Annotated in this window: 48 protein-coding genes (1 of these 48 running past the window's edge); 30 read left to right on the top strand and 18 right to left on the bottom strand. The window is 36.9% G+C overall.

From position 1 onward, the window contains the following. The 3 genes from EO766_RS06290 to EO766_RS06280 form a co-directional block, all read left to right on the top strand. On the top strand, window positions 1-421 hold a 421-nt coding region (locus EO766_RS06290), incomplete at its 5' end, for a transposase (protein WP_287100807.1). Window positions 422-610: 189 nt separating this feature from the next. Continuing rightward, complete coding sequence (locus EO766_RS06285; RefSeq protein ID WP_074420522.1) at window positions 611-1,486, top strand: hypothetical protein; 876 nt, start codon at window positions 611-613, stop codon at window positions 1,484-1,486. A 31-nt stretch (window positions 1,487-1,517) separates the two neighbouring features. Beyond that, window positions 1,518-2,333: a hypothetical protein gene (locus tag EO766_RS06280; RefSeq protein ID WP_074420521.1), complete on the top strand. Its 816-nt coding sequence runs from the start codon at window positions 1,518-1,520 to the stop codon at window positions 2,331-2,333. Between the two features lie 135 nt (window positions 2,334-2,468). On the opposite strand, the gene EO766_RS06275 is transcribed toward EO766_RS06280, so the two are convergent. Together EO766_RS06275 and EO766_RS06270 are read right to left on the bottom strand one after the other, a co-directional pair. Then, window positions 2,469-4,883, bottom strand: coding sequence for a zinc-dependent metalloprotease (locus EO766_RS06275; RefSeq protein ID WP_074420520.1), 2,415 nt, complete (start codon window positions 4,881-4,883; stop codon window positions 2,469-2,471). Window positions 4,884-5,114: 231 nt separating this feature from the next. Next, entirely contained in the window at window positions 5,115-5,459 is a 345-nt protein-coding gene (locus EO766_RS06270; RefSeq protein WP_074420519.1) for a hypothetical protein, read from the bottom strand. Window positions 5,460-5,886: 427 nt separating this feature from the next. Here EO766_RS06270 and EO766_RS18415 point away from each other — a divergent pair, with 427 nt between their 5' ends. From EO766_RS18415 to EO766_RS06255, 5 genes are all read left to right on the top strand, one after another. Further along, a complete protein-coding gene (locus EO766_RS18415; protein WP_353744828.1) occupies window positions 5,887-6,126 on the top strand; it encodes a DUF2071 domain-containing protein in 240 nt (79 codons plus the stop codon). Beyond that, window positions 6,074-6,346, top strand: a complete 273-nt coding sequence (locus tag EO766_RS18410; RefSeq protein ID WP_081301347.1) for a DUF2071 domain-containing protein — start codon at window positions 6,074-6,076, stop codon at window positions 6,344-6,346. The genes EO766_RS18415 and EO766_RS18410 overlap by 53 nt, the downstream gene beginning before the upstream one ends. Window positions 6,347-6,355: 9 nt before the next feature. Continuing rightward, on the top strand, window positions 6,356-6,571 hold the full coding sequence (locus tag EO766_RS18405) for a YqjF family protein (RefSeq protein WP_081301346.1): 216 nt from the start codon (window positions 6,356-6,358) through the stop codon (window positions 6,569-6,571). A 117-nt stretch (window positions 6,572-6,688) separates the two neighbouring features. Further along, window positions 6,689-7,048, top strand: coding sequence for a CoA-binding protein (locus tag EO766_RS06260; RefSeq protein WP_074420557.1), 360 nt, complete (start codon window positions 6,689-6,691; stop codon window positions 7,046-7,048). 68 nt (window positions 7,049-7,116) lie between these two features. Continuing rightward, window positions 7,117-8,295 carry a hypothetical protein gene (locus EO766_RS06255; protein WP_074420556.1) on the top strand — a complete coding sequence of 393 codons (1,179 nt, stop codon included), beginning with the start codon at window positions 7,117-7,119 and terminating at the stop codon, window positions 8,293-8,295. 34 nt (window positions 8,296-8,329) lie between these two features. Here EO766_RS06255 and EO766_RS06250 read toward each other — a convergent pair whose 3' ends face one another. Both EO766_RS06250 and EO766_RS06245 read right to left on the bottom strand, forming a co-directional pair. Continuing rightward, entirely contained in the window at window positions 8,330-9,592 is a 1,263-nt protein-coding gene (locus EO766_RS06250) for a DUF1501 domain-containing protein (RefSeq protein WP_218330565.1), read from the bottom strand. Window positions 9,593-9,603: 11 nt separating this feature from the next. Next, window positions 9,604-11,496, bottom strand: a complete 1,893-nt coding sequence (locus EO766_RS06245; RefSeq protein ID WP_287100806.1) for a DUF1800 domain-containing protein — start codon at window positions 11,494-11,496, stop codon at window positions 9,604-9,606. Between the two features lie 162 nt (window positions 11,497-11,658). Here EO766_RS06245 and EO766_RS06240 point away from each other — a divergent pair, with 162 nt between their 5' ends. Then, entirely contained in the window at window positions 11,659-13,458 is a 1,800-nt protein-coding gene (locus EO766_RS06240) for a DNA polymerase III subunit gamma/tau (protein ID WP_287100805.1), read from the top strand. A 16-nt stretch (window positions 13,459-13,474) separates the two neighbouring features. Here EO766_RS06240 and EO766_RS06235 read toward each other — a convergent pair whose 3' ends face one another. The 4 genes from EO766_RS06235 to EO766_RS06220 form a co-directional block, all read right to left on the bottom strand. Then, window positions 13,475-13,657, bottom strand: a complete 183-nt coding sequence (locus EO766_RS06235; RefSeq protein WP_287100804.1) for a hypothetical protein — start codon at window positions 13,655-13,657, stop codon at window positions 13,475-13,477. Beyond that, complete coding sequence (locus EO766_RS06230) at window positions 13,654-14,001, bottom strand: translation initiation factor (protein WP_218330561.1); 348 nt, start codon at window positions 13,999-14,001, stop codon at window positions 13,654-13,656. The genes EO766_RS06235 and EO766_RS06230 overlap by 4 nt, the downstream gene beginning before the upstream one ends. Next, complete coding sequence (gene nadC / locus EO766_RS06225) at window positions 13,998-14,855, bottom strand: carboxylating nicotinate-nucleotide diphosphorylase (protein WP_218330560.1); 858 nt, start codon at window positions 14,853-14,855, stop codon at window positions 13,998-14,000. Before nadC ends, EO766_RS06230 begins: the two co-directional genes overlap by 4 nt. A gap of 77 nt (window positions 14,856-14,932) precedes the next feature. Beyond that, window positions 14,933-15,313 (bottom strand): DUF4783 domain-containing protein, encoded by a 381-nt coding sequence (locus EO766_RS06220; RefSeq protein WP_218330559.1) that lies wholly within the window; start codon window positions 15,311-15,313, stop codon window positions 14,933-14,935. Between the two features lie 112 nt (window positions 15,314-15,425). On the opposite strand from EO766_RS06220, the gene gpmI reads away from it, so the two are divergent. From gpmI to yihA, 3 genes are all read left to right on the top strand, one after another. Further along, complete coding sequence (gene gpmI, locus EO766_RS06215) at window positions 15,426-16,946, top strand: 2,3-bisphosphoglycerate-independent phosphoglycerate mutase (RefSeq protein ID WP_218330558.1); 1,521 nt, start codon at window positions 15,426-15,428, stop codon at window positions 16,944-16,946. Between the two features lie 159 nt (window positions 16,947-17,105). Next, window positions 17,106-17,609 (top strand): heme-binding domain-containing protein, encoded by a 504-nt coding sequence (locus EO766_RS06210; protein ID WP_218330557.1) that lies wholly within the window; start codon window positions 17,106-17,108, stop codon window positions 17,607-17,609. 76 nt (window positions 17,610-17,685) lie between these two features. Further along, complete coding sequence (yihA, locus tag EO766_RS06205; protein ID WP_218330556.1) at window positions 17,686-18,327, top strand: ribosome biogenesis GTP-binding protein YihA/YsxC; 642 nt, start codon at window positions 17,686-17,688, stop codon at window positions 18,325-18,327. A gap of 88 nt (window positions 18,328-18,415) precedes the next feature. Here the strand turns inward: yihA and EO766_RS06200 are convergent, their stop codons facing one another. The 3 genes from EO766_RS06200 to EO766_RS06190 all read right to left on the bottom strand — a co-directional run bounded on the left by EO766_RS06200 (window position 18,416) and on the right by EO766_RS06190 (window position 21,438). Continuing rightward, window positions 18,416-18,889: a ribonuclease H-like YkuK family protein gene (locus EO766_RS06200; RefSeq protein ID WP_218330555.1), complete on the bottom strand. Its 474-nt coding sequence runs from the start codon at window positions 18,887-18,889 to the stop codon at window positions 18,416-18,418. 117 nt (window positions 18,890-19,006) lie between these two features. Continuing rightward, a complete protein-coding gene (locus tag EO766_RS06195; RefSeq protein WP_218330554.1) occupies window positions 19,007-20,728 on the bottom strand; it encodes a L,D-transpeptidase family protein in 1,722 nt (573 codons plus the stop codon). A gap of 8 nt (window positions 20,729-20,736) precedes the next feature. Then, window positions 20,737-21,438 carry an RsmE family RNA methyltransferase gene (locus EO766_RS06190; protein ID WP_068247562.1) on the bottom strand — a complete coding sequence of 234 codons (702 nt, stop codon included), beginning with the start codon at window positions 21,436-21,438 and terminating at the stop codon, window positions 20,737-20,739. A 262-nt stretch (window positions 21,439-21,700) separates the two neighbouring features. Here EO766_RS06190 and EO766_RS06185 point away from each other — a divergent pair, with 262 nt between their 5' ends. Continuing rightward, window positions 21,701-22,366 carry a porin family protein gene (locus EO766_RS06185; protein WP_074421325.1) on the top strand — a complete coding sequence of 222 codons (666 nt, stop codon included), beginning with the start codon at window positions 21,701-21,703 and terminating at the stop codon, window positions 22,364-22,366. Window positions 22,367-22,453: 87 nt separating this feature from the next. On the opposite strand, the gene dnaB is transcribed toward EO766_RS06185, so the two are convergent. Continuing rightward, window positions 22,454-24,019: a replicative DNA helicase gene (gene dnaB / locus EO766_RS06180; RefSeq protein WP_287100803.1), complete on the bottom strand. Its 1,566-nt coding sequence runs from the start codon at window positions 24,017-24,019 to the stop codon at window positions 22,454-22,456. Between the two features lie 543 nt (window positions 24,020-24,562). On the opposite strand from dnaB, the gene pheT reads away from it, so the two are divergent. From pheT to EO766_RS06140, 8 genes are all read left to right on the top strand, one after another. Beyond that, window positions 24,563-26,986 carry a phenylalanine--tRNA ligase subunit beta gene (gene pheT, locus EO766_RS06175; protein WP_287100802.1) on the top strand — a complete coding sequence of 808 codons (2,424 nt, stop codon included), beginning with the start codon at window positions 24,563-24,565 and terminating at the stop codon, window positions 26,984-26,986. An 8-nt stretch (window positions 26,987-26,994) separates the two neighbouring features. Beyond that, entirely contained in the window at window positions 26,995-27,285 is a 291-nt protein-coding gene (locus EO766_RS06170) for a hypothetical protein (RefSeq protein ID WP_074420391.1), read from the top strand. A 1-nt stretch (window position 27,286) separates the two neighbouring features. Next, window positions 27,287-27,616: a cell division protein ZapA gene (locus tag EO766_RS06165; RefSeq protein ID WP_074419569.1), complete on the top strand. Its 330-nt coding sequence runs from the start codon at window positions 27,287-27,289 to the stop codon at window positions 27,614-27,616. A 122-nt stretch (window positions 27,617-27,738) separates the two neighbouring features. Then, window positions 27,739-29,304, top strand: a complete 1,566-nt coding sequence (rny, locus tag EO766_RS06160; RefSeq protein ID WP_074419570.1) for a ribonuclease Y — start codon at window positions 27,739-27,741, stop codon at window positions 29,302-29,304. 69 nt (window positions 29,305-29,373) lie between these two features. Then, window positions 29,374-29,724, top strand: coding sequence for a 50S ribosomal protein L19 (gene rplS, locus EO766_RS06155; protein WP_068247541.1), 351 nt, complete (start codon window positions 29,374-29,376; stop codon window positions 29,722-29,724). Window positions 29,725-29,856: 132 nt separating this feature from the next. After that, a complete protein-coding gene (locus EO766_RS06150) occupies window positions 29,857-30,051 on the top strand; it encodes a Sec-independent protein translocase subunit TatA/TatB (protein WP_068247538.1) in 195 nt (64 codons plus the stop codon). A gap of 29 nt (window positions 30,052-30,080) precedes the next feature. Further along, window positions 30,081-31,532: an Asp-tRNA(Asn)/Glu-tRNA(Gln) amidotransferase subunit GatA gene (gene gatA, locus EO766_RS06145; RefSeq protein ID WP_074419571.1), complete on the top strand. Its 1,452-nt coding sequence runs from the start codon at window positions 30,081-30,083 to the stop codon at window positions 31,530-31,532. 48 nt (window positions 31,533-31,580) lie between these two features. Next, a complete protein-coding gene (locus EO766_RS06140) occupies window positions 31,581-32,609 on the top strand; it encodes a lytic transglycosylase domain-containing protein (protein WP_081298692.1) in 1,029 nt (342 codons plus the stop codon). Here the strand turns inward: EO766_RS06140 and EO766_RS06135 are convergent. The 4 genes from EO766_RS06135 to EO766_RS06120 form a co-directional block, all read right to left on the bottom strand. Further along, window positions 32,569-33,885, bottom strand: coding sequence for an anthranilate synthase component I family protein (locus EO766_RS06135; RefSeq protein WP_074419574.1), 1,317 nt, complete (start codon window positions 33,883-33,885; stop codon window positions 32,569-32,571). The genes EO766_RS06140 and EO766_RS06135 overlap by 41 nt on opposite strands. A 24-nt stretch (window positions 33,886-33,909) precedes the next feature. Next, window positions 33,910-34,329, bottom strand: a complete 420-nt coding sequence (locus tag EO766_RS06130; protein ID WP_074419575.1) for a hypothetical protein — start codon at window positions 34,327-34,329, stop codon at window positions 33,910-33,912. Window positions 34,330-34,391: 62 nt separating this feature from the next. Next, window positions 34,392-35,654 (bottom strand): adenylosuccinate synthase, encoded by a 1,263-nt coding sequence (locus EO766_RS06125; protein WP_074420393.1) that lies wholly within the window; start codon window positions 35,652-35,654, stop codon window positions 34,392-34,394. A gap of 686 nt (window positions 35,655-36,340) precedes the next feature. Further along, entirely contained in the window at window positions 36,341-38,614 is a 2,274-nt protein-coding gene (locus tag EO766_RS06120) for a RelA/SpoT family protein (protein ID WP_218330548.1), read from the bottom strand. A 127-nt stretch (window positions 38,615-38,741) separates the two neighbouring features. On the opposite strand from EO766_RS06120, the gene EO766_RS06115 reads away from it, so the two are divergent. From EO766_RS06115 to EO766_RS06075, 9 genes are all read left to right on the top strand, one after another. Then, entirely contained in the window at window positions 38,742-40,601 is a 1,860-nt protein-coding gene (locus tag EO766_RS06115) for an ABC transporter ATP-binding protein (RefSeq protein WP_074420561.1), read from the top strand. 163 nt (window positions 40,602-40,764) lie between these two features. Next, window positions 40,765-41,787, top strand: a complete 1,023-nt coding sequence (gene atpB, locus EO766_RS06110; protein ID WP_287100801.1) for a F0F1 ATP synthase subunit A — start codon at window positions 40,765-40,767, stop codon at window positions 41,785-41,787. A 30-nt stretch (window positions 41,788-41,817) separates the two neighbouring features. Continuing rightward, a complete protein-coding gene (atpE, locus tag EO766_RS06105) occupies window positions 41,818-42,066 on the top strand; it encodes an ATP synthase F0 subunit C (RefSeq protein ID WP_068247515.1) in 249 nt (82 codons plus the stop codon). Between the two features lie 138 nt (window positions 42,067-42,204). Then, on the top strand, window positions 42,205-42,699 hold the full coding sequence (gene atpF, locus EO766_RS06100; RefSeq protein WP_074420368.1) for a F0F1 ATP synthase subunit B: 495 nt from the start codon (window positions 42,205-42,207) through the stop codon (window positions 42,697-42,699). A 31-nt stretch (window positions 42,700-42,730) separates the two neighbouring features. After that, window positions 42,731-43,294 (top strand): ATP synthase F1 subunit delta, encoded by a 564-nt coding sequence (gene atpH, locus EO766_RS06095; protein ID WP_074420359.1) that lies wholly within the window; start codon window positions 42,731-42,733, stop codon window positions 43,292-43,294. Window positions 43,295-43,341: 47 nt separating this feature from the next. Then, complete coding sequence (gene atpA, locus EO766_RS06090; RefSeq protein WP_074420360.1) at window positions 43,342-44,919, top strand: F0F1 ATP synthase subunit alpha; 1,578 nt, start codon at window positions 43,342-43,344, stop codon at window positions 44,917-44,919. Between the two features lie 272 nt (window positions 44,920-45,191). Beyond that, the gene (locus EO766_RS06085; RefSeq protein WP_179852371.1) at window positions 45,192-45,356 is read left to right on the top strand and encodes a hypothetical protein; all 165 of its coding nucleotides are present in this window, start codon (window positions 45,192-45,194) and stop codon (window positions 45,354-45,356) included. A gap of 19 nt (window positions 45,357-45,375) precedes the next feature. Next, window positions 45,376-45,678 carry a hypothetical protein gene (locus EO766_RS06080; RefSeq protein ID WP_074420361.1) on the top strand — a complete coding sequence of 101 codons (303 nt, stop codon included), beginning with the start codon at window positions 45,376-45,378 and terminating at the stop codon, window positions 45,676-45,678. 8 nt (window positions 45,679-45,686) lie between these two features. After that, complete coding sequence (locus EO766_RS06075; protein WP_179853771.1) at window positions 45,687-45,842, top strand: hypothetical protein; 156 nt, start codon at window positions 45,687-45,689, stop codon at window positions 45,840-45,842. A 102-nt stretch (window positions 45,843-45,944) separates the two neighbouring features. On the opposite strand, the gene EO766_RS06070 is transcribed toward EO766_RS06075, so the two are convergent. Further along, entirely contained in the window at window positions 45,945-46,316 is a 372-nt protein-coding gene (locus tag EO766_RS06070) for a putative zinc-binding protein (RefSeq protein WP_074420362.1), read from the bottom strand. Window positions 46,317-46,398: 82 nt separating this feature from the next. Beyond that, on the bottom strand, window positions 46,399-46,416 hold the 3' end of the coding sequence (locus EO766_RS06065; protein ID WP_074420363.1) for a nitric-oxide reductase large subunit. The gene runs 2,325 nt beyond the window's last position; only the last 18 of its 2,343 coding nucleotides appear in the window; the start codon falls outside the window, past its right edge; the stop codon is at window positions 46,399-46,401.

The following is a 46,416-nucleotide window of genomic DNA, read 5'->3' as shown; positions in this document are numbered from 1 at the left end:
TAAAAGGGAATATTTTTATGGGGTAAAGGTACAGTTGATTACAACCAAAAATGGTATACCGGTTGAAATTTGTTTTTCACCTGGTAGCGAACATGATGTAGAAGCCTTGCAGAAAATGTTTATGGATTTGCTGCCAGAGAGCTCTTTATTTGGAGACAGTGCCTATACAGCATATGAATTAGAAGAATTATATAAAGAAACTGAGCTGATAGAGTTAAAAATATGCAGAAAATCAAACAGTAAAAAACCAGATAAACCTTATCATGCTTTTATTAAAAATGCAATGAGAAAACGTATAGAAACCACTATTAGTGAAATTGTAGAAATGACACCCCATTCTATTCACGCAGTCACTAAAGATGGATTCTTACTTAAAATATTACTATTCGTTTTAGCTTTTCAAGTAAAAGCAATCGTTTAAAATAGGAAACTTGAATTATTTAAAAAAATAAATGGAAAATTAACTGATGTTAATTTATTAGATCTGGTTATATTTTCATTTAACAGCTATGAAAAAGTACATAATATATCCAGTATAATTAAAAAATATGGTATACCCATTTGGGATATTTCAATTGTCATAAAAAATCAAAACGGATTTAATACATTAGTGACTCCAGTTATAAATGAGGAAAATAATACTAATGCATTGATATTTTTTTACAAATACAGTAATAATAAGATTTTATTCAAAATCGTAAGTAAAAATAATACACAGCCTTATGTTCAGAAATATGGAAACAAGGGAGCTACTATTTTTTCTGCATCTACACTTTTGGGCTTATTTAGTGCATCCAATAAAAATATACAATTGTTAAGTGATCTTGAAAAATCAATGCAGCTTTCAACAAATAATATTGCCAATAACGGATTAATAATATCATATATTTGCTGGGATTATACATGGGCATATTCTAATTCAGATGGTAGCGTAGTAGTTGGGGTTATGCCCCAATGCAGTTACCAGTTTACCATAAATTTGGGTGATATTATAAATATGGATGGCAGTTCAGGTTATCTTGATGATATTAATTGTGCAGAAAATTGCGCTATGATTTTTACTGATTTGGTTTCAAACTCTACGACAGCTTCCTATACAGTTTCTACACAGGTTGGAGATGTTGATGACTTTCGGAAATCTAAAATTATGCAATGGGTGATACTTACAAATCCCACTTTTCAACTAATTTCTTCAGAATCAGGTATTGTGAAATTAGTAGATAAGCAAAGTAATGTTTGGAATTGGGAGTCGTTAACACATCAAAATATTACAATGGTCGGCAATCCAATTGGTGGAGCGGTATCATTTAATCAGGGAGTTGGCACCCCCTCGTTTGTAGCAGGTACCCCTAATGTTTTATATGCGGGTATGTCACTTGATTTTAATGTTACTTATCATCCAATTTGTAATTGTACTCTTCCTAATTTACTGGATCAAAGTGTTAATTATAATTCCACAATCATTGGTTGGCCTGCAAAACCATAAATAAATTTTTGAGTTGTTTTATTTTTAAAAGATGAATAAATTATATACATTAATTATAATGTTACTTAGTTTAAATACAAAAATTGATTGCTTTCATTCTTCGGTAAATAGGAAGATTACAGGTTTTCAAATAATAGATTATTATGATATATATGTAACCAATAAAGATAGTCTCAATTCAATTAAATATATAAACTTTAATGATACTATTTCAGTTTTTAAATTAGAAAATTATACTTTGTATAAACTTAAACCAGTATATAATTTCCAAAATAATGCAAAAATATTTAATTCTGAACGTTATTTTTTATTCAGGAATTTTGATTCTTTGGGGTATTATTTTTCTTCTATTTATGATACTTCTCATGGAGTTTATTATCCGGTTGACTCGTTTTTAAGAGTAAATGCACATTACGGACAGATAAATAATTTTAAAGATTCACTGGCAAAGGATAGTTCATACTTATATGCTACGATACACTATGGAAATAACATTTTGCTGGAAAAATATGTGCATTTTGATAATTACAAAGGGGAAAATTCTTTTGATTCATTTTATTTATATTATGATTCATTTATGAGAAATATTCCATATAGTTTTTCTAACTATATGGATAACCTAATGAAAATGAAGCTTTTCAAAATAGAAATTATCTTCAATAAAATGGTAGATATTGAAACCGGGTTTACTATACCTAAAAGGAGAATTTTTATTGAACTTCGTAAAATGGACCCTATGCCAGATGAAAATATTTATAATACTTTTATAAGATTTTTAAAACAAGCAAACATTTCTCTTTTTGTAAGCTCATTTTTGCAGGTACAATCATTTTTTAAATTCAATTGATAAAAAAGCTTTGTTTGCATAATTGTGTTTTACTTTATCATATGTTTTGTATTGATTACTTATTAAATGGTATTGATTACTTATTAAATATCTATGATTACAAAGTATAGCATTTTTTCACTTTTTTTAATAATCTTACTCCCAACTACACCCAATAGGGGCGCCTGGTGGCGGTTCAACCGGTTGTGGCAGTTGCATTTTTTCAGGATGTTCTACTCGTTCAACTGCATAGCTGTAGTGTGCTGCTAAGCTTGGCCTCGCTGCAATTTGCCTGGCAGCCCATTTTTTTAAATCGGTTAACCTGCTGTAACAAATGGCTTTTACCGCATAATTGGCTTTTTTATCCTGATACAAATTCAGTAGCCAGCTAATTACCTGTTGTTGTGTTTGCAGTTGTATCTGTAGAGCCAAATCTTTTGATAAGGGTTCCTTCCAAGTTTGTTGTATAATGGCATCCAATACATCATCCCAACCCAGCGTATGCGCAATAGCTTTGTTTTCTACCAATCTATTGGCACGTTCGGGGTTGAATAAAAAACCCATCTCAAAATTTACCAGGGCTTCTGCAGCCGATAATGCATCAAACGCCGGCGCAGTTCTTTTCTCAAATAACTCACCCACATTGTAATACATGGGCGGACGCGGTGGTATTAATTGAATAATTTGATTAGATAGCGTTAATACATTGGGCGATAAGCATTGCAATGCACCATTCAATGCTTTTTGTTGCACTTCCATTGGTAATATATCCGGTTTTTGTTGTAACGCATCACCTCTAACTGAATAACTGTAATTCATTCCGCCAATTAATTTACAAACGGCTTCTAATTGGTAACGATGAAAATTGTATAAGGGTACCAATGCGTCTTCTAATTTAGCCAAAGGTGTTCCAACGGTTATGGCTTGCTGTGAAAAGTTATCAAGTGCTTTTGCTCTAACTTTCAACAATGTATTCAATTCATCAACCGCATCTTTTCCATTATCCCATAAATGTGCATAAGGGTGCATTCCTCCGGTAGCACGGGCATCCATATCGGCAATAAATAAAATACCATCTTTTGTATTCTTCTTTAAAATACTATCTAATGCCCGAGGTTCGTTTGTTCCGGGTTTAAATTGGGCATATCCATAAGTAATGGCCCTTTTATCCCATTCACCAATGCCATTGGTATAAGCGGTTGAAAAATCAATTTCATTGTTATTGTTTACAAAAACATCGGGATGCGGATAATCCATTACAGAAGCGCGGTTGTTGTAGCTGGAAGCGTAATTGTGTTGTAAGCCCAAAGTATGGCCAACTTCATGTGCGGCCAATTGCCGTAAACGCTGCAGGGCTGTGGCTTGCATAACAGAGGAAACGGGTTGTGTGGTTGAAAAAGGTGAAAGCAATGCAGTATAAATTAAATAATCCTGCCGAACACGCAAAGAACCTAAGGTTACCTGTCCTTTTATAATTTCTCCGGTTCTGGGGTCGGTAATAGAAGCGCCATAGCTCCAGCCTCGAGTAGAGCGGTGTACCCAATTAATAACATTGTAACGAATATCCATCGGATCAGCCGAATCGGGTAATACTTTTACTTGGAATGCGTTTTTAAAACCAGCGGCTTCAAAGGCTTCATTCCACCAAGAAGCGCCTTCTATTAATGCGGAACGAATGGGTTCCGGTGTTCCATTATCTACATAATAAATAATGGGGTTTACCGGTTCGCTGATTGCCTGATTGGGATATTTTTTGATGAGCCGGTGCCTGTTAATAAACATTTGTTGAATTTGTTCAGAAAAGGGACTACTAAAATCGTAATAACTCATTCCAAAATAGCCGCTGCGAATATCGTAGCGCCTTGGTGTATAACCATGATCGGGTAATTGTACAAATGAATGGTGCATTCTAACGGTAATAGCCTCTTTCGATGGGGTAACTGAGGTAATCATTTTTCCTGCATCATCACCACCGGTAAATGTAATGGTAGCTTCTAATTCAGTATTCAGCGGAAAATTTTTTGTGTTGGGTAAGTAAATGGCCGATCGGCTTTCATTAAACTGATAAGTGCCCTGCTTCATTTCTTTTATTTTAGCAGCAACACCTTGTGCATCGCGTAATAAGAATGGGGTTACATCAATTAAATATTGATTGCCATCCTGTGCTGCAATATCAAAACTGCCTAAGACAGATTGTGCAAACGATTCTGCAACAGCTCGTTGCTCATTTTTATCATTAGTTGTTGCCCTATAAGCCTCATTGGGTTGTATGAGTAATAATTTTTTTCCTGCTTTGGTGAAAGATACAATTCTTGAATTGCCAATCAGCCCTCGGTCAAAGCCCAAATCATTGGAACCAATGCCTGCAGGCAAACTGTTTACATATAAAAATTGTGTGTCAGATTTATCAACCAGCATCCATATTTTTCCGGTTGCATCATCCCACCAAAAAGGGAAGAACCCATTATAGGCTTTCATGTGCGCTGTTTTGGCCGCGATGGTACCATTGTTTTGTGCAGAGGCCTGTTGTATACAACAGCATAGCAGAAATATGCTAATTATTTTATTCATGGCAGTTGTTTTGTGAATTAAAGATATTGAATAAGCTCAATGAAAAGTAAATCGATTGATGGATGGCGATTTCATTGGTGTGAAAATAATTCTTTGGTTAATGCATATTAGTTTTTTAAATTATAATCTGTAAAACCTCAGCGGTATTCATTTTCAGGTTTAGGTTACAATAAAAAAGCCGTCTCCCATTTAAGGAGAAGGCTTACTGATTTTTAGTTGCAATGTTTAGAATTAAGCGCCGGCAGTGGGCGTGTTATTTTCGCTCGCTTCTGTATGGCTTACTTCTACCATTGGCATTGCCATTTCCTGAACTACTGTAGGTGCTGCAACAGGAGCAGTAGCTTTTTTTACTGACTTTTTAGGTGTGGCTTTTTTAGCAACTGCTTTTTTAGGAGCGGCTTTCTTCACCGCTTTTTTGGGAGTAGCTTTCTTAACAACCTTTTTAAGAGCAGCTTTTTTTACTGACTTTTTAGCAACTACTTTTTTAGGAGCAGCTTTTTTTAGTACCTTTTTGGGGGTTGCCTTTTTAGCAACTGCTTTTTTGGGCGCTATCTTTTTTTTGCTTGCTTTTGCCATAATAGGTGTGTTTGTGTAATGGTGAAATAATTTGATACGAAAGTTAAATAATATCTTTTATAAAATTGCATTCTTTCTATAAAAAGAGATAAATATTTTTATTATTGTCCGGCAAAACTTAACTTAAAAATCGCTGTAATCCTTTGCTGTAAAGAATTACAGGCTAAAAAATGGTTGTTTCAAAATTGGAGGGAGTACCCCATCTTTTGAAATCGGCTGAAATATGGTTCTGTAAAGGGTTTGAACCATTATTTTACAATTTTAGTCGGACAACAATAAAATATTTTATTATTTTTTTTTAAAATGAAACAGGATTCAAGGTGTGTTCATCTATTTTTTCTGCAGTATTCAACCTCAGGTGTTGCATTCTGTTATAGTAATTATGATTGAAAGTGAAAGCATTTTTTTAAGTACAGAATAGAAGTACCTGATTTTTTGTAACTATATTGTTTCACCTGAAATTTTAATACCGCATGTACCGCCCGGTACTAAATTGGATTATTTTGAAGGAAATACCTATGTAAGTTTGGTGGGCTTTTATTTTACAAATACTGCTTTAAAAGGTATATCCATCTCTTTTTATCGGCAATTCGAAGAATTTAACCTGCGTTTTTATGTTCGTTTTAAAAAAGGGAATAACCTGGAAGAGCAGAGTAGTATTCATTAATGAAATTGTTCCTAAAAGAATGATTACTTATGTTGCCCGATTAATGTACAGCGAACATTACCATTACCCCCTAATGCGCCACACCATACAAAGCAATGATAAAAACATACTGATTCGCTATGAATGGAAACTTGCAAATGAATGGAATGGAATACATGTAAATGTTGATGCGACGCCCTGTTGGGCTTTTCCGAATTCTAAATCAAGTTTTATTACATAAAATTTTTATGTGTATACCAAACGAGCCGCTCAGGTTACATCTGCTTATCAGGTAATACATCCATCCTGGCAAATTTATCCTGTTCAAGCTTATAAAATTCATTGTAATGCAGCGGCATTGTACGGAGCAGCTTTTACACCGGTTTTATCGCAAGCACCGCAATCTGTATTTCTGGCCGAAGGTTCTTCGGTAAAAATTATTAACCGGCAGTTACTACGATTTTAATATGCTTTCATTGAGAATTAGTTCTGGTAATTGCTGCGTATTGTTTATCAGATATACTGTATTATGGCTTAGATGGCAACCTTACTGTAACTTTGCAGTTCATTAATTTTATAGGGTATGAAAAAAACGGTGGTAATAGGTGCTTCTGAAAATCCGGCAAGGTATAGTTATCTGGCAGTTGATCGGCTTACACAGCATGGTCACCCGGTAATAGCCATTGGTAATAAGCCGGGGCATATTGGTGCGGTGCCCATTATTACAACACATCCTGCAGAAAGCAATGTAGATACGGTAACGCTTTATGTTAATCCGGCTATTCAAACAGTTTTATACGATTATATTTTTTCTCTACATCCCAAACGCATTATTTTTAATCCAGGTGCAGAAAATCCGGAATTATGCCAAATGGCAAAAGAAAAAAACATTCAATGTTTAGAGGCTTGTACATTGGTGTTGCTATCTACAAATCAATATTAAATTGGTTTTATTTTTTAAACAGCTTTGTAATGAACTATATTCGTTTGTGATAGAAACAGGCAATTCTTATGCAAATAAAGCAAGTACAAAAAGGAGCAGACATAAAAGCGTTTTTAGAAGTGAATGTGGCCATGAATGCCGGTAATCCGAATTATATACAGCCCCTCAATCATGAAGTGGAGGCAGTATTTAATCAGCAGAAAAATAAATTGTTTAAATATGGTACCATTCAACGTTGGATTTTACTGGATGATGATGGTACAGCCATTGGCAGAATTGCTGCATTTACCAATACCAAATATGTAAACAAAGGAACCGATTTTGCCACTGGTGGAATTGGTTTTTTTGATTGTATTGATAATCAGAAAGCTGCAAATTTTTTATTTAACACCGCTAAGAACTGGCTACAACAACAAGGGATGATGGCGATGGATGGCCCCATTAATTTTGGCGACAGAAACAAATGGTGGGGTTTACTGGTGGAAGGATTTGATAAAGAACCGGTGTATGGTTTAAGTTTTAATCCGGCTTATTATCAAAAATTATTTGAGGATTATGGTTTTCAAAATTATTATAATCAGTATTATTATGCCATGAATGTGGATGATCCGCTTCCGGCAAGATTTGCTGAAAGACATGCAAAGTTTAAAGCAAAAAAAGGATACGAAGCCCACCATGCAAATTTGAATGAATTGGAGAAATATGCTGCAGATTTTACGGAAGTGTACAATCAGGCCTGGGCACAACACGGCGAAGCAAAAGAAATTACCAAGGATCAGGTATTAAAATTGTTTCAAAGTATGAAGCCTATTATGGATCCACGGATGGTATGGTTTGCATATTACAATAATGAGCCCATTGCCATGTTTATTAATATTCCGGATGTGAACCAGTATTTTAAATTTTTTAAAGGAAAATTTGGATGGTGGCAAAAACTGCAATTATTGTGGATGAAAAAACGCGGTACCTGTAAAAAATTAACCGGACTGGCGTTTGGTGTTATACCCAAATACCAGGCATTGGGCATTGATAGTTTTTTAATTTATGAAAGTGCTTTGCTGGTGCAGGGAAAAGGCTGGTATGAAAGTTACGAAATGGGGTGGGCAGGCGACTGGAATCCTAAAATGATTAATATCTACAAAAGCTTAGGCGCTGTACAAAGTCGCCGCCTGATTACGTATCGCTATATTTTTGATACCAATCAGTATCCATTTGAAAGGCATCCGCCTATGGAATATAAACAATAAGCCGTTGCATTGCTTAAACTTTTTTAGATGTGCATTAACTGTAACGCATAATGGGTATACCGTTACCATCCCATTCAGGAAATAAAATATTGTTTTGATGAATGTTTAAGTGTGTATTGGCTACTGCGCTAAATACACTTCTAAAGTCGGTTGATACTGGTAAATCGCGCTGGTCTTCCAAATCTTCTTTGACCAAACTTTTAATTTGGTGGTAAACTTTTCCGCCCTGCACATCATTCCCCAAAACAAAAAGGCAACTTGCTCTACCATGATCGGTTCCGCCGGTACCATTCTGATGCACTGTTCGGCCAAATTCAGTCATGGTCATAAGGGTTACTTCCTCCTGATAGGCGGCAATATCTTCCCAAAAGGCTGCAATGCTATCACTAAAATCTTTCAGATTTCGGCCTAAAATTCCATTTTCAGTTCCCTGGTTTACATGGGTATCCCAACCACCGCTTTCAGCAAAAGCCACTTCTAATCCTGCATCCATTTTTATCAAAACAGCTATTTGTTTTAAAGCATTCCCTAATGCTGAGTTAGGATAAACAATACCGGTTTTGGGCGCATATTGTTTCAGGTTATTTACATTCAACATCTTCATGGCTTCAAAACTTTCTTTTCCGGTTTTCTGTAACAATTGCGAACTTGTATTATCGTACAATGCTTCAAATGAATGTACAGCTAATTTACCGGCCAATGGGTTGCCCCGCATTTGAATGGCAAAATCGTTTAAATTACTAATAGCCAATGCTTCATTACTGCCATAAAAACTTCTGGGTAAGGCACTCGTTATACTTACGGCACTAAACGGGGTAGCAGGTTTTCCCATTAAACCAATGGCTCTGTTTAACCAGCCGCTCTCTGTTCCTTTGTTAAAAGGTGTACCACTTTCCATAAAATCCTGTGCATCAAAATGACTGCGGGTGGGATTGGGGCTGCCTACGCCATGTGCAATGGCTAATTGTTTATTTTGGAATAAAGGCGCAAAGGCTTGTAAGGATGGGTGTAAGGCAAAATAACCATCTAAGTCTATCATACTGCCTTCGGTTTTAGCCGGACTCATATATAATGTTGGCCGCATCATTTTTAAATTAGGATCTGCATAAGGGCTAACAGCCATTAATCCATCCATTGCGCCCCGCTGAAAAATGCACACCAGTGTTTTTCTTTTTTGAAAGGGTTTGATGAATTTGTTGCCTGCTGTGGCGGCTTTGGCAATAAAGTTGGGAACACCGCCAATGCCTGCTACAAATAAGGCCAATGCCCCATTGCGCATAAATATTCTTCTATCCATAAATATTTTTTTTATTTTCTTTGAAATTCGGGTGATCCTATAATAATACCTACTACCTGATTTAAGGATGGTGCATTGTTGGTTGTTTTAATTTCTTGTACAGCTATTGTTTGTAATGAATGGTAGGACTCCATTTCTTTAACATGTTCATTATTGTTGTTGGGTTGTTGTTGAGCTGCCTGTTCTACTTTGTTATTCAGGTTTTCATCATGAATTAAAGCAGCAATGCGTTGGATATTTTGTGTATTATCCCTGGCCGGTAACAGTATGGCACTATAGGTTTGTAAAGCAGCATCAACACTTTCAGGTTCGTGGTTGTTGTTTAATGCAGCCAGGTTTACTGTAATGCCGGAAATTTTTTGTGATGCGAAAGCTAATCCAAAATTCATTCTGCTTAATAATGATCCGGTGTTAATCCAATAGTCGGCTCTGTCCGGAAATCCGGTAGGGGCCTGATAATAATAAAATTTTTGTCCCATTTTATTGCACCAGTAAAAAATTTGATAAGGCATGTTTACTTGTGCATTCGTAGCTCTAATGGTACTAATGGCTAGTTCAAAAGGCGATTTGATTTTGGCTCTTTGATTATTTGGATTCCAAAATTCAGGACTATTTACCATGGTAATTAAAACGCTTTTTATATTGCCATTGGTTTTTAAAAAAGTCTGCGCCATTTTTTGGATTAAAGCTGTAGAAGGTGTATCGCTTACAAAATGTTTTGCCAGTGCTGTTGTTATAAATTTTGCAGTAGTGGGTTGGTGTGCCAGCATTATTTCCAAAGCAGTAATGCCTTCCTGATAACCTCCATTGGCCGGGAAATTTTTTCCTAAAAAAGTTTTGGGTGTATCATCGTGTTTATTTGGCCGGAACAAAAAACCATTTTGTATAACAAAGCCGCGTTTTTCCAATTGTTCCGGTGAAGACTTTTCCATGAGCTGATAGGCTGGTCCATTTTTAAACATAGGATACAATCCCCATCCTGTCAGTATTTTGGCTAAAGTTGTTACATCTTGTTGTGTATAACCACCATCCACACCCATGGTATGCAACTCCATTACTTCTCTTGCATAGTTTTCATTTAATCCCTGCGAAGCACGGTTCTTCAATACTGTATTGAAATTGTTTAGTGTTTTGGCCATGTGTTCTAACCGTTTTTCCTCCATCGGATTATTGTTGCTAACGCTACGAGCATTGTCTAAATAGGTTAACATGGCCGGATGCTGCGCTGTAGCCAGCAATAAGACATCAAAATTATCAAGTATGTGTGGTCGTATGGCATCGCGTTCATAAGCCAATACATAAGGAGCGCAATTGGGTTTGGTGAGCGATACGTTAAAATGATTGAACCAAAAATCAGTTAATATTTCCTGCAACTGGTTGTTGCTATATGCGGCTCTGATAATTTTTTGTACAATTAATTGCCTTTCTAACTCAGCAATGAGTTTATAGCCCTGTTGCTGCATAAAAGCTTTTAGTTTTTCGCGGTAAGCTTGTTTACTGAAGGAAGTGTTCCCGTTTTCTATCACTCCCATCTTTCTTGCCAATGCCACTACTTCACCATTATTGGGGTAGGTGTTTGCCATTTCTTCTAATGAAAGATTGGCAGCATCAAGATGTAAAGCCTGCAATCGGTTTGCTAAGGCAGCATCATTTTCATTTCCCTCCAATTGTCTGTAAAACCAGTGTTCAATGCCTTCTTTTGCAACCGCATCAACTTGGCCCGGCGTTGGACCAAATGTAAATCTGTTCAGCAAATAGGCAGCAGCCTGTTCTTTCGTAAAACCCATTTGCAGGTAGGGAAATTTTTTAGGCGGGTGTGGATGGCCTGCATATATAAAACCGGAAATGCCCACCAATATTACTGCAATTATGAATAAAAAACCTACTTTTTTCTGCCGCATCATCTGTTGTTTGTTCCTTCAGATGGATTTTAATGCTGCCGGTTTAAAAAAATAATTTTTTTTATTGTGTTTTTCGGTGAAATCGGGTGTAAGAAGGGTTAATTTTTGCACATAACTTTTTTCTGTTGCCCCGATTGAAATTGCATTTGTTATCTTGCAATTTGTATGGAAAATTTTATTGTTTCGGCACGTAAGTATCGCCCACAAAATTTTAATATGGTTGTGGGCCAAAAACATATTACTACCACTTTAAAAAATGCAATTAAAAACAATCAGATAGCGCACTCTTTTTTGTTTTGTGGCCCAAGAGGAGTAGGCAAAACCACTTGTGCCCGTATTATGGCTAAAACCATTAACTGTACCAATCCAACCCCTGAAGGAGAGGCTTGTAATACCTGTACCAGTTGCGTTTCTTTTGATGCAGGTAATTCAATGAACATTCATGAATTAGATGCGGCCAGTAATAATTCGGTGGAAGATATCAGGAATCTGGTTGATCAGGTTCGTTTTGCACCGCAGGCAGGCAAATACAAAGTATACATTGTAGATGAGGTACACATGTTAAGTACCAGTGCCTTCAATGCTTTTTTAAAAACGCTAGAAGAGCCACCTTCTTATGCCATTTTTATTCTGGCTACAACCGAAAAACATAAAATTTTACCCACCATTCTTTCCCGTTGCCAGATATTCGATTTTAAACGAATTACCATTATCGATACGGTGGAACATTTAGAAGAAATTATTGAAAAAGAAAATATATCTGCCGAGAAAACTGCTCTTCAACTCATTGCTCAAAAAAGTGAAGGATGTATGCGGGATGCTTTGAGTATTCTGGACAAAATTGTAAGTTTTACCAATGGGGTGTTAACTTATCAAAACACGGTAGAACATCTTAATATTTTAGATGACGATTACTATTTTAAACTCTTAGATGCCTTATACAAACAGGATATGGCTGGCGCCATGCTGTTGTATGAAGAAATTAACCAAAAAGGTTTTGAGGGCGATTTGGTGCTGAATGGCTTTGCTTCTTTCATGAGAAATTTATTGCTGTGTAAAGATGCCCGTGCTGCAGTATTATTAGATGTGTTGGAAGGAAGGCAGGAACAGTATGCTGCTACAGCCAATGTAGTAGATGCTTCTTATTTAATTAGTGCCTTAAATATTTTGAATGAAGCAGAAATACAGTTTAAAATGGCCCGCAATAAAAGGCTGCATGTGGAGTTGTGCCTCATTAAACTCAGCTTTTTGCAACAAGCCATACAACTATTTACTGAACAAGGGTCGGTTGTAAAAAAAAAAATAACGGATAGGCCTTTTGCATTGCAGCAAAAAACCATTCCGCAATACCATCCTCCAAAATCAACAAATGCACCCGCTGCAAAATTAATGATTGAGCAAGAGCGTCCTGCTACACCTGTTGCAGCGCCGTTACCGCAATCGGTTGTTCAGGAGCCTAAAACTACTGCTGAAAAAAAGATTCTCAAGCAAACACTACAAACAGATAATAAAAAAAATCTCTTAGATATTTTAAGGGCTAAAGTAAAAGAAGATGTTGAAGTATTGCAGGTGCAGGAAGCAGAAGATTTGCAGATAGAAAAATTAAAAGCCTGCTGGAATGATTTTTGTGAAAAGCTGCAACAAGATGGCGGAAAACCTGCTACCGTTGGAACCTTAAAAATGGCAAAATTAGAACTGATAGATGAGGTGTGCTTTTCTGTAACCGTTCAGGCTTTAACGCAACAAAAATTTATTGAACAGGAAAAAATGCAGCTAACCGATTTTATTCAGCAGGCATTCAATAACAGAGGCATTCGTTTTCATATTTTGGTAGAAAACACGATTCCAGATGAAGTACCTGATCAACTCTCGTTGAACAGTAAGCAACGTTTTGAGAAAATGGCTGAAAAATATCCCTTATTAAAAGAGTTGAAAGAGCGTTTGCGGTTGGCCTTGGATTTATAATACAATGAACGTTAAGTTAATTCACTGGAATATTACCAGTGGTAAAAAACGAAACTACTGTTATGCAAACCATGGCAATAACAGCTTTATGATGTACGGCTTTATACAAAACAGCAATGCCATAAAACAATGCAAAGAATGCTGCTGCAAAAAGCATTACATAAAAATAGTAAATAGCACCTGTTGCATTCAGTATCATCCGCCTGCTTTTTTAGAAAGTTGATAGCTGTATTTATGCAACCATTGCAATATTTTATCGCGCTGGTCGCCCTGAATAATGATTTCTGCATCTTTTACACTGCCACCTGTGCCACAATATTGTTTCAGTTGTTTGCCTAATAAAACACAATCATCCTCTGTTCCAATAAAACCTTTTATGATGGTAACAGTTTTACCGCCCCGGTGCTTGGTATCTAAATGTATGGTTAGTTTTTGTTTTTCCGGCGGCAGTGTTGCTTTCGTTTCATTGTTGTGTACAAATTCAAACTGCGGATCTGTACTGTATACAAAACCTCTTATATCTGTTTTGTTTTTTTTGTTCATAACAACATTGCTTTTAAACTTAAATCCACACTTTTAGCCTGGTGAATTAATCCGCCTACACTAATATAATCCACTCCTGTAGCCGCATAGCTTTCTATATTCTCTAAATGAATACCACCACTGGCTTCAGTTTCAAATTGCTGTTGAATGATGTGTAATGCTTCAGCAATTTGAATAGGGGTAAAATTGTCTAATAATATTCTAAAAATTTTACCTTTTCCTACTTTACAAATTGTGGCTACATCGTTTACATTTCGAGCTTCTATCTCAATTTTTAAATGCGGATGTTGTTGTACATATTGCCAAGAGCGGTTAATGGCATTTTCAATTCCTCCGGCATAATCAATATGATTGTCTTTCAACATCAGCATATCAAATAAACCAAACCGGTGGTTGGTACCGCCACCAATACGCACTGCTTCTTTTTCCAATAATCTGAAATTAGGTGTGGTTTTTCTTGTATCTAATAATTGCGTACGATAGTGCTTTATTTTTTCTGCAAATGCATGTGTAAGTGTAGCAATTCCACTCATCCGTTGCATACAATTCAAAACTAATCTTTCGCACGATAAAATAGTGCGTACTGATGCGTTTACTTCAAATGCTCTATCACCGGGTAGCATAGCGGTGCCATCTTCTTTAAAAATTTCAAATTCGGCTTCAGGTTCAACAAAATGAAAAATTTTTTGTGCCACTGCCACCCCGGCTAAAATACCTGCTTCCTTAATTTTTAAAACGGCTTTACCCTTAGCATCTTTTGCAATACACGAAAGTGTTGTATGATCTCCATCACCAATATCTTCTTTTAATGCTTCTATTATTAAATGGTTTAATCTTTCTTCAAAATTTATCATGTTGGCAATATAATATGTTTCATAAAAAAAGCCCTCGAAAATTAAGAGAGCTTTATATGAATGGTTTTAGAAAAGCTTTAATTTATTCGGACGGATATAATTTGGTGATGCCCATCTTTGTTTCTTAATAACAGTGTAATATTATATCCCCTGTTTTTCCCATTTAATTTTCCGGCCATGTACATAGTGGTACCGGCTTCCCGTTGTGAAGTAAGTTCAAAACCTTGAATGCCGGCATCATTAAAAAATGTTCTTAATGCAATCCCTGCCTGATTTTTCCCTATATTTTTAACTTCTTCTTTACCGGGTAGGGTTAAATCTATATAACTGTCAAAATAACCGGATACACTTTCTGCATTGGCACTCTTCAGGGCGTTCACAATTTCCGATACATCACTCTGAAAGGTAAAAGAAGCCATAACCACTCCTAAACCCATTAACAATAAAAGTTTTTTCATAACACTGAATTTATAATATAACCTACACTAAAAACATGCCAAATAAAATGTTTAACGAAAGTTAAAGTTAGGGGTAGGAAGGTGAAATAACAAATTGAGTACCTTTGTAGCTATGAGCAAGAAAGCAATACTAATTATTATGGATGGATGGGGGCTCGGAAAGAATAAACATGCCGATGCCATTCAACAGGCCAATGTGCCATTTGTAACCTCCTTGTACAATCAATATCCGCATACAACTTTAGTAACCTGTGGTGAAGCAGTAGGGTTGCCTGATGGACAAATGGGCAATAGTGAAGTAGGGCATCTTAATTTAGGAGCTGGCCGTATTGTTTATCAGGAATTACAGCGTATAAATGTAGCTATTCGCGATGGATCATTTGCCAAAAATGCACACCTGCTGGCAGCTATTTCAAAAGCCAAAAATGCACAAAAACCTTTGCATTTGCTGGGTTTGGTAAGCGATGGCGGTGTGCATAGCCACATTAGTCATTTAAAAGCAATATGCAATGTTTGTAAAGAAAACGGATTAAAAGAAGTATATATTCATGCATTTACTGATGGGCGCGACTGTGATCCGAAAAGCGGTTTAGGCTTTATGCAAGACCTGCAACAATTTTTAACAACCAGCGTAGGTAAAATTGCCACCGTTAGCGGAAGGTATTATGCCATGGATAGAGATAAACGTTGGGAGCGCATTCAATTAGCTTACAATGCCATGGTAATGGGTACAGGCAATACGGCTAACAGTGCGGTTCATGCCATCGAACAATCTTATGCTGCAGATATTACTGATGAATTTATTAAACCCACGGTAATTTTTGAAAATGATAAACCGGTGGCAACTATTCAGGATGGTGATGTGGCCATCTGTTTTAATTTTAGAACGGATCGATGCCGCGAAATTACCGATGTATTGACCCAAAACGATCATCCTGACTTTAACATGCATGCTTTGAAAATTGATTATACTACCATGACGGAGTATGACAAAACCTTTCATAATGTACATATTATTTTTGAAAATGATAATCTGAACAATACTTTGGGCGAAGTATTGGCTGCTGCCGGAAAGAAACAAATCAGAATTGCTGAAACTGAAAAATATCCGCATGTTACTTTCTTTTTCAGTGGGGGAAGGGAAGTTCCCTTTGAGGGCGAATCACGTATTATGGTACCCTCGCCCAAAGTGGCCACTTACGATTTAAAACCTGAAATGAGTGCAGTTGAATTAACAGATAAACTCATTCCTGAAATAGAAAAAGGTGATACCGATTTTATTTGTTTGAATTATGCCAATGCAGATATGGTGGGACATACCGGGGTACTCTCTGCCGTAATTAAAGCAGTAGAAACAGTAGATGCCTGCGTAAAAAGGGTAGTAGAAGCTGCATTAAAACAAGATTATATTATTTTTCTTACCGCCGATCATGGTAATGCCGATAACATGATTAATGAGGATGGAACGCCGAATACACAACATTCTTTAAATCTGGTTCCACTGTTTGTAATAGATAATAACTGGCATGGAAATTTGCATCCCGGTAAGTTGGGTGATATTGCTCCAACCATTTTAAAAATGATGCAATTACCTATTCCCAAAGAAATGACAGGCAATATTTTGATTGATTAAAGGGAATACTTATTTTTAGCAAAGCAATGATAATGCTGCACCTTTTGATTTTAGCGTGCAGCATTGTTTTATAAAATTGCTTGAAGGAAGATGAGTTGAATGATAAAATGGTCGGGATGATTAAATGATTTAAAAACTTTATCTATAAAAATACGACACATGAAAAAAATTATACTTCGATTTATCCTGGTTTTGTTAGGTATATTTATCATTATTCAATTTATTCGCCCGGCTAAAAACCAGTCAGTTGAGACATTGCCTGCTGATATTAAATTGCATTATCCAGTTTCACAAAATGTAGAAGCAATTCTTTCAAAGGCTTGTTATGATTGTCATTCCAATAATACCCGTTACCCTTGGTATAACAATATTCAACCGGTAGCCTGGTTTTTAGATGACCATGTAAAATCCGGAAAACGGCATTTAAATTTCAGTGATTTTACTTCAATGCGAGTGGCTAAACAATATAAACGATTGGAAGATTGTAAGGAACAAATTAAAGAAGGAGAAATGCCCTTAGAATCATATACGCTCATTCATCGCGATGCAATTTTAACGGATGCTGAAAAAGGAACCCTGTATAATTGGTTTGATGCGGTTCGCGATTCTATTAAAGCACACTACCCTGCAGATAGTTTGGTAATGCCCAAACGTAAAAAATAGTACAACCATTTCATATCTTCATAAATTGGACTTACAGTTTTATAACTGTTGGCCTTTTTTTATTGTATTTTGCAGCATGATTATTCATACAGCAAAATATCTTATTTCTTCTCCTTCATTCGATAAGTGTCCACCGGCCGATAAACCGGAATATGCATTTATTGGCCGAAGTAATGTAGGTAAATCTTCCCTAATCAATATGCTTACCGGGCAAAAAAGCCTAGCCAAAACATCGGCAACACCCGGCAAAACACAACTGATTAACCATTTTTTAGTGGAAAGCAGTACCAGGCAAAAGCAAAAGCAGCAATGGTATGTGGTTGATTTGCCGGGGTATGGTTATGCAAAACGCTCACAAACCGATAGAAGGCGATGGGAGCAGATGATTGAAAATTATTTGCGAAAACGGCCTAATTTATTGCAGGTAATGGTGTTGATAGATAGCAGGCATGCACCACAAAAAAATGATCTTGAATTTGTGAATCAGTTAGACAAATGGGAAGTGCCTTTTAGCCTTATTTTTACAAAGGCCGATAAAGAAAAACCGGGTGTAGTTTCCAGAAACGTGCAATTGTTTATAGATACTTTAAAGTCAACCTGGCAATTTTTGCCACAGGTTTTTATAACCAGTGCCGAGAAGAAAACCGGCAGAGAAGAAGTACTACTTTTTATTGAACAAAATAATTTAAGAGCTGCAGAGAATGAGATGATTAGATAGAATAGGTAATTTTTGTAAAGTAAAGCGGTGCATTTGCCACAACAACTTTTATAGTTGCTGAAAACAAATTTGTAGTAAAGGATGAATATTAATTCACCACTTTGTCGGCACAACAACTACTGGCAAAGGCTTCGGGTTTGGCTTTAAATGCAAAGCCCATTCCGAGAATGTAACCCATTGCTTCTTTTAAAGCATCATTACTTTTAAAACCGGGATTGGTATTAATGTCTGCATGTACTTCCATTTCAACATCCCAGGCAATAAACAAATCGCAAAGCTCATAAGCCACTTCAATACTTTTGGCTACTTCCTGTAACATGCGCTCTTTGATGTGAAATTTCTGCTTGGTTTTTTCATTGTGGATGTACATAAAACCACCGTTGTGTTCCCTTAAAAAAACAATTACAGTTGCAAATTCGGTATCTTCTCCTTTTACCTGGCTGTCGGTACCAATGCATACTTTTAACCGCGTGCCGTTTGCTCTTTCTTTTTTAATGGCTTCTTCCACCGCTTTTTTGATGGGAAGATGGATGTTTTCTCCATTGAATTTTCTCCAATGCATAAAAATTAAGTTTTTTGAAATTACGGTTTTTTATATTCCAAAACCATTAATTTATTATTAACTGCACATTTTATGCATTGGGTGTCAGGAAAAAAGAGCAATTAAGAGGCCGAAATTTTATTTTTTTTCCTGTTTCATAAAAAGCTTCTCTTTCATTCTGGCATCATGGCCATAAATATCTTTTCTAAAGTTTAATTGCCCATCGGCATCTACCCAGGCAGTAAAATAAACAATATAAACAGGTATCGGTTGGGGTAAGCTTACCCATTTTTCCTTGCTTAAATGCATCAGGCTGTCAATTACTTTATTCGTATAAACACTCGCCGTATCTGCACTTAATAAATATTGTGCAAATTTTTTAGGATTACTGATGCGGATACAACCATGACTAAATGTGCGTGTTGTGGCATCAAATAATTCATGGTTGGGGGTATCGTGTAAGTAAATATCGAAATTGTTGGGAAATAAAAACTTCACCAAACCCAATGAGTTTCCGGGTCCTGGTTTTTGCCGAACAATGGGTAATCCATTGCTGGTACCGGTTATTTCCATATTGTTTTTTGCCAGATAGTTGGGATCTTTTTTCATACCCGGCAAAATTTCTTTTTGTACAATACTGGGTGGTACATTCCAATAAGGGCTAAAAACAATATATTTCAATTTTCCATTAAAAATAACGGTATTGTTGGTGGTTTTTCCTACAATAACATTCATGTTAAACAATGTTTTCCCATCATGATAAACATGCAATTTGTATTCGGGAATGTTTACAATAATGTAATCACTGTCACTATCTGCTGGCATCCATCTGATGCGTTCTAAGTTTACCAAAATTTGCCTGATGCGTTCGGCAATGGGCACATTTAATTGTTCTATCATGTTCTTCCCAATTACGCCATCTTCTAACAATCCCATTCTTTTTTGAAAATGTTTTACGGCTATCAGTAGGCTGCTGTCAAACAAATTGGTAGAATCGTTATGAGATAAATCGCCGAGTAAAAACAAGCGGTACTTAATTGTTGGTATAATTTCATTTGCCTGGTAAAGTTTCAATAATTTAGAAGGGCAGGGAATGCTATCTGTAGGATAGTTTTTTTGTAAGCTGATATATTTTTCCAAAAATGATTCTAATTGGTTGTATTGATTGTTCAGCGGAATATAAGGTGCTGCATTTTTATATTTAATGGTGGAATCTAACAAAGCAGTTAAGTCAACTTTTTTTCTCGGTATAAACCATCCAAGTGTGGTTGCATCAATATCGCTGCCTTTGTACGTTTGTGCAGCATAAGCAAAAAACTGTCCGGTTAACAGTAATTCTGTATTCAAAATATTTTGTCTGGAAACCTTGTTTTTGTGTTGTAATATTTCATTATAACTGGTTACAAGTTTTTTATTGTACAGACTACTGTCTTGTAAATGGGTAATACTGTTATTTAGCAGGTTCATAAAATTAGCAGCCTGCTCTGCCACGCTGGTACTGTCGAACCAGGCATATTCAAAATTTCTTTGTTTATAAAAATCGTTGTATTGGGTTGTAAATTTTTGTAAGTCAGGATTCGTATCTAAAAAAGCCTGCAGGTGCATGCTGTCGAAAAACAAATTGTTGTACGAAGTATGGTAGGTAATTGAAGTATCGCGTAATACTTCTTTTGTTTTGCCTGAATGGCAGGAGGTGTTGAAGCAACAAATGCTGAATAGCATTGCAATAGCGCTTAACCGGCAGATTAATTTTGTATTTGAAATTTGTTGAGGTTTTTTTATGATGAACAAGCGGTAGGGTTTCAATAGTTTGAGAAAGTTCTGTTTGTTCAATAAAAATAAGGAGTAGATTTTATGCATAATTTCAATTAGTTCAAAATAGATAATGTTGCGGCCACTATTCCTGCGGTTTCGGTTCTTAGCCGGGTGGTACCTAAAGTAATGGGTATAAATTGCTGTTGTATGGCTTGTGCTACTTCTTCTTCAGTAAAATCGCCTTCGGGGCCAATTAAAATACATATTTCTTTTTCCGAATGAAATTTTTGGATGGTTTGTTTATGCCCTTCGTGGCAATGCGCAATTAGTTTGCAACTATTTTTTTGTTGTGATAAAACGCTGTAAACGGTAGTGGGTTGCTGTAAAACCGGCAGCCGAGTTTGTTTACTTTGCAACATAGCCGCAATGGTAATTTGTTGCATTCTTTCGTATCTAAAATGTTGTTTTTCGGTTCGTTTGCAGAGCAGGGGAATAATTTCATAAACACCCAGTTCAGTTGCTTTTTCTAAAAACCATTCAAATCGTCCTGCATTTTTTAATAAGGAAAGGCCAATTGAAATTTTTCTTTCAGGTTGGGGGTGTTGTACCTGCTCAGTAATGGTAACCAGTGTTTGTTTTTTATCGGTTTCTGATATAGTGGCTTTACAAAGTAAGCCATTGCCATTGGTAAGTAATAAGCCATCACCTGGTTTCATGCGAAGTACCTGTGCACTGTGTTTATGTGTTTCTGCACTTAAGCGGATAGTTTGATGCTTATTTGGAAGCACCTGCTCAAAGAAATAAGGCAAATCCATGCTATATAGGTTGAAGAAAAAATTAAATTTTGATAAAAATAGATGTTATTTACGATGCAGGCAATACCATTTATCAATGATTTTTTGGTATGAAATAAGGCGCCGGCACTTATGGTTACGCAATTTTGCGAATCAAATTTCTTTAAAAAAGTTGTACTTCTTGCTTTTAATATTTGAAAATATGGGCAACTGTTAACATTTTTTTACGCATAACTTCGCAGCCTTTGATGTTCTTTTGCACTCTATTAATAAATAAAAATTTATGAGGAAATTCTTTTTAATTATCTTTTGCCTATGTACAACCGCATCATTTGCCCAATTAAAATTAGGGGTAGAAGTTGGGTATAATACCAGTGGATTCATTGATCAAGGAAGTGATATTCAGTATTTTAATCTTTCCCGAATCCCTACATTTCAGGCTGGTATTGTTGCTGAACAAACATTGAATAAACATTTCTCTGCCAGCTCGGGTTTAATCTTCTTCCAAAAAGGTGGCAGGAAAGACAAAACTGTTTTTGCTACTACGGGTGCCAGTACTACCTCTAAGTTTAATTATATACAAATTCCCTTGAATTTACAATATAGTATTCCACTCAACAAAACACTGAAGGCTCTGGTTGGTGCCGGTTTTTATGGTGCAGTAGGCATTTCAGGTACAGAAAAAGGTACAGATGAAGAGATTTCAGGTAATACTACTGTTGTAAATAATAAAGTAAAATTCTCTAATAATCCTTATTATACATCGGGCACAACTTATGTAAAGCCGCTTGATTTTGGGTATGATGTGTTGGTTGGTTTGGCATACCATCAATTTGAGTTCAAAGCCACCTTAACCAATGGGTTTGGCAATATATACCCAACAGGAAGCACCCGCTTTGCCAATAGTGTAATTGGTTTTACTGTGGCTTATCTGGTACCTTGGAAATAAAGGACAAATTTTTGGGTTGAGTCAATACAAAAAAGGCGCTTCAAATGGGGTGCCTCTTTTTTTATGTCAACAATTTTAGCTGTGTGATTAGAAAGGTGGTTCTTCAAAACCTTCGTCAAAATCGCCCCCGTTCATTTTACTACCTTTTTGAATATATAATTTACCGCCATCATTACCACTACCGGGTGGAGGAACAGCACCGGGTTTTAATTGTTTCCAGTTACCACCTTGAAAGCCAGACTCATCCACTTCTTCAAATTTTTGAATTTCCAACAGGGCTTTTAATTTAATGGTTTCTAATGAACCATTTCTATGTTTGGCAATTCTGATATGCGTTTCACCTTTTGTGCTTTCGCCCATTTCGTTTGCGCCAATTTCATAATATTCGGGCCTGTAAATAAACATTACCATATCTGCATCTTGCTCAATGGCACCCGATTCTCTCAAATCGCTTAGCTGTGGCATTTTGCTTTCTTTTCTGGTTTCTACGGCACGGCTTAACTGTGAAAGGGCAATAATGGGAATGCCCAGCTCTTTGGCCAATGCTTTTAAGTTGCGTGAAATGGTGCTGATTTCCTGTTCGCGGTTCCCATTTCTATCGCCAGTACCGCTCATTAACTGCAGGTAGTCAATAATAATTAAACCTACATTGTGTTTGTTCACTAATCGTCTTGCTTTGGCTCTAAATTCAAAAATATTGAGTGCTGCCGTATCATCTATAAACAATGGTGCTTTCTCTAATCGTTTAATACCTTTGGTATGCAATTGCTGGTATTCGTAGTCTTCTAATTTACCTCTGGAAATTTTTTCAATTGGTATTTCACTTTCAGCACTTAAAATACGTTGTACCAATTGTGAAGCACTCATCTCAAGGCTAAAGAAACCAACCCCAACCGGTTTAATGGGGTTTAAAGCGGCATTACGGGCAAGGTTTAATGCAAATGCTGTTTTACCTACAGATGGTCTGGCTGCCAGAATAATTAAATCGGTTGATTGCCAACCGTAGGTAATGCGATCCAATGAGTTAAAGCCGCTGGGTACGCCGGAAATATCTTCTTTTCTGGTTCTTAACTCATCAATTCTGTTAATGGTTTTGGCTAATACATTACCAATATCTTCAAAATTCTTTTTGAGGTAATTATTGGTGATGTTAAACATTTTGGTTTCACTATCATCCAGCAAATCAAATACATCAGTGCTGTCTTCATAAGCATCACCAATAATTTCGCCACTGATTCTAATTAATTCGCGTTGAATAAATTTTTGCAAAATAATACGGGCATGGGCGTCAATATGGGCTGTACTAACTACTGCATTGGTTAATTTAGTAATGAAATAAGGGCCTCCAACTATTTCTAATTGTTCTTTCCTTTTCAATTCTTCCACCACCGTTAAAATATCGATGGGCACACCACGCTGCTGCATATCTTGCATGGCAGTAAAAATGATTTGATGTGCTTCTACATAAAAACATTCGGGTTTAAGATTGGTATCTATTAAACTGTCGAAAGCACTTTTTTCCAGCATAATGGCACCCAACACTGCTTCTTCTAATTCTCTGGCCTGTGGGGGTATTTTGCCAAATACCATGGTGCTTAAATCGGCAGTGGTTTTTCTTCTTTTTTTATCTCTGTTAATGTTAGAAATCTCCATAATAATGGGCCATTTGAAATTGTAAAACAGTTTGTTTTCCGCCTGCTTGAAACAGGATAGCTATGTTAAGAAATTGTTACCTGGGCAAGTAGGGTTGCGAATATAATGGTTGAAAATCGTTCCCGCCCTATTTTCAGACTTTAATTTTTATCCTTTTTCGTCCACTTTTCATTCACAGTATAATTGTGCTTATACACACAAATTTCGGGGTTATTCCACAGTTTTTTGTAGTATGTGCACAAAAAACAATTTTTCCGTACGGGAAATGAACATGGCTTGTGTATAAAGAAAAACAGCCGAAAAATTGGTGTATTGCTACTTATTTTGTAATTGCCAAAAACATAGTAGTGCTACAAAAATATCTGTGTAAGCAGGGTAACATTTGTCTTTGTTAAATGTAAGTCAGCTTTTGTAAAAAAAATTAATAGCTGCAAAATGCTGAACCTAATTACCGAGAATTCTGAAACCGGTTTTAAAAGTTTAAGTTGCCGGCTGCAACAAGTATATTTGCGCTTATTACACAGCAAATTAATTTAAGGATATATGACGATTAGTTATAACTGGTTGAGTAAGTATTTACCTAAAACAATTGAACCGGAAAAACTTTCTGCAATATTAACTTCTATAGGGCTTGAAGTAGAAAAATTTTCAAAATTTGAAACAGTACCAGGCGGATTGCAGGGCATTATTACAGGGGAGGTACTAACCTGCGAGCAGCATCCCAATGCCGATAAATTAAAATTAACTACCGTAAATATTGGTGCCGGGCATCCTTTACAAATTGTTTGTGGTGCACAAAATGTAGCAGCCGGGCAAAAAGTAGTGATAGCTCCTGTAGGTACTACCATCTATCCTGTAAATGCCACCCCGATAACCATGAAAGTAGCTAAAATTCGTGGTGTTGAAAGCCAGGGTATGATTTGTGCCGAAGATGAAATTGGTATAGGTACCAGCCACGCAGGTATTATTGTATTGCCACATGATGCCGTTCCAGGTGCACCGGTTGCTGATTTTTTTCAGCCTTATAGTGATATTGTTTTTGAAATTGGACTAACCCCCAACCGCATGGATGCCATGAGCCATTTGGGTGTTGCAAAAGATGTATGTGCGTATTTAAGTCACCATCAAAAAAAAGAAGTAAAAGTTAAACTACCATTCAATAATTCGTTTAAGCCGGATGAAAAATCATTACCCATTGCTGTAACCATTGAAAATGAATCAGCATGTCCACGCTATAGTGGTGTTACCATCAGCGGTGTTAAAGTTGGCCCATCGCCCCAGTGGTTAAAAGACAGCTTACAGTCAATTGGCATCCGTTCTATTAATAATGTGGTAGATATTACCAATTTTATATTACACGAAACCGGACAACCATTACATGCATTTGATGTAAAGGCCATTCAGGGTAAAGCCATTATTGTAAAAACCTTACCAGAGAATACCGCTTTTATTACGTTGGATGGAAAGGAGAGGAAATTGCATGCATCTGATTTAATGATTTGCAATGGAGCCGGTGAACCCATGTGCATAGCCGGTGTATTTGGCGGTGCCGCCAGTGGTGTTTCGGAAACAACTACTAATATTTTTATAGAGAGTGCCTGCTTTAATGCCACATACATCCGTAAAACATCACTCACTCATCAGTTACGCACTGATGCAGCCATCCGCTTTGAAAAAGGAATTGATATATCCAATACTGTTCAGGTGTTAAAAAGAGCTGCTTTGTTAATAAAAGAAATAGCCGGAGGCAGCATCAGTTCTGATATTGTAGATGTATATCCGCAACCCGCAGTAAAAAAGGAAATTGCCATTAAATACCATTATTTAAAAAAGTTAAGTGGTAAAAATTATCATCCAGATACCGTTAAAAGAATATTAACAGCACTTGGTTTTGAAGTGTTAAAAGAGGGGATTGATGAACTATGGATATCCGTTCCATTTAATAAGCCAGATATTAGCCTGCCGGCTGATATAGTAGAAGAAGTGTTGCGAATTGATGGGTTGGATAATATAGATATTCCCACTTCCATCACCATTTCGCCGTCTATTGAAACTTTGGGTTTAAAAGAACAGCTTCGCGAAAAAATTGCTCACTATTTGGCCGGGCTGGGATACCATGAAATTGTTACCAATTCTATTACCAATAGCCGCTACTTTACCGTTGAAGTATTACAGCATACCGTGCAAATGATGAATAACCTGAGTGCCGAATTAGATGTAATGCGCCCTGGCATGTTAGAAACCGGCCTGGAAATTATATCCTATAACATCAACAGAAAAAGCAACCGGCTTCGTTTATTTGAGTTTGGTAAAATCTATGCTACAGAAGGAGTGGGGAAATACGTGGAAACAGAACATCTGTCATTATACTTAACCGGAAAATTATTAGAGGATAACTGGAAACTGCAAACCAAACCTGCCGATTTTTTTGAAGCTAAGGGCATTGCACGGGCTATTATGCAATGGTGCGGCATTGCAGAGGTACAGTGGAAAGCAACAGAGGGTACCCATGCCAAATTGAAAATTTGCGTTGGTAAAAAACAAATTGGGATTGTTGAAATGGTGCCGCCTTCATTCACCGAACGATTTGATATAAAACAAACCGTACTTTTTATTGATATAGATTTTGGCGCATTACTGGCATTAAAGAAAAATGCGGCTATTATTTATAAAGAAGTACCAAAATTCCCTGCCGTACAACGCGATTTGGCTATGATTGTTCCTGTTAATACCACCTATCAATTATTGGAAAGCATTGTAAATAAAATGAAGTTGCTCCGTTTGCAGCAAATGAATTTATTTGATGTGTTTGAAAATGAAAAATTGGGAAAAGATAAAAAATCAATGGCTATTAATTTTACTTTTTTAGATGAAGAAAAAACATTGACCGATAAAGAGATTGACAGTATGATGCAGTCTTTGATGCAGGCATTTGAAACAGAGGCCAATGCTATTATCAGAAAATAAACACCAGTATGCAGGAGTTAAGCCAACAAATAAGCCGGATACAGCAAAAAATGCAGGATTTGTGGCTGTATGCACAAAAGTTAGCCAAAGAAAACCAGCAATTAAAACAGGAATTGCACGAAGCCAATACAGCTAAAATGGAATTAACACAAAAAATTGAACAGTTAGAACAGTCAAAAGCTGCATTGCAAATAGGAGTAGATACCTGGAATGATGCAGATAAAAAAGAATTAGCCACCAAAGTAAACAGCTATCTCAAAGAAATTGAGCATTGGCTGGCTGTATTAAAATCTGCCTGAAATGGAGCAACTCATTACCGTAAATATTATTATTGCTGATAGGAATTACCGAATCAAAATTCATCCCGATGATGAAGCAGTGCTGCGTAAGACCGTAAAAATTATTAATGAAAAAATAAAAGAATATAAACAGGCTTTTGCAGGGAAAGATATGCAGGATTATGTAGCTATGGTTTTACTGTGGCTGGCAACCGAACAAACCCAAATGCCCCTGCCCATCATGGCCGAAGAACAAACCATTATGGAATCATTACAGCAATTAGAAGCCATGATTGACGGGTATTTAAACCAAAGCGCTCATGAACCTATAAAATCATTCATAAAGAAGTGATTATAGGTTCGCCATCACTCACTTAATTTATTTATCTTCGCAAATTAACTTCACTAAAATTATCCATTTGATAGTTAGAGGAAGCAAAATGACAGCGTTTAATTTAAAAAATATCAAACAAAATGGACCAAACAGTTATATACATTATAATTGGTTTACTTGCTTTAATTGCAGGTGTACTTGCGGGTAAGTTATTATTCTCGAAAAATACCAAAAGCAAATTAGAAGAAGCCAATTTTCAGGCACAATCTATTTTGAAAGAAGCCGAGCTGAAAGCCGAAAATATTAAAAAAGAAAAATTATTAGAGGTCAAAGAAAAATTTGTTCAGCTAAAATCAGAATACGATAAAGACGTGCTGGAGCGTAACCGAAAATTAGGCGAAGCTGAAGCACGTATCAAACAAAAAGAAATTGCCATCAATCAAAAAGAACAGGCTTTAGATAAGCAATTGAAAGAAAATGAAGTGATTAAAGCCAATTTAAACAGGCAGATTGAGGTGGTAAATCAAAAACGTACCGAACTGGAAAAACACCAGGAGGAACACATCCGCCGTTTAGAAAAAATTGCTGCCTTATCGGCTGAAGAGGCAAAGGCACAATTAATTGAAAGCCTGAAATCAGAAGCCCAAACACAGGCATTGGGTTTGCAGCAGGAAATTATTGAAGAAGCTCGCTTAAAAGCCAATAAAGAAGCTCGCAAAATTGTTATTCAATCCATACAACGCACTGCTGCCGAGCAAACCATTGAAAATACAGTTTCTGTATTTAATTTGGAATCAGACGAAATTAAAGGACAGATTATTGGTCGCGAAGGCAGAAATATCCGGGCTATTGAGGCTGCAACTGGGGTTGATTTAATTGTTGATGATACGCCGGAAGCAATTGTATTATCATCTTACGATCCGTTAAGAAGAGAAATTGCCCGCTTAAGTTTACAACGCCTAATTGCCGACGGCCGTATTCACCCCGCACGTATTGAAGAAGTGGTTGAAAAAACCCGTCGTCAGTTAGAAGAGCAAATTATTGAAATTGGTGAAAGGACAGTCATTGAATTAGGCATTCATGGGTTGCATAAAGAATTAGTTCGGATAGTGGGGAAAATGCGTTTTCGCTCATCCTATGGCCAAAACCTGCTGATGCATAGCAGGGAAACAGCCAATTTATGTGCCATTATGGCCAGCGAATTAGGGCTGAACCCCAAATTGGCAAAACGGGCAGGGTTGTTACACGATATTGGTAAAGTGCCCGACGAAGAAACCGAACTAAGCCACGCATTACTGGGTGCCAAATTAGCCGAGAAATATGGCGAAAACCCTGCAGTAGTGAATGCCATTGGTGCCCACCACGATGAAATGGAAATGTTGTATGTTATTTCTCCTATTGTACAGGCTTGTGATGCTATTAGTGGCGCACGCCCGGGCGCACGCCGCGAAATGATGCAGCAATACATTCAGCGGATTAAAGACCTTGAAAATCTGGCTCAGGCATATCCCGGTGTGGAAAAGGCTTATGCCATACAAGCCGGAAGAGAGTTACGGGTAATTGTAGAGGCCGATAAAGTGTCTGATGGTGATAGTGATAAATTAAGCTTTGAAATAGCCCAAAAAATACAAACCGAAATGACGTATCCCGGGCAAATAAAAGTAACCGTTATCCGCGAAAAAAGGGCCATTAATGTAGCCAGATAAATTATTTATAAATTCTGGTTTGAAATTTAAAATTTTCTGTTACCTTTGCCGTCCGCAAAAATTAAAGTTATGAGCGAAGCAGTTCAATTCGTACACGAGCAGTTAATTGCCAAAAAAGAATATCCCAAATTTAAAAGTGGTGATAATATTACCGTTAACTATAAAATTGTAGAAGGTGGTAAAGAGCGTATTCAGAGTTTTCGTGGTGATGTGTTAAAAATGCAGGGCACAGGTGCTACTGCAACTTTTACCGTACGCAAAATTTCTGATGGGGTAGGTGTGGAAAGATTGTTCCCTTTCTTCTCTCCCAATATCGATTCCATTGTTTTAAACAAAAAAGGAAAAGTACGCAGAGCTAAATTGTTCTATTTAAGAGAACGTAGCGGTAAAAGTGCCCGTATTAAAGAAAAACGTTTCTAGTCAAATTATTCAAATATTTAAGCGGGAGTTGTTAAACTTCCGCTTTTTTATGCAGTCTTAATCCCTCTATTTGATAACTTAATGTTTGGTACAATAATTTGTACTAACTTTACCTTCTTAAATCAATTTTTTATGGCTAATTTAGGAATGCCCGAACTGATTATTATTTTAATTGCAATCCTGGTATTATTCGGTGGAAAAAAAATACCGGAATTTATGCGTGGTTTGGGAAAAGGTATTCGTGAGTTTAATGATGCAAAAGACAATGTAAAAAGAGAACTTCAGGAAGGAATGAAAGAAAAAGACTCTGAAACTGCTGCAAAGTAATTATTAACCACCAATATCTGTAACGGGTTTTGTTTACATTTACCACTATTGCTCAATACCACAATGATTTATTGAATGGCACTACTACTTGTGTGGAGGCTGTTCAACATTATTTGGACAATATTGGCAAAAAATCTTCCCTTAACGCATTTATAGAAGTTTATGAAAAAGAAGCGCTTGACCGCGCTTCCTTTTTAGATTCTGAACGAATGGCAGGCAAAACAATGAGTCATTTACATGGGGTAGTGGTTGCATTGAAAGATGTAATTTGTTACTGCAATCATACTGTTACTGCAGGCTCACTCATTCTAAATAATTTCTCCTCACTATATTCCGCTACTGCAGTTGAACGATTAATTGAAGCAGGTGCCATTATTATAGGTCGCAATAATTGCGATGAATTTGCCATGGGCAGTACCAATGAAAATTCAGCTTATGGCCCTGTTCAAAATGCTGCAGATATTACCAAAGTACCCGGTGGTTCTTCCGGTGGTTCTGCTGTAGCCGTTCAGGCAGATATGTGTATGGTAAGTCTGGGAAGTGATACCGGAGGCTCTGTACGCCAGCCGGCCGATTGGTGTGGGATTGTTGGGTTTAAACCTACCTACGGCCGAATTTCAAGGCATGGGTTAATTGCTTATGCTTCATCCTTTGATCAGATTGGTATTTTTTCCAAACATTTGCAAGATACTGCAAGGGTGCTTGAAGTAATTGCAGGAGAAGATGCCTACGATAGTACTGTTTCTGCAGAACCTGTTCCGGCCTACAGCGATCTGTTGCAAAAAAGCAGTATAAGCAGTCTACAGGAACCTTTTAAAATTGCCTATTTTAAAGAAGCGCTGGAACATCCGGGTTTAGATCCTGAAATAGCAAAGGCGTTCCACCAGTGTGTTGAGAAGCTACGTTTACAGGGTCACATTATAGAGCCGGTTGATTTCCCTTTACTAAAATATGTGGTACCTACTTACTATGTTTTAACTACTGCAGAAGCTTCCAGTAACTTATCACGTTACGATGGGGTAAAATATGGCTATCGGGCAGATTTGGCAGCACAGGATGACCTGACTGCATTATATAAAAAATCACGCAGCCAGGGTTTCGGAAAAGAAGTGCAACGTCGTATTCTATTGGGTACTTTTGTATTAAGTGCCGGTTATTATGATGCCTATTTTAGTAAAGCACAGCAACTCAGACGTTTATTAGTTGAACAAAATGACCATATTTTTGAGCATTATCAGGCTATCATTTCACCCACCGTACCGGGTACAGCCTTCAAGATAGGTGAAAAAAGAAACAATCCTGTAGAAATGTATTTGGCTGATATATACACTGTATATGCCAATTTAGTGGGTATTCCCGGCGTATCTTTGCCTTTGTTTCAACACAGCAATGGTTTGCCCTTTGGTATGCAGGTAATGATGCCCCAATTTAAAGAAACCGAACTTATGGTATTGGGTAATTACCTTTCGCATTTGAATTAATTGTTGCTATAAATTTTATCACCAACATTGGTTTAAGTATCCTGCAATATGAATCAGTGTATCCGGAAAATAAAGCAACATTATTGTTACCCGTTGCTACTGTTTTGTATATTGTGTAATCCGGTAAATACACTTGCAGCAAATCCTTCTCATTTGTTCGATACTGTTGTAACACCGGTGGATACTTTTCAAACCCTGTTGCAAATACCTTCTGGTCATGCTTTTGTGAATATTCCACTTCCTCACCAAATGGTTTCATTTTACAGTGAGTACTGTGAAAAGCAAAGCAAAGAACTACTGCTGATGAAGTTTTGGGCTAAGCCCTATTTTGATTTGTATGACCATATTTTGAGTGCTAACGGAGTACCAGTTACGTTGAAATACCTGAGTGTAATTGAGAGTCATTTACAACCCAATCTTGTATCATGGGCCGGAGCAGTAGGACCCTGGCAGTTAATGCCCTATGAAGCACAACGGTTTGGCTTGAAAAATAATAAATATGTAGATGAACGAACTGATTTTATTAAAAGTACTGAAGTTGCTGCCAAATTATTAAAAGAGTTGTATGCCGAATTTGGAGATTGGCTTCTGGTAGTTGCTGCCTATAATGGTGGGGTAGGAAGAGTAAAGCAGGCTATTGAAAAAGCAAAAAGCAAAAGCTTTTGGGATATACAATATTTTTTGCCTGAAGAAACCCGTAATCACGTAAAAAAATATATTGCTACCCATTATATATTTGAAAATAACGGAGGAGTAACTACCTTAACTGCCCAAGAGGTGCAGCAATATTTTAATGTACCTGCTGAACAGCGAACTGCAATCACCAGTGCCGATAGTACCCTTTGTTCTGTAGAAATAAGTGGGCGGTACAATGCTGCATTAATTTGTAAACAGCTTCAAATATTACCTGCTTATTTTAACCAGCTGAATCCGGGATTTGCAGCGCAACTGGCATCCGGAAAAAAATATATTATGTATTTGCCTAAAGAGAAAAAAAATTTGTTTGAAGCAACGAAACAACAAATTCTGGAACAATCTATTCAGCAGTTGTTACTGGGTAGCCCGGTCGCGTATTAAACAACGCAGCCATAGCAGATGCTTTTAATAAACATTCTTCATATTCCTGTTCGGGTACACTACCCGCAGTAATACCACTGCCTACGGCATAACTGAGTAGTTGCTGTTGTGTATCGTATTGCAAACTTCTTATTACCACATTAAAATCAAAATCTTTTTCAGGAGTAAAATAGCCCACACTGCCGGCATATAAACCTCTATTAAAACATTCATATTGTTCAGTTAACTGCATCACCCTTTCTTTAGGTGCACCTGTCATGGAACCCATTGGGAAAGTAGCCTTTAAAATTTCGGTGAATGTAAGGTTGTTTTTTAATTGTCCGGTAATGGTACTAATCATTTGATGTACTTGGGGATAGGTATAAATGCCAAATAATTCCGTAACACTAACTGTACCGGCTTTGCATATACGGCTGAAATCGTTTCTTACCAAATCAACAATCATCACATTCTCGCTTCGTTCTTTGGCTGATTGAAGCAGGTTTTGTTTTAAGGCCTCATCTATTGCAGGAATATTGGTATTTCTGGCAATAGTGCCTTTAATGGGTGATGAAAATAACCGGTTTCCTTTTTTTAACAAATATCGTTCGGGGCTGGAGCAAAGCAGGTATAAATGTTGTAGCTTATAAAATGCGCCAAAAGGTGCAGGCGATACCTTGCTTAATACACGATATGCTGCAAATGGGTCTATTTGTGCATTGGGAGCTATCCATTCCTGGCAATAATTAATTTCATAACAATCGCCACGGTGTATGTGCTGTAATAACTGTTCAATAATGTTGCAATAGGTTTCTTTTGAAATACCCGGGATGAAGTGTGCAGTTTGTTGAACCGGTATTGTGTAAGATGCCGGCATGGATTGTATCTGATTAAAAATATCATCCGGATTTGAGGTGGCAGAATGGATACTTAGTGTGGCATTCTGTATGGTACAAACCACTTCAGGTTGAAAAAAATAAAATTCAGGAAAAGGTATAGTGGCTTTTTGGTCTGAATTAAAACCTTTAAAAAGTTGGTTCTTTAAATTGTAATTCAAATGTCCAAATATCCAGTCGTTACGTTCTGCTAACCAGTAATCTATGTCAGCAATGACACTATTTTTACCGGTTTCTGAAACAATTCCGGCTGCAGCCAGCATTTCAAAATTATGTTGGGCGTGCTGGTATTGGTGATTATCAAAAAAACAACAAACAGCATACTGATTGAGCCAGTGTATTATTTGTTGTTTTATGAGTTTCGGATCATTAATCCGATAGTATTTTGTAATTCTGTTCACAGCATCTTTTTAGGAATAGACGCCTTAAAAATCGTCATCTTCCTCAAAGTCATCCTTATCATCAAATAAGTCAAATTCTTTAAAATCTTCATCAATTTTAAAGTCATCTTCATCTGTATTACCCTTTTTTTTGCCGCCTGCTACTTTTTTGCCGGCAGATTTGGGAATGTCAAATTCATCGAAGTCGGGATCCCAATCATCTTCTTCTTCGGGTTTATCCCAATCATCTTCTACATCATCTTCTAAATCGTCATCATCCTCATCAATGTTTTTTTTCTTTGATGTGGAGGCTGCTGATTTTTTAGGTTTAATGATATCTTCATCATCTTCTAAATCATCATCCTCTTCTTCAAATTTCTTTTTAGAAGAAGTTTTCTTGCTCCCTGTATCTGGTAATTTTTTACTGGGTTCGGATTTTTTATCCTTATCAGATCTTGCTGCCATATTCTAATAAGATTAATTGCTGTAAAATTTCAAATCAATTTTATACCAACCAAATTTTTTTTTTACAGAGTTATAATTTGTTCACGTTCAGGGCCATTTGAAACAAATTTAACCGGTGCCCCAATATACTGATTGATAAACGCAATGTAGGTAGACATATTTTCTGGTAAAGCTGCTGCATCCTTCATTTTTGTAATATCGGTGTTCCAACCTTTAAAATGGCGATACAGCGGGGTAATTTGTTCCTGCATCATTTGAAAAGGTACTTCATCTGTTTGTTTGCCATTTATTTCATAAGCAGTACAGGCTTGTAAATCAGTAAAACTATCCAGTACATCTGATTTGGTCATTACCACTTTTGTAACACCATTAATCATGCATGCATAGCGCAGGGCAACCAGATCAATCCAGCCGCAGCGGCGTGGCCTGCCGGTAGTAGCGCCAAATTCGTTGCCTATTTTTCTTAACAGTTCACCATTTTCATCTTGTAATTCAGTGGGGAAAGGCCCACTGCCCACCCTTGTGCAATAGGCTTTGGTAACGCCATACACTTCATTAATTTGGCGGGGTGCTACACCCAATCCGGTACAAACTCCGGCAGAAATGGTGCTGGAAGAGGTAACAAATGGGAAAGTGCCAAAATCAATATCCAGCATACTGCCTTGGGCACCTTCGGCCAGTACTTTTTTACCTTGTGCAATCTGATGATTAATAAAATATTCACCATTTACAATATTCAGGGTTTTCAAAAATTCAAGGGCTTCAAAAAATTCTTCTTCCCAGGATGAGATGTCTTCATTAAAATTAAAATTATCTAAAAGTTTTTGATGTTTCAGGCGCAGTTTAATGTATTGGCTGGTAAAATTTTTGTGAAATAAATCGCCCACTCTTATGGCATTTCTTCCTGTTTTATCCATATATGCAGGGCCAATGCCTTTTAAGGTAGAACCAATTTTGCTATCGCCTTTTTGCATTTCACTGGCTTTGTCTAAGGCACGATGTGTAGGAAGGATTAAGTTGGTGCGTTGCGATATAAATAAATTTTTTCTGTAATCAATTCCAAACGAGGCCACTATATCACATTCTTTTTTAAGTATAACGGGGTCTAAAACCACACCATTGCCAATGATGTTCACTGCATTTTGATGAAAAATACCCGATGGAATTTGGTGTAGAACTACTTTTTTGCCATTTACATACAAAGTGTGGCCGGCATTTGGGCCGCCCTGAAAACGGGCTACCACATCGTAATGTGGCGCAAAATAATCTACAATTTTTCCTTTGCCTTCATCACCCCATTGTAAACCTAAAATTACGTCAACCATATTTTACTGATTTATGATGCCGCAAATGTAAGTGATGGATGCTATGAATAGGAAAAAGAAGTTGATTAAATATTTTTTGGGAAATACTCCTGATGGAAGGCTTTCTTTCAAATTTCCTAAAAGGGTTAATTAGTCTTACTGCTTTTTACGTGCAATTTCTCTATCAGTTTGTTTTCAGATTTCATTTTGTAAAAATATTAAAAACATATAGCATCCATTTAAATACAATTAATTCAAGTATTATCTATTTGCAAATTTTTAATTTTTTTAGCTGATTATTATTGTTTAAGGTTTTATATGTAAATCTCCTATTGTTTTTATATATTGTATTATAAATTAATTTATATATGTAAAAACAATAAAATTTAAATCAATGTTCATTCATACAATTCCTAAATTGCTATGATAAATAATGCAGAAAATAAGATTGCATTTGAGTTGTAAAAAATATACAAACAATTTGTATTTTAAAAGACTTGCCTCAAAAATATGTGGTACTGAAGTTAAATAAAAGAGAAATTAATTTGAGTAATAATATTGAGCACGGTAGCAGCCATCTTGCCGTATATGTTATTGTATTGTATTTTATTTAAATATATTTGTATATCAGTAAAGAAAATTATTACATTTAATCCTGAATAATTCAGCAAGAAATGAAACCATTTTTTACAACATGAGTAGCTAAGCTATTTGGCATCTTCTGTATCAAACCGGTCAATACTTTGAATACCCTGCAATTGTTTTAAGCGTTTCACTAATTCTTCCAATTCTTCTTTATCGTGCACAAACACTTTTACTGTTCCCTGAAATAAACCTTCGGCCGATTCAATGGTGAGTGCTGCAATATTAATCCTTAAATCGCCGCTAATAATATTGGTTATTTTATTGATTACACCCACATCGTCTAACCCCACAATTTTTAAACCGGTAAGGAATGATATTTCTTTGTTTTTTGCCCATTTGGTTTTTACTACGCGGTGCCCATAGTTGGCCAACAATTGCGCAGCATTGGGGCAATTGGTGCGGTGTATAATTAAGCCTTTGCCGGTGCTCACAAATCCAAATACATCATCGCCCGGAATGGGGTTGCAGCATTTGGCTAAGGAGTACATAATTTTATCACTGCTTTCGCCAAAAATAATCAGCTCACTGTCTTTTTTACTATAGGTTTTTTGAGGGGGTATTTCATGTGGTGTTTCGGCAGGTAAAATAATTTTGGGCTTGGGAGCTTCTAATTTATCTCCCAGTACATGAAATTCTTTTAACTCTCTTAAATCAATTTGTTTTACGGCAATTTTATATAAAAGATCTAATGATGAGGGTAGTTTATAAAAATGAACCAACTCATCAATATTGACACTATTATAGGCTGCACCCAGATTTTCTAATTTGCGTTGCAGGGTATATTTTCCTTCATCTGCAATTTTTCTTTTTTCTTCCCTCAGGGCATCTTTAATTTTTGCTTTTGCCTTAGCAGTTACCACCATGTTCAGCCAGTCTTCAGAAGGTTTTTGTTTATTGCTGGTAATTATTTCTACCTGATCGCCGCTGTGCAGTTTATGGCTAATCGGTACCAATTTGTGGTTCACTTTGGCACCAATACATTTTGAGCCAACTGCAGAGTGTATGGCAAATGCAAAATCGAGCGCCGTGCTGTCGGTGGGCATCATTTTTACATCGCCTTTAGGTGTGTATACATAAATTTCTTCAGCTAAGAAAGATGTTTTGAAATCCTGTAAAAAATCAACACCATCGGTATCTTCCTGCGACAGCACTTCTCTGATTTGTCCGAACCATTTATCAAAACGGTCTTCGTCGGTTTTTTCTTCTTTGTATTTGTAGTGTGCCGCCAATCCTTTCTCGGCAATTTCGTTCATACGTTTGGTGCGTATTTGCACTTCTACCCATTTGCCATGCGGTCCCATTACGGTAGTATGCAGTGCCTCATATCCATTGCTTTTTGGGTTACTAAGCCAGTCTCTTAATCGTTCGGGCGATGGGGTATATGCATCGGTAATAATGGAATATACTTTCCAGCAATCTTCTTTTTCTCTATCGGCGGGCGAATTTAAAATTACACGAATGGCGAATAAATCATACACCTCTTCAAAGTTTACGCCTTTTTTCTTTATTTTATTCCAGATAGAATGAATGCTTTTTGGGCGACCCTGTATTTCAAAATCGAAACCTAATTTTTGCAGTTTTTCTTTAATAGGTTTAATAAATTCATTGATGTACCGGGTGCGTTCGCGTTTGGTTTCAGATAATTTTCTGGCAATTTCTTTATAGGCTTCCGGTTCCATGTATTTCATGGCCAGATCTTCCATTTCTGTTTTAATATTGTAAAGGCCCATTCTGTGGGCTAATGGGGCATAAACCCAAATGGTTTCAGATGAGATTTTTAACTGCTTATCCCGCTTCATGCTATCTAATGTGCGCATGTTGTGCAGGCGATCGGCCAGTTTAATTAAAATAACCCTCGGGTCATCGGTAAGGGTTAATAAAATCTTTTTAAAATTTTCGGCTTGTTGCGATGTGTTGGCATCCATTACCGTGGCTATTTTGGTAAGCCCGTCTACTATTCTGGCAATTTCACTTCCAAATTCCCTTTCAATATCATCTAAGGTAATGTCGGTATCTTCCACCGTATCGTGTAACAATGAGCAAATGGTACTTCTTACCCCCAGGCCAATTTCTTCCACACAAATCATTGCTACAGCAATGGGGTGTAAAATATAAGGTTCTCCGCTTTTGCGGCGCATAGTTTTATGTGCTTCGGCTGCCATCTCAAAAGCATGCCTTACTAATTCTTTATCGCCTCTTTTTAATTTTGGGCGTAGGCTTTTGAGCAATGCCCTGTAACGGTGCAAAATTTCTTTCTTTTCCTGCTCTTCGGTTAAAGTGTAGGCCGGCAATTGATTTTCTGTTATTGATGTTTCTATAACTTGCTCATTCTCCATAACCATACAAAATTAAAGATATTCTACTGCTGATGGGTTGCTTGTGTGGCAGTTTTAGCAACCGGCAGCGTTAATTTTTGCCATAATTCGGCTTACCAGAGCGAATATTGTTATTTTTGCCCGCAACATGGCATCTGATTCTAAAAAAAGTTTTATTAATTTTTCGCTGCTTCAAAGGGTTTTGCATTTTGTAAAGCCTTACCGTTCTGTGTTTTATGGCAGTATTGTTTTAGCCATTGTAATGGCATTTTTTGCGCCGGTAAGGCCCTATTTAATTCAGTTAACGGTGGATGAAGTAACCGGGAAACATCCCCCGATTCCGAAATGGGTGCATCTGTTTACTGAAAATACGGCCTTGCAAACCGTTACAGCGTTTATTATTGCCATTACTATTTTTCAACTTGTTTTTTTAATGATTGAAACCCTGGTTCGGTTTACGTTTACTTTTTTAACAGCCTGGTTAGGCCAGCACGTGGTAAAAGATTTAAGAGTAACGGTATACAATAAAATATTGCACCTCAATCTTTCACAGTTCGATAAAACACCCATTGGTACCTTAACTACCCGCACTATTAACGATATTGAAAGTATTAATGATATTTTTAGCGATGGCTTAATTCCAATTGTAGCCGATTTGTTGACCATTATTATTACCCTGGCCACTATGTTTTGGATTGACTGGCGCCTTACCCTGATTGCCTTAATTCCATTTCCGGTGTTAATTATTGCCACTTATTATTTTAAAGAGGCAGTTAACAAAAGTTTTATCAGGGTCAGAAATGCGGTGGCAGCACTAAATGCATTTGTACAGGAGCATATTACGGGTATGCAGGTGGTGCAGGCTTTTGCAGTGGAAGATAAAGAGTTTGAAAAATTTCAGAATATCAATCGAGAACACCGAAATGCCAATATTAAAGCCATTTTTGCTTATAGTGTATTTTTCCCAATTGTAGAAATTGTACTGGCATTAAGTACAGCACTGATTATTTGGTGGGTTGCCAATCAGGCTATTTTACTGGGCGGTGGTGCTCCCATTAATTTTTCAGGAAAAATTGTGGCCTTTATTCTGTTTATGAACCAGATTTTCAGACCACTCCGTGTAATTGCAGATAAATTTAATGTATTGCAAATGGGCATGGTGGCTGCCGAACGGGTGTTTAAAGTACTGGATAATCCCGATGTTACCAATAATGCCGGTCAGTTTGCACCTGATGCCATTAAAGGTAAAATTGCATTTAACCATGTTTGGTTCGCTTATGTGGAAGACCAATATGTTTTAAAAGATATCAATTTTTCAATTAATGCAGGCGAAACTGTGGCTATTGTTGGCCATACAGGTAGTGGTAAAACTTCTATTGCCAGCCTCATGAACCGGCTGTACCATATTCAAAAAGGAACTATTTTAATTGATGATGTAAAAATTGAAGACTATACCACCGATGCTTTACGCAAACATATTGGAGTGGTATTGCAGGATGTGTTTTTGTTTTCCGGGTCCATTATTGATAATATTACCCTTCGAAATCCGGAAATAACAAAAGAACAGGTCATTGCTGCAGCAAAAATGATGGATGTGCACGACTTTATTTTGCGGTTACCCGGTGGTTATGATTTTGATGTCCGGGAAAGGGGCAATACCCTTAGCCTGGGTCAACGGCAAATTTTCTCCTTTATCCGGGCATTATTGTACAATCCGGCTATTTTAATTTTAGATGAAGCCACTTCTTCTATAGACAGTGAGAGTGAGCAACTCATTCAAAAAGCCATTGACACCTTAATTTCAGGCAGAACTTCCATTATAATAGCCCACCGCCTGTCTACCATCCGTAAGGCACATAAAATTATTGTATTAGACAAAGGGGTGATTAAAGAAATGGGCACCCATCAGGAATTATTGGCCAACGGAGGTTTTTATGCACGTTTATATGAAATGCAATTTGAAAAACATGCCCATGCCCATCATTCCATTTCAGCCGGTTCTTTGTAACTTTTTTTTAATCAAAAATTCAGGTTCAATCTTTTTTTAGAGTCATCCCCCTATCTTTGCCGCAAATTTGAACAAATTTATGGCCCTGAAATACCTGAAATCTTTGCTGGTTGCGGCTTTTAGCCTGTTTTTTTGTGCAATCTCCATCATAAGCAAGGCACAGGTGACTGAAAATATTGTAGCAGATACTGTGCATGAAAAAAGTGGCGAAGGCTTTAATCCGGGTGAGATAATTATGGAGCATATTATGGACAATCATGATTTCCATTTTGCTGAATGGAATGGGCATCCCATCGCTTTACCATTACCAGTTATTGTGTATTCTCCACAAAGAGGATTGTCTGTTTTCATGTCATCTAAATTTGAACATGGGCATGCCATTTATAAAGGTTACAAATTAGAAGAAGGAAACATTGTTGCAGTAAATGAATCCGGGGAACCCGATGCTTCTGTAAAAGTGTATGATTTATCTCTTACCAGAAATGTAGTGCAAATGTTGTTGGGCTTGCTGGTATTGGTGATTGTGCTGATTAATGTTGCCAAAAAATATACCAAAGAAGGTGCTTCCAAAGCACCATCAGGTTTCCAAAATGCCATAGAGCCGGTCATTACTTTTATTCGAGATGAAGTGGGTAAAAGCTATTTGGGCAGTAAGTACGAAAAATACATGCCATTGCTGTTAACCATTTTCTTCTTCATTTTAATATCTACTTTATTTGGGTTAATACCAGGTTCGGCTAACGTAACAGGAAATATTGCATTTACATTTACGTTGGGCATTATCAGTTTTGTAGTAATATTATTTAGTGCTAATAAACACTACTGGGCACATATCTTTAATCCGCCGGGAGTGCCTGTTTTTGTAAAATTTATTTTAATTCCGGTTGAAATTTTAAGTGTATTTACCAAGCCGTTTGCATTAATTGTGCGTTTATTTGCCAATATGGTAGCCGGGCACATGATTATTACCTGCTTAATTTTAATGATTTTTATTTTCTCGAAACTAAGTATTGGTGCCGGTTTAGGATTTGCACCTGTTTCACTGGCATTTACCATTTTCATTTATTTTATTGAAATATTAGTTGCATTCATTCAGGCATTTATCTTTACCAACCTTACCGCAGTATTTATTGGTCAGGCTATTGAAGATACACACAGCCATCATGATGATGCAGTAATGATATAAATTTTTTTTAATCACAAAAACCAACACAATATGTCTTTAATGAGTGTTTTGTTAGATGGTAGCATTTCCAACATGGGTGCTGCAATTGGTGCAGGTTTAGCTGCAATTGGTGCAGGTATTGGTATTGGCCAGATTGGTAAAGGCGCAGTAGAAAGTATTGCCCGCCAGCCTGAAGCAGCAAATGAAATTCGTGCAAACATGATTTTAACCGCTGCCTTTGTAGAGGGCGTGGCTCTGTTTGCCGTAATTGCAGCCGTATTGGCCATCTTCATCAAGTAATTGTTCTTGTAAAAGAAACATTATCTCAACTGCATTCAAAGCAAAGGGCTGCGAATGCAGTTGATTTTAAAACAGTATACAGATGGTTATTGCTTTCTGAAAAATAAAAATTTTTGTTATAAAATAAAAATTGAATATATGCAATTGTTAACACCCGCTTTAGGTTTAATATTCTGGACATTTATTGCCTTTATTGTTGTTTTAATTGTGCTGCGTAAATATGCCTGGAAGCCCATTCTTTCTACATTGAAAGAAAGAGAAACCGGTATTGCCGATGCTATTGCTTCTGCAGAAAAAATAAAAGCGGAAATGACTGCGTTAAAAAATGAGAATGAAGCATTAATGGCAAAAGCAAGAGAAGAGCGTGCAGTGATTTTAAAAGAAGCCAAAGAACAATCAGATAAAATGATTGCCGAAGCCAAAGAGAAAGCCAAACAGGAATATGAACGCATTGTTGCCGATGCACAAACGGCTATTTTGCAACAAAAGAATGCTGCTTTAACTGATGTAAAAAATCAGGTGGGCGCTTTGGTAATTGAAGTAAGTGAAAAAATATTACACAGAGAACTCAGTAGTAAAGCAGAACAGGAAAAATATATTCAAACATTGGTGAATGCTGTTCCATTAAATTAATTCTATTTCAACGTAATTATAATTATCGATAATGAATAATCCCCGTTTAGCAAACCGGTATGCCAAAAGCCTGATTGATATTAGCATTGAAAGAAATGAGCTTGAAAAAATCATGGCTGATATGCAATACCTTCAAGCTGTTTGTAAGGCCAGCAGGGAGTTTGTAAATCTATTGGAGAGCCCAGTTGTTACTTCCGATAAAAAGAATGCCATTATTAAAGCAGTTACCGGAAAATCAGTAAGTGCATTAACAGCATTGTATCTTGAACTGTTAGTGAAAAAAGGCAGAGAAAATGTGTTACCCGAAATAGCCAATGCATTTATTGAGCATTACAATGCATTAAAAGGCATTCATATTGTAACCCTTACCACAGCAGTTTCCGTTTCAGACAGTTTAAAAAATGCCATTGAAACCAAAGTAAAAACAGCACGTGGATTTGATAAAGTACAGTTGGAAACGAAAGTAGATGAAAGTTTAATTGGCGGCTTTGTATTGAGTTTTCAAAACAATTTGGTAGATGCCAGTGTATTACGCGATTTGAAAGATATCAAAAAACAGTTTCAGCAAAATTTATATGTGCAGCAAATACGATAAACTGCATTAATTTTTTACAATTATAATCATAGCATAAAATCAACAATATGGTAGACATTAAACCAGATGAAATTTCAGCCATACTCAGGCAACAGTTGAGTAATTTCAATGTATCGGCTGAATTGGAAGAAGTGGGTACTGTTTTACAAGTGGGTGATGGTATTGCCCGTGTTTATGGCCTTAACAATGTGCGTTCAGGTGAACTGGTAGAGTTTGATAATGGCGTAAAAGCCATTGCACTTAACCTGGAAGAAGATAATGTAGGGGTGGTATTAATGGGTGAAAGCGAAGGTATTAAAGAAGGTGCCAAAGTAAAAAGAACCGGACAAATTGCCTCTATTAAAGTGGGCGATGGAATGGTGGGCCGTGTATTAAATACACTTGGAGAACCTATTGATGGCAAAGGCCCTATTAAAGGTGAATTGTATGAAATGCCACTGGAACGTAAAGCCCCAGGCGTTATTTTCCGTGAACCTGTGAAAGAACCTTTGCAAACCGGTATTAAAGCCATAGATGCCATGATTCCAATTGGTCGTGGCCAGCGTGAATTGATTATTGGTGACCGCCAAACCGGTAAAACCGCCATTGCTGTTGATACCATTATCAATCAAAAAGAATTTTATGAAGCCGGCAATCCGGTGTATTGTATTTATGTAGCCGTTGGTCAAAAAGCCTCTACTGTTGCCGGTGTAATGAAAACACTGGAAGACAATGGCGCCATGGCTTATACAACTATTGTGGCTGCATCTGCTTCAGATCCGGCTCCATTACAGTTCTATGCACCATTTGCCGGTGCTGCAATTGGTGAATTTTTCCGCGATACCGGAAGACCAGCTCTAATTATTTATGATGATTTATCAAAACAGGCAGTGGCTTACCGCGAAGTATCGCTATTGTTGCGCAGACCCCCAGGCCGTGAAGCATATCCCGGTGATGTATTCTATTTACATAGCCGTTTATTGGAAAGGGCTGCCAAAGTAATTTCCAACGATGATGTGGCAAAAAACATGAACGACCTTCCCGATTCTATCAAACATTTGGTAAAAGGTGGGGGTAGTTTAACAGCTTTACCAATTATTGAAACACAAGCAGGCGATGTATCTGCTTACATTCCTACTAACGTTATTTCAATTACCGATGGCCAAATATTTCTGGAAGGTAACTTGTTTAATGCCGGTATTCGTCCAGCTATTAACGTAGGTATTTCAGTGAGTAGGGTAGGTGGTAATGCCCAAATTAAATCGATGAAAAAAGTAGCCGGTACCTTAAAGTTAGACCAGGCATTGTACCGCGAATTAGAGGCCTTCTCTAAATTTGGTGGCGATTTAGATGCAGCGACCAAATCGGTAATCGATAAAGGTGCCCGTAACGTTGAAATATTGAAACAACCCCAGTATAGCCCCATGAGCGTTGAAAAACAGGTAGCTATTATTTATTTGGGTACACAAGGCTTATTGCGCGATGTGGCTGTAAGTAAAGTAAAGGCATTTGAAGCGCATTTTCTGCTTGAAATGGAGACTAAATTACCCGATGTACTGGCAGAATTTAAAAAAGGCCAGTTAAATGATGAAAGTTTAAAGAAAATGACCGATTTAGCTGCAGGTTTGTATCCACAGTATAAATAATCAATCATATTTAGTACTTTGAAAACTCCGGATTTATTACCGGGGTTTTTGTTTTTACTACAAACAATAGCAAGCAACCGGCTCTATCACAATAAGTTATATCATTTCATCTGCTTCCTTCCCTGTTCATTCCATCATACAAAAGGAGTATTTTAAACCATAGAATCAACTTTTTATAAAATAGTTTAGTGTATAAAATAAACTACTTTATGCTTGTGTTTTTAAATTGAGTATATGAAACAAATTATGCATTTTTCATAGCATTTTTGGCTATGGCAGGAACCAACAGCCCAACAAAAACTTCGGGTTTGGTGAAAGATGTGAAAGGTAAACCCATTCATGGCGTAGGCATTACTTTATTGCAAACCTACGATGGTGTTGTAACAGACAGACAGTCTGGAACAATTTTCGTTCCAAACTTTCAAAAAAGAAGATAAAATTTTTCAAGCCAAAATAATGGGTTATGGATTGAAAGAAGAAAAAATTGTTATTGCCAAAAATGCTCTTGTTGTGGTTTTTGTTTTGAAAGAAGAAGTTTCTGAATTAAAAGCAGTTTCTGTTACAGCAGGTAGTTTTGCTGCCGGCGATAAAAAGCGGGTGGCAACTGTATTAAGTGCGTTGGATATGTACACTACGGGCGGTGTCACTGCCGATGTTACGGCAGCCATTAAAATATTGCCGGTTGCCCAACAGGTAGACGAACAGGAAGGCCTTTTTGTACGGGGTGGCGAAGGCTATGAAACCAAGCAAATAAAATAGATGGTTTTGTGGTGAACAACCCCTATTATGCCAGCTCACCGGGTATTGCCGGCAGAGGGCGTTTTGCACCTTCTTTATTTCAAGGTAATATATTCAGCACCGGCGGTTATTCGGCTATTTACGGGCAGGTATTATCATCAGTATTTCCTCTAATTACTTTTTAAGCGTTACTTCTTTCATAATTTTACTCCAGCTTTCACAAGCAGTTGATTTTTAAGTGAATTTCAAAAAACAGATACTGTTTATTTATTTTTCACAAGAATAATTTACTGTTGTTTATGGATGAGAACTTCAATTTGTTTTAAAATTTTGTTAGCATCTTTCATATCAAAATCTTCATGCAATTTTTTGGGAACGCCCATGCAGGACAAATCGATGTGGACATCAGGCGTTACTGAATGATTACCCAAACATGCTTTTGAGCATGCCAGTGGGCAACCATCTATTACAATAATTTTTCTTCCGGAAGTAGCTGTACGTACAAGATTCTTTACGTTACCTCCAACTCCGGCAATGCATGACATTTCTGCAATATTCATCCTGTCAAGCTGAACAGCAATATAATTTGCCATTTGCGCAGCACTGGAACAGCCAGAGCAGGAATACAACAGTGGTTTATAACCAGTTCTTGTTTTCATAGTGCGAAAAATATTTTTTAAAGCGATAATTTTTCATAAGTCCGATTAAAAATGCAATTACCGGATACTAATTATTTTAATATTAAGCCAATATCGTTGC

Origin of the sequence: Hydrotalea sp. AMD, assembly GCF_004100315.1 — a bacterium.
Lineage (GTDB): Bacteria > Bacteroidota > Bacteroidia > Chitinophagales > Chitinophagaceae > Hydrotalea > Hydrotalea flava.
The sequence above is the reverse complement of the archived record's forward strand: the minus strand, read 5'-3'. Positions and strand labels throughout refer to the sequence as shown.

Excerpts from the sequence above, each read along its gene's own strand:
- EO766_RS06280 (WP_074420521.1), top strand. The coding sequence starts at position 1,518 with ATGAATAAATTATATACATTAATTATAATGTTACTTAGTTTAAATACA.
- EO766_RS06275 (WP_074420520.1), bottom strand. The coding sequence starts at position 4,883 with ATGAATAAAATAATTAGCATATTTCTGCTATGCTGTTGTATACAACAG.
- EO766_RS06270 (WP_074420519.1), bottom strand. The coding sequence starts at position 5,459 with ATGGCAAAAGCAAGCAAAAAAAAGATAGCGCCCAAAAAAGCAGTTGCT.
- EO766_RS18410 (WP_081301347.1), top strand. The coding sequence starts at position 6,074 with ATGTTCGTTTTAAAAAAGGGAATAACCTGGAAGAGCAGAGTAGTATTC.
- EO766_RS06260 (WP_074420557.1), top strand. The coding sequence starts at position 6,689 with ATGAAAAAAACGGTGGTAATAGGTGCTTCTGAAAATCCGGCAAGGTAT.
- EO766_RS06255 (WP_074420556.1), top strand. The coding sequence starts at position 7,117 with ATGCAAATAAAGCAAGTACAAAAAGGAGCAGACATAAAAGCGTTTTTA.
- EO766_RS06250 (WP_218330565.1), bottom strand. The coding sequence starts at position 9,592 with ATGGATAGAAGAATATTTATGCGCAATGGGGCATTGGCCTTATTTGTA.
- EO766_RS06245 (WP_287100806.1), bottom strand. The coding sequence starts at position 11,496 with ATGATGCGGCAGAAAAAAGTAGGTTTTTTATTCATAATTGCAGTAATA.
- EO766_RS06240 (WP_287100805.1), top strand. The coding sequence starts at position 11,659 with ATGGAAAATTTTATTGTTTCGGCACGTAAGTATCGCCCACAAAATTTT.
- EO766_RS06235 (WP_287100804.1), bottom strand. The coding sequence starts at position 13,657 with ATGATACTGAATGCAACAGGTGCTATTTACTATTTTTATGTAATGCTT.
- EO766_RS06230 (WP_218330561.1), bottom strand. The coding sequence starts at position 14,001 with ATGAACAAAAAAAACAAAACAGATATAAGAGGTTTTGTATACAGTACA.
- nadC (WP_218330560.1), bottom strand. The coding sequence starts at position 14,855 with ATGATAAATTTTGAAGAAAGATTAAACCATTTAATAATAGAAGCATTA.
- EO766_RS06220 (WP_218330559.1), bottom strand. The coding sequence starts at position 15,313 with ATGAAAAAACTTTTATTGTTAATGGGTTTAGGAGTGGTTATGGCTTCT.
- gpmI (WP_218330558.1), top strand. The coding sequence starts at position 15,426 with ATGAGCAAGAAAGCAATACTAATTATTATGGATGGATGGGGGCTCGGA.
- EO766_RS06210 (WP_218330557.1), top strand. The coding sequence starts at position 17,106 with ATGAAAAAAATTATACTTCGATTTATCCTGGTTTTGTTAGGTATATTT.
- yihA (WP_218330556.1), top strand. The coding sequence starts at position 17,686 with ATGATTATTCATACAGCAAAATATCTTATTTCTTCTCCTTCATTCGAT.
- EO766_RS06200 (WP_218330555.1), bottom strand. The coding sequence starts at position 18,889 with ATGCATTGGAGAAAATTCAATGGAGAAAACATCCATCTTCCCATCAAA.
- EO766_RS06195 (WP_218330554.1), bottom strand. The coding sequence starts at position 20,728 with ATGCATAAAATCTACTCCTTATTTTTATTGAACAAACAGAACTTTCTC.
- EO766_RS06190 (WP_068247562.1), bottom strand. The coding sequence starts at position 21,438 with ATGGATTTGCCTTATTTCTTTGAGCAGGTGCTTCCAAATAAGCATCAA.
- EO766_RS06185 (WP_074421325.1), top strand. The coding sequence starts at position 21,701 with ATGAGGAAATTCTTTTTAATTATCTTTTGCCTATGTACAACCGCATCA.
- dnaB (WP_287100803.1), bottom strand. The coding sequence starts at position 24,019 with ATGGAGATTTCTAACATTAACAGAGATAAAAAAAGAAGAAAAACCACT.
- pheT (WP_287100802.1), top strand. The coding sequence starts at position 24,563 with ATGACGATTAGTTATAACTGGTTGAGTAAGTATTTACCTAAAACAATT.
- EO766_RS06170 (WP_074420391.1), top strand. The coding sequence starts at position 26,995 with ATGCAGGAGTTAAGCCAACAAATAAGCCGGATACAGCAAAAAATGCAG.
- EO766_RS06165 (WP_074419569.1), top strand. The coding sequence starts at position 27,287 with ATGGAGCAACTCATTACCGTAAATATTATTATTGCTGATAGGAATTAC.
- rny (WP_074419570.1), top strand. The coding sequence starts at position 27,739 with ATGGACCAAACAGTTATATACATTATAATTGGTTTACTTGCTTTAATT.
- rplS (WP_068247541.1), top strand. The coding sequence starts at position 29,374 with ATGAGCGAAGCAGTTCAATTCGTACACGAGCAGTTAATTGCCAAAAAA.
- EO766_RS06150 (WP_068247538.1), top strand. The coding sequence starts at position 29,857 with ATGGCTAATTTAGGAATGCCCGAACTGATTATTATTTTAATTGCAATC.
- EO766_RS06140 (WP_081298692.1), top strand. The coding sequence starts at position 31,581 with ATGAATCAGTGTATCCGGAAAATAAAGCAACATTATTGTTACCCGTTG.
- EO766_RS06130 (WP_074419575.1), bottom strand. The coding sequence starts at position 34,329 with ATGGCAGCAAGATCTGATAAGGATAAAAAATCCGAACCCAGTAAAAAA.
- EO766_RS06125 (WP_074420393.1), bottom strand. The coding sequence starts at position 35,654 with ATGGTTGACGTAATTTTAGGTTTACAATGGGGTGATGAAGGCAAAGGA.
- EO766_RS06120 (WP_218330548.1), bottom strand. The coding sequence starts at position 38,614 with ATGGAGAATGAGCAAGTTATAGAAACATCAATAACAGAAAATCAATTG.
- EO766_RS06115 (WP_074420561.1), top strand. The coding sequence starts at position 38,742 with ATGGCATCTGATTCTAAAAAAAGTTTTATTAATTTTTCGCTGCTTCAA.
- atpE (WP_068247515.1), top strand. The coding sequence starts at position 41,818 with ATGTCTTTAATGAGTGTTTTGTTAGATGGTAGCATTTCCAACATGGGT.
- atpF (WP_074420368.1), top strand. The coding sequence starts at position 42,205 with ATGCAATTGTTAACACCCGCTTTAGGTTTAATATTCTGGACATTTATT.
- atpH (WP_074420359.1), top strand. The coding sequence starts at position 42,731 with ATGAATAATCCCCGTTTAGCAAACCGGTATGCCAAAAGCCTGATTGAT.
- atpA (WP_074420360.1), top strand. The coding sequence starts at position 43,342 with ATGGTAGACATTAAACCAGATGAAATTTCAGCCATACTCAGGCAACAG.
- EO766_RS06085 (WP_179852371.1), top strand. The coding sequence starts at position 45,192 with ATGGCAGGAACCAACAGCCCAACAAAAACTTCGGGTTTGGTGAAAGAT.
- EO766_RS06080 (WP_074420361.1), top strand. The coding sequence starts at position 45,376 with ATGGGTTATGGATTGAAAGAAGAAAAAATTGTTATTGCCAAAAATGCT.
- EO766_RS06070 (WP_074420362.1), bottom strand. The coding sequence starts at position 46,316 with ATGAAAACAAGAACTGGTTATAAACCACTGTTGTATTCCTGCTCTGGC.